The sequence below is a fragment of the Photobacterium nomapromontoriensis genome, from assembly GCF_050336815.1.
Lineage (GTDB): Bacteria > Pseudomonadota > Gammaproteobacteria > Enterobacterales > Vibrionaceae > Photobacterium > Photobacterium nomapromontoriensis.
This window is the reverse complement of sequence record NZ_JAKJSL010000021.1, coordinates 114,727-172,397: the sequence shown is the minus strand read 5'-3', so window position 1 is coordinate 172,397 and position 57,671 is coordinate 114,727. Positions and strand designations below refer to the sequence as shown.

At 49.1% G+C, this 57,671-nt stretch carries 55 protein-coding genes (2 of these 55 only partly in view); 20 read left to right on the top strand and 35 right to left on the bottom strand.

Translation table 11 applies throughout. The annotated features are described in order from the left end of the window. From tusC to fkpA, 4 genes are all read right to left on the bottom strand, one after another. Positions 1–113 carry the beginning of a sulfurtransferase complex subunit TusC gene (gene tusC / locus L4D12_RS07825; protein WP_428447264.1) on the bottom strand. The gene continues 244 nt to the left of window position 1, outside the view, so the window shows 113 of its 357 coding nt (coding positions 1–113); it begins with the start codon at positions 111–113; its stop codon lies off the left edge, out of view. Positions 114–125: 12 nt separating this feature from the next. Next, complete coding sequence (gene tusD, locus L4D12_RS07820; RefSeq protein WP_428447263.1) at positions 126–518, bottom strand: sulfurtransferase complex subunit TusD; 393 nt, start codon at positions 516–518, stop codon at positions 126–128. Then, complete coding sequence (locus tag L4D12_RS07815; protein ID WP_428447301.1) at positions 515–1,237, bottom strand: helix-turn-helix transcriptional regulator; 723 nt, start codon at positions 1,235–1,237, stop codon at positions 515–517. Before L4D12_RS07815 ends, tusD begins: the two co-directional genes overlap by 4 nt. A gap of 278 nt (positions 1,238–1,515) precedes the next feature. Then, positions 1,516–2,316, bottom strand: coding sequence for an FKBP-type peptidyl-prolyl cis-trans isomerase (gene fkpA / locus L4D12_RS07810; RefSeq protein ID WP_428447262.1), 801 nt, complete (start codon positions 2,314–2,316; stop codon positions 1,516–1,518). 196 nt (positions 2,317–2,512) lie between these two features. On the opposite strand from fkpA, the gene L4D12_RS07805 reads away from it, so the two are divergent. Beyond that, complete coding sequence (locus tag L4D12_RS07805) at positions 2,513–3,490, top strand: WD40 repeat domain-containing protein (RefSeq protein WP_428447261.1); 978 nt, start codon at positions 2,513–2,515, stop codon at positions 3,488–3,490. Between the two features lie 4 nt (positions 3,491–3,494). Further along, on the top strand, positions 3,495–3,716 hold the full coding sequence (locus tag L4D12_RS07800; protein ID WP_428447260.1) for a SlyX family protein: 222 nt from the start codon (positions 3,495–3,497) through the stop codon (positions 3,714–3,716). A 155-nt stretch (positions 3,717–3,871) separates the two neighbouring features. Here L4D12_RS07800 and slyD read toward each other — a convergent pair whose 3' ends face one another. The 4 genes from slyD to kefG all read right to left on the bottom strand — a co-directional run bounded on the left by slyD (position 3,872) and on the right by kefG (position 7,162). Beyond that, the gene (slyD, locus tag L4D12_RS07795) at positions 3,872–4,438 is read right to left on the bottom strand and encodes a peptidylprolyl isomerase (protein ID WP_428447259.1); all 567 of its coding nucleotides are present in this window, start codon (positions 4,436–4,438) and stop codon (positions 3,872–3,874) included. 96 nt (positions 4,439–4,534) lie between these two features. Further along, positions 4,535–4,753, bottom strand: coding sequence for a YheV family putative zinc ribbon protein (locus tag L4D12_RS07790; protein ID WP_428447258.1), 219 nt, complete (start codon positions 4,751–4,753; stop codon positions 4,535–4,537). 38 nt (positions 4,754–4,791) lie between these two features. Beyond that, positions 4,792–6,603 carry a glutathione-regulated potassium-efflux system protein KefB gene (kefB, locus tag L4D12_RS07785; RefSeq protein WP_428447257.1) on the bottom strand — a complete coding sequence of 604 codons (1,812 nt, stop codon included), beginning with the start codon at positions 6,601–6,603 and terminating at the stop codon, positions 4,792–4,794. Continuing rightward, positions 6,596–7,162 carry a glutathione-regulated potassium-efflux system ancillary protein KefG gene (gene kefG / locus L4D12_RS07780; RefSeq protein WP_428447256.1) on the bottom strand — a complete coding sequence of 189 codons (567 nt, stop codon included), beginning with the start codon at positions 7,160–7,162 and terminating at the stop codon, positions 6,596–6,598. The genes kefB and kefG overlap by 8 nt, the downstream gene beginning before the upstream one ends. Before the next feature lie 219 nt (positions 7,163–7,381). On the opposite strand from kefG, the gene L4D12_RS07775 reads away from it, so the two are divergent. The 4 genes from L4D12_RS07775 to L4D12_RS07760 all read left to right on the top strand — a co-directional run bounded on the left by L4D12_RS07775 (position 7,382) and on the right by L4D12_RS07760 (position 11,719). After that, positions 7,382–9,304 (top strand): ABC transporter ATP-binding protein, encoded by a 1,923-nt coding sequence (locus tag L4D12_RS07775; protein WP_428447255.1) that lies wholly within the window; start codon positions 7,382–7,384, stop codon positions 9,302–9,304. Positions 9,305–9,471: 167 nt separating this feature from the next. Beyond that, the gene (locus L4D12_RS07770; RefSeq protein ID WP_428447254.1) at positions 9,472–10,467 is read left to right on the top strand and encodes a hydrolase; all 996 of its coding nucleotides are present in this window, start codon (positions 9,472–9,474) and stop codon (positions 10,465–10,467) included. Positions 10,468–10,551: 84 nt separating this feature from the next. Further along, a complete protein-coding gene (locus tag L4D12_RS07765) occupies positions 10,552–10,770 on the top strand; it encodes a YheU family protein (protein WP_428447253.1) in 219 nt (72 codons plus the stop codon). A 79-nt stretch (positions 10,771–10,849) separates the two neighbouring features. Beyond that, positions 10,850–11,719, top strand: coding sequence for a phosphoribulokinase (locus L4D12_RS07760; protein ID WP_428447252.1), 870 nt, complete (start codon positions 10,850–10,852; stop codon positions 11,717–11,719). A gap of 452 nt (positions 11,720–12,171) precedes the next feature. Here the strand turns inward: L4D12_RS07760 and L4D12_RS07755 are convergent, their stop codons facing one another. After that, positions 12,172–12,576, bottom strand: coding sequence for an OsmC family protein (locus L4D12_RS07755; protein ID WP_428447251.1), 405 nt, complete (start codon positions 12,574–12,576; stop codon positions 12,172–12,174). A 281-nt stretch (positions 12,577–12,857) separates the two neighbouring features. On the opposite strand from L4D12_RS07755, the gene crp reads away from it, so the two are divergent. Both crp and L4D12_RS07745 read left to right on the top strand, forming a co-directional pair. Continuing rightward, positions 12,858–13,490 carry a cAMP-activated global transcriptional regulator CRP gene (gene crp / locus L4D12_RS07750; RefSeq protein ID WP_428447250.1) on the top strand — a complete coding sequence of 211 codons (633 nt, stop codon included), beginning with the start codon at positions 12,858–12,860 and terminating at the stop codon, positions 13,488–13,490. 216 nt (positions 13,491–13,706) lie between these two features. Then, positions 13,707–13,895, top strand: a complete 189-nt coding sequence (locus L4D12_RS07745; protein ID WP_428447249.1) for a hypothetical protein — start codon at positions 13,707–13,709, stop codon at positions 13,893–13,895. Between the two features lie 25 nt (positions 13,896–13,920). Here the strand turns inward: L4D12_RS07745 and L4D12_RS07740 are convergent, their stop codons facing one another. The 8 genes from L4D12_RS07740 to rpe all read right to left on the bottom strand — a co-directional run bounded on the left by L4D12_RS07740 (position 13,921) and on the right by rpe (position 22,092). Then, complete coding sequence (locus tag L4D12_RS07740; protein WP_428447248.1) at positions 13,921–14,718, bottom strand: DUF1338 domain-containing protein; 798 nt, start codon at positions 14,716–14,718, stop codon at positions 13,921–13,923. Between the two features lie 43 nt (positions 14,719–14,761). Next, positions 14,762–16,219: a succinylglutamate-semialdehyde dehydrogenase gene (astD, locus tag L4D12_RS07735; protein ID WP_428447247.1), complete on the bottom strand. Its 1,458-nt coding sequence runs from the start codon at positions 16,217–16,219 to the stop codon at positions 14,762–14,764. Between the two features lie 11 nt (positions 16,220–16,230). Beyond that, positions 16,231–17,241 (bottom strand): arginine N-succinyltransferase, encoded by a 1,011-nt coding sequence (gene astA, locus L4D12_RS07730; protein ID WP_428447246.1) that lies wholly within the window; start codon positions 17,239–17,241, stop codon positions 16,231–16,233. Positions 17,242–17,302: 61 nt separating this feature from the next. After that, a complete protein-coding gene (locus L4D12_RS07725) occupies positions 17,303–18,529 on the bottom strand; it encodes an aspartate aminotransferase family protein (protein ID WP_428447245.1) in 1,227 nt (408 codons plus the stop codon). A 384-nt stretch (positions 18,530–18,913) separates the two neighbouring features. Continuing rightward, positions 18,914–19,495: an aminodeoxychorismate/anthranilate synthase component II gene (locus L4D12_RS07720; protein ID WP_428447244.1), complete on the bottom strand. Its 582-nt coding sequence runs from the start codon at positions 19,493–19,495 to the stop codon at positions 18,914–18,916. Positions 19,496–19,617: 122 nt separating this feature from the next. Beyond that, the gene (gene trpS, locus L4D12_RS07715; RefSeq protein WP_428447243.1) at positions 19,618–20,634 is read right to left on the bottom strand and encodes a tryptophan--tRNA ligase; all 1,017 of its coding nucleotides are present in this window, start codon (positions 20,632–20,634) and stop codon (positions 19,618–19,620) included. Positions 20,635–20,726: 92 nt separating this feature from the next. Then, on the bottom strand, positions 20,727–21,416 hold the full coding sequence (locus L4D12_RS07710) for a phosphoglycolate phosphatase (RefSeq protein ID WP_428447242.1): 690 nt from the start codon (positions 21,414–21,416) through the stop codon (positions 20,727–20,729). A gap of 1 nt (position 21,417) precedes the next feature. After that, on the bottom strand, positions 21,418–22,092 hold the full coding sequence (gene rpe / locus L4D12_RS07705) for a ribulose-phosphate 3-epimerase (protein WP_428447241.1): 675 nt from the start codon (positions 22,090–22,092) through the stop codon (positions 21,418–21,420). A 162-nt stretch (positions 22,093–22,254) separates the two neighbouring features. Here rpe and L4D12_RS07700 point away from each other — a divergent pair, with 162 nt between their 5' ends. Beyond that, positions 22,255–22,461, top strand: a complete 207-nt coding sequence (locus tag L4D12_RS07700) for a DUF2970 domain-containing protein (RefSeq protein ID WP_428447240.1) — start codon at positions 22,255–22,257, stop codon at positions 22,459–22,461. 26 nt (positions 22,462–22,487) lie between these two features. Here the strand turns inward: L4D12_RS07700 and dam are convergent, their stop codons facing one another. The 9 genes from dam to pilM form a co-directional block, all read right to left on the bottom strand. Further along, positions 22,488–23,312: an adenine-specific DNA-methyltransferase gene (dam, locus tag L4D12_RS07695; RefSeq protein ID WP_428447239.1), complete on the bottom strand. Its 825-nt coding sequence runs from the start codon at positions 23,310–23,312 to the stop codon at positions 22,488–22,490. 106 nt (positions 23,313–23,418) lie between these two features. After that, positions 23,419–25,011, bottom strand: coding sequence for an AAA family ATPase (locus tag L4D12_RS07690; protein ID WP_428447238.1), 1,593 nt, complete (start codon positions 25,009–25,011; stop codon positions 23,419–23,421). A 14-nt stretch (positions 25,012–25,025) separates the two neighbouring features. Continuing rightward, a complete protein-coding gene (gene aroB / locus L4D12_RS07685) occupies positions 25,026–26,105 on the bottom strand; it encodes a 3-dehydroquinate synthase (RefSeq protein ID WP_428447237.1) in 1,080 nt (359 codons plus the stop codon). A gap of 20 nt (positions 26,106–26,125) precedes the next feature. Then, positions 26,126–26,644, bottom strand: a complete 519-nt coding sequence (gene aroK / locus L4D12_RS07680; RefSeq protein WP_428447300.1) for a shikimate kinase AroK — start codon at positions 26,642–26,644, stop codon at positions 26,126–26,128. Positions 26,645–26,853: 209 nt separating this feature from the next. Then, entirely contained in the window at positions 26,854–28,572 is a 1,719-nt protein-coding gene (locus L4D12_RS07675; protein WP_428447236.1) for a type IV pilus secretin PilQ, read from the bottom strand. Positions 28,573–28,587: 15 nt separating this feature from the next. Then, positions 28,588–29,121 (bottom strand): pilus assembly protein PilP, encoded by a 534-nt coding sequence (locus L4D12_RS07670; RefSeq protein WP_428447235.1) that lies wholly within the window; start codon positions 29,119–29,121, stop codon positions 28,588–28,590. Then, complete coding sequence (locus L4D12_RS07665) at positions 29,118–29,738, bottom strand: type IV pilus inner membrane component PilO (RefSeq protein WP_428447234.1); 621 nt, start codon at positions 29,736–29,738, stop codon at positions 29,118–29,120. Before L4D12_RS07665 ends, L4D12_RS07670 begins: the two co-directional genes overlap by 4 nt. After that, on the bottom strand, positions 29,731–30,327 hold the full coding sequence (locus tag L4D12_RS07660; protein WP_428447233.1) for a PilN domain-containing protein: 597 nt from the start codon (positions 30,325–30,327) through the stop codon (positions 29,731–29,733). Before L4D12_RS07660 ends, L4D12_RS07665 begins: the two co-directional genes overlap by 8 nt. Further along, the gene (pilM, locus tag L4D12_RS07655) at positions 30,324–31,337 is read right to left on the bottom strand and encodes a type IV pilus biogenesis protein PilM (RefSeq protein ID WP_428447232.1); all 1,014 of its coding nucleotides are present in this window, start codon (positions 31,335–31,337) and stop codon (positions 30,324–30,326) included. The genes L4D12_RS07660 and pilM overlap by 4 nt, the downstream gene beginning before the upstream one ends. Positions 31,338–31,484: 147 nt before the next feature. Here pilM and L4D12_RS07650 point away from each other — a divergent pair, with 147 nt between their 5' ends. After that, complete coding sequence (locus L4D12_RS07650; RefSeq protein ID WP_428447231.1) at positions 31,485–34,025, top strand: penicillin-binding protein 1A; 2,541 nt, start codon at positions 31,485–31,487, stop codon at positions 34,023–34,025. Between the two features lie 89 nt (positions 34,026–34,114). Here the strand turns inward: L4D12_RS07650 and oxyR are convergent, their stop codons facing one another. Continuing rightward, positions 34,115–35,026: a DNA-binding transcriptional regulator OxyR gene (oxyR, locus tag L4D12_RS07645; protein WP_428447230.1), complete on the bottom strand. Its 912-nt coding sequence runs from the start codon at positions 35,024–35,026 to the stop codon at positions 34,115–34,117. 163 nt (positions 35,027–35,189) lie between these two features. Here oxyR and L4D12_RS07640 point away from each other — a divergent pair, with 163 nt between their 5' ends. The 3 genes from L4D12_RS07640 (at position 35,190) to L4D12_RS07630 (ending at position 37,954) form a co-directional block, all read left to right on the top strand. Beyond that, positions 35,190–35,918, top strand: a complete 729-nt coding sequence (locus L4D12_RS07640) for a glutathione peroxidase (protein WP_428447229.1) — start codon at positions 35,190–35,192, stop codon at positions 35,916–35,918. 213 nt (positions 35,919–36,131) lie between these two features. Continuing rightward, complete coding sequence (locus tag L4D12_RS07635; protein WP_428447228.1) at positions 36,132–37,589, top strand: dihydrolipoyl dehydrogenase; 1,458 nt, start codon at positions 36,132–36,134, stop codon at positions 37,587–37,589. 119 nt (positions 37,590–37,708) lie between these two features. Then, on the top strand, positions 37,709–37,954 hold the full coding sequence (locus L4D12_RS07630) for a DUF3624 domain-containing protein (protein WP_428447227.1): 246 nt from the start codon (positions 37,709–37,711) through the stop codon (positions 37,952–37,954). Between the two features lie 47 nt (positions 37,955–38,001). On the opposite strand, the gene argH is transcribed toward L4D12_RS07630, so the two are convergent. From argH to argC, 4 genes are all read right to left on the bottom strand, one after another. Continuing rightward, positions 38,002–39,879 carry an argininosuccinate lyase gene (argH, locus tag L4D12_RS07625; RefSeq protein ID WP_428447226.1) on the bottom strand — a complete coding sequence of 626 codons (1,878 nt, stop codon included), beginning with the start codon at positions 39,877–39,879 and terminating at the stop codon, positions 38,002–38,004. A 57-nt stretch (positions 39,880–39,936) separates the two neighbouring features. Then, on the bottom strand, positions 39,937–41,145 hold the full coding sequence (locus tag L4D12_RS07620; protein WP_428447225.1) for an argininosuccinate synthase: 1,209 nt from the start codon (positions 41,143–41,145) through the stop codon (positions 39,937–39,939). An 88-nt stretch (positions 41,146–41,233) separates the two neighbouring features. Continuing rightward, positions 41,234–42,019: an acetylglutamate kinase gene (argB, locus tag L4D12_RS07615; protein WP_428447224.1), complete on the bottom strand. Its 786-nt coding sequence runs from the start codon at positions 42,017–42,019 to the stop codon at positions 41,234–41,236. A gap of 10 nt (positions 42,020–42,029) precedes the next feature. Beyond that, entirely contained in the window at positions 42,030–43,043 is a 1,014-nt protein-coding gene (gene argC, locus L4D12_RS07610) for an N-acetyl-gamma-glutamyl-phosphate reductase (protein WP_428447223.1), read from the bottom strand. 606 nt (positions 43,044–43,649) lie between these two features. Between argC and ppc the strand changes: the two genes are divergently transcribed. Further along, positions 43,650–46,280, top strand: a complete 2,631-nt coding sequence (gene ppc / locus L4D12_RS07605) for a phosphoenolpyruvate carboxylase (RefSeq protein ID WP_428447222.1) — start codon at positions 43,650–43,652, stop codon at positions 46,278–46,280. Positions 46,281–46,688: 408 nt separating this feature from the next. Next, complete coding sequence (locus L4D12_RS07600) at positions 46,689–47,252, top strand: PadR family transcriptional regulator (RefSeq protein ID WP_428447221.1); 564 nt, start codon at positions 46,689–46,691, stop codon at positions 47,250–47,252. 69 nt (positions 47,253–47,321) lie between these two features. Here L4D12_RS07600 and metF read toward each other — a convergent pair whose 3' ends face one another. The 3 genes from metF to L4D12_RS07585 all read right to left on the bottom strand — a co-directional run bounded on the left by metF (position 47,322) and on the right by L4D12_RS07585 (position 51,966). Beyond that, positions 47,322–48,218, bottom strand: coding sequence for a methylenetetrahydrofolate reductase (gene metF / locus L4D12_RS07595; protein WP_428447220.1), 897 nt, complete (start codon positions 48,216–48,218; stop codon positions 47,322–47,324). Positions 48,219–48,382: 164 nt separating this feature from the next. Further along, on the bottom strand, positions 48,383–50,800 hold the full coding sequence (locus L4D12_RS07590) for a bifunctional aspartate kinase/homoserine dehydrogenase II (RefSeq protein ID WP_428447219.1): 2,418 nt from the start codon (positions 50,798–50,800) through the stop codon (positions 48,383–48,385). Then, positions 50,797–51,966 carry an O-succinylhomoserine (thiol)-lyase gene (locus L4D12_RS07585; RefSeq protein WP_428447218.1) on the bottom strand — a complete coding sequence of 390 codons (1,170 nt, stop codon included), beginning with the start codon at positions 51,964–51,966 and terminating at the stop codon, positions 50,797–50,799. Before L4D12_RS07585 ends, L4D12_RS07590 begins: the two co-directional genes overlap by 4 nt. Before the next feature lie 180 nt (positions 51,967–52,146). Here L4D12_RS07585 and metJ point away from each other — a divergent pair, with 180 nt between their 5' ends. Continuing rightward, a complete protein-coding gene (gene metJ, locus L4D12_RS07580; protein WP_428447217.1) occupies positions 52,147–52,464 on the top strand; it encodes a met regulon transcriptional regulator MetJ in 318 nt (105 codons plus the stop codon). A gap of 213 nt (positions 52,465–52,677) precedes the next feature. Here metJ and rpmE read toward each other — a convergent pair whose 3' ends face one another. Continuing rightward, positions 52,678–52,890 carry a 50S ribosomal protein L31 gene (rpmE, locus tag L4D12_RS07575; protein WP_428447216.1) on the bottom strand — a complete coding sequence of 71 codons (213 nt, stop codon included), beginning with the start codon at positions 52,888–52,890 and terminating at the stop codon, positions 52,678–52,680. A 234-nt stretch (positions 52,891–53,124) separates the two neighbouring features. Here rpmE and priA point away from each other — a divergent pair, with 234 nt between their 5' ends. From priA to hslV, 4 genes are all read left to right on the top strand, one after another. Then, positions 53,125–55,326, top strand: coding sequence for a primosomal protein N' (gene priA, locus L4D12_RS07570; protein ID WP_428447215.1), 2,202 nt, complete (start codon positions 53,125–53,127; stop codon positions 55,324–55,326). A gap of 174 nt (positions 55,327–55,500) precedes the next feature. Then, positions 55,501–56,505 carry a DNA-binding transcriptional regulator CytR gene (gene cytR, locus L4D12_RS07565; protein ID WP_428447214.1) on the top strand — a complete coding sequence of 335 codons (1,005 nt, stop codon included), beginning with the start codon at positions 55,501–55,503 and terminating at the stop codon, positions 56,503–56,505. 166 nt (positions 56,506–56,671) lie between these two features. Further along, complete coding sequence (locus L4D12_RS07560) at positions 56,672–57,268, top strand: SPOR domain-containing protein (protein WP_428447213.1); 597 nt, start codon at positions 56,672–56,674, stop codon at positions 57,266–57,268. Between the two features lie 144 nt (positions 57,269–57,412). Continuing rightward, positions 57,413–57,671, top strand: the start of a protein-coding gene (hslV, locus tag L4D12_RS07555; RefSeq protein ID WP_428447212.1) for an ATP-dependent protease subunit HslV. The gene runs 287 nt beyond the window's last position; only the first 259 of its 546 coding nucleotides appear in the window; it begins with the start codon at positions 57,413–57,415; the stop codon falls past the right edge of the window.

The following is a 57,671-nucleotide window of genomic DNA, read 5'->3' as shown; positions in this document are numbered from 1 at the left end:
AAGGTGGCAATATTGTCTGTATACGCCGATGTCGCGAGTACAGCATCCAGCCCTTCTCGTCCCGATGCCGTCCCATGAGGCGCCTGACCAAAGACAAAACCTAGCTTTTTCACTCTCAGCTCCTGTTAAAACTGAATCACACGATCAGCGGTGAGCATTGCTTCAGCCAAGCCACCTAGCCCCGCTTGCTCAAACCCGGTTGCCAAATTATTGCCTGGCAACTGGTTTTGCTCCGCTTCTTGCTGACTAACGATACCACGGCGCAATGCTGCAGCAACGCAGGTCTGTAACTCTGTGCCATGCTGTATGGCCAGTCGCTGCCAACCCGCCACCAGATCATATTCATCAGACGCAGGGGCCGTTAGTGACGAACCGTTATGCACTCCATCTTGATAAAAAAACACCCGCAAAAGCTGATGGCCTTCGGCCAATAATGCTTCGGCAAATTGGTAGGCTGTACGCGCAGATTGTGTGCCATACGCAGGGCCTTCCACTACCAAAACATAACTCAGGCTCATTTTTCGCCATCCTCAGTTTTACGCTGTCGGATATAGAGGTACACGGTATGCTTGGAAATATTCAGACGGTCTGCGACACGATTAATCGCATCTTTGATATCAAATATCCCTTTATCAAACAATTCCATCACAATCTGACGATTCTTGGCGTTATTGGAGACATTCTTATCGGCATTAATTTCTTCAATGGTGCGCTCAACGGTTTGGTCGACTAACTCATCGACGTCGCTAGCAAAATTAACGGTCGAGGCCGCATGCTTTGCTTCATCTGTCGGCATAAACGACTGAAGAATTTGAGAAAATGGCGCATCAAGATTAACGTTTATACATAGCAAACCAATAATATTGTTGTCACCATTGCGGATCGCAATGGTGATCGACTTCATCAGATCGCCACCTTTAGCGCGGGTAAAATACGCCCGAGAGAAATTACGTTCCGAGCCTTCAATATCACGCAGCATCCGTAGCGCGAGATCGGTGATCGGTGATCCTACTTTACGCCCTGTATTCTCACCATTTGCGATCTTAATTGCAGAGGTGTTTAGATCATCAAGCGAGTGCAGAACAATTTCACAAAACGGACCAATAAGAGCGGCAAGGCCATCAACCACCGCTTCATATGAACGCAAGATAATATAATCATGCTCACTAAAAATGCGAGGCTCAATCAAGTCATTTTCGACCATGACATCTGAGCCAAAATTATCTGTCGATACCACTAGGATTTCTTCCTTGCTAATGCCCATTGTATTTAACTTCTGATCATTATACTGACAAGCAGATAAGTACAATGGGCGACACCCCGCCAATACAAAACCGTGTACGGCGAGCGATAAAAATTAAAAACTTGCTAGCAAGTTTATCAGATTTATGACAGGAGCCAGAACATTTCTAATGGTGTACGTGACTAGAATGAAAAAAAACCCAGCCAATGCTGGGTTTTTAATTCAATCACAAAATGTCGCTCTGTCACGACCACCCTGTCTTATCAGATAGATTACTGCGCCGCTGCCGCAGGCTGATCTGCATTCACAATATCTAGCAGCTCAACTTCAAACACGAGCGTTGAGTTGGCAGGGATGCTTGGATTAGCTTCTGAACCGTAAGCCAGTTGTGGTGGAATCACAAAAGTAAACGTCGAACCAACAGGCATCAACTGCACCCCTTCCGTCCAACCAGGGATCACTTGATTTAGTGGGAATGTTGCTGGTTGATTACGCTTATAAGAGCTATCAAACTCTGTACCATCTGTTAGCGTGCCTTTATAGTGAACCTGAACAGTATCCGTTGCAGATGGTTTCGCACCATTGCCTTCTTTATCGATATGGTAAAGCAGACCAGATTTAGTCTCTACCACACCGGCTTTTTTGGCAAACTCTGCACGGAACTCATCGCCCGCTTTAATGTTTTTCTCTGCTTCGGCTTTAGCTTTTTCTTGAACAATTTTTGACACACGCTGATCCAGCGCCTGTAATGTCTGTTGAGTTTCTTCTGGTGTTAGTCGGCTGTCGCCTGCAAACACATCACTTACACCAGCCAGAACTTGCTGACGGCTAAGATCCAAACCCAATTCTTTTTGTTGATCCAGATTTGCGCTCAAGTACTGCGCCAAAGATGCACCAATTGCATAAGCGGCTTTATCATCTTCTGTTGCAAATGTTGCTGGTGCAGCTTCAGCGGCGACCTGCTCTACTTTTGCAGGTTCTACTGGCTTTGTGTCTGCCTTTTTTTCATCCTGGCAGCCAACTGCAAGTAGAATAGTGGCAGCTAAAATAGACATCTTTAGAACAGGTTTCATGTATTTCTCCATCATTTTTACTGAGGGAATGCCTCAATTTTGTAATCGGCTTTCCTTCACTAGTATGAAAAGCACTTTAGATAAATATACTAGGGATACTACCCTTATAGTCACCTTATTGATTAACTGCAAGTCAGTGAATTAATAAGGTTATAGCATAATGGTTACTTAGCATAACCAGGCGGAACCAGACTTTATGCCTTTAAAAAGATCCGTGTTCAGCTTCATTTTGGCACTTTTCCTCCTCACCGGCTGTTTTTTTTCCGGCTCGGAGCAACAGCGCTGGGAGCTCGCACCCGAAGGAACCACCAGCTTCAGCCTTAGCCGAGAGGGTCGCTTTGCTCTTTATCACTCAGCCGTACAAGGTATCGTGCTGTGGGATTTACAGCAAAACAAAAAGTTAGCTGATTTTGGTTCTCAAGACCCACATCACAATACAGTACTCTTCAGCCACTTTTCAGACAACAGTCAATATGCGATCACCACAACCGCACAGAACTTTGCCGTCTGGGATCTTGCATGGGGGCAATCCAAAGGGCTGTGGTCTATATCTGATGGGATCATTCGCGATGCTGCGGTATCGAATAATGGCCAGCAGGTGATCCTTGGTCTTTCTAATGGCAAAGCATTGTACGTCGACTTGGGCAGCGGAAGGCGGCTAGAGTTCCTCGCTCACCGAGAAAAAGTCAATTCCGTCGCCCTATCCGCCAATGGTCACTATGCCCTTTCCGGCGGCAATGATCATATCGCCTACCTGTGGGATACCCGCAATGGCCAGATCCTCTATCAATTTAAGCACACCAAGCGGATCAGTCGAGTCGCACTACAACGCGATGGTTTGTTGGCAATGACAGCCGATGGTGGGAACGATATTTACATCTGGAATTTAAACACAGGTGAGAAGCAAGCCCAATTAACAGTCAGGCTTCGCCAACAAAATTTGTCCAGTGCGCGTTTTTCGAATGATGGACGGCAGCTTGCGACGGGGACACCCGCTCGACGTATAGAGCTATGGGATACCGCAACCGGGGATAACCTTGGTCGTTGGGAAGCAGCGCCACAACAAGAGACTCGACCCCCTGCTGCGGTGGTGTATGATGTCGCCATTACTCCTGACGGTCAGGTGATCTCAGGAACATCAGCAGGTATCGCCCAACAGTGGACGACGGAATAACGCAATGACAGAATTCGAACAACTACAAGCCCGCATTGACGAGCTAGAGATGAAACAGGCATTTCAAGAACAAACGATCGACGATCTCAATCAAGCCCTAACAGCCCAACAGTTCATGATTGACAAAATTCATACGCAGATGAAATTTATGGTGGGCAAAGTCAAAGGCATGGAACCAAGCAATATGGCCAGCGAGTCCGAAGAGACACCGCCGCCGCATTATTGATCAGAGGTTCGAGGTTCGAGGTTCGAGGTTCGAGGTTCGAGGTTCGAGGTTCGAGGTTCGAGGTTCGAGGTTCGAGGTTCGGTATGATAACGCCTAAAAAAATAAAAAAGGAAGCCGAGGCTTCCTTTTTTTATTCATGTCACACGCAGATGACATTAGTGTGAGCAGCCACAGCCGCCTTTTTCTTCGCCGCCACAGCAGCCATCTTCATCACCGTGGTCGTGATCGCCACAACCGCCGCCGCCACAGCAGCCGCCTTCCTGATGTAGGTGACCATGCTCGATTTCTTCTTCTGTCGCTTCACGTAGAGCAACGACTTCCGCAGAGAATGTCAACGTTTGGCCAGCTAGCATATGGTTAGCATCAACCACAACAAAATCGCCGTCTACTTCTGTCACTTCTACAGGGATTGGACCCTGATCAGTATCAGCAAGGAAGCGCATACCCACAGTGATCTCGTCTACACCCTGGAAAACGTTAGCAGGAACACGCTGAACCATTTCGTCTTCGTACTCGCCATATGCGTCTGCAGGAGCAACGGTCACTTCAAACTTGTCGCCAGCTTCACGGCCTTCAAGCGCAGTTTCTAGACCTACAATCAGGTTATTATGACCATGTAGGTAATCAAGTGGTACATCAGTTGTAGCCTGATCAACCACAACACCATCTTCGGTCTTCACTTGGTAAGCTAAGCTTACTACGATGTCTTTAGCGACTTTCATGTTTACTCCAATATTGAACTGGGTATCAAAGGTATTCGTCCGCATGATACCGGATAATGGTACCTTGATGCCAATATTCTCTTTCGGGACTTCATCTCACCCCTTGTCGTCTGGCTTAAAGATCCCAATAACGTGTTGTTTGGTTTGCAAAGAAAGTTGTTGGCTTTGTTCAACCGACTGCGGAACACGCACATCGCGATAGCCACATTCAACACACTCAACCTGCTCCACGTCATGTTTCTGCCGCCAGCGTAACCGATCCTGACAATGGCAAGACGGACACGTTGCACCAGCAATAAAACGTTTTTTTACCATCCAATTTGCTCCTTGCTCTTGCATCACGCCAGCGGTGATCAACGCTCATCCCAGCCATTATGACGATCCCGCTCGCCACGCATTTCACGATCGAAGATATCTTCTAGCTCCTTACGCGCTTCTCGAGAACGCGTGGCCAAATGCACATCCTCTGAATGTTGTGGTAATAAATCTCGTAATGCGGTGGTATCTAACTTACGAAAATGCGCCTCAGCACGCCTCGCCTGATAAGGATGCATACCTAATGAGATAAGGGCTTGTCGTCCTAAATCAAGGGCACCGGCGAACGTTTCTCGTGAGAAATTCTCAACCCCGTGACTCAGTAACTGATGCGCTTCCACCCGGCTTCTTGCTCGGGCCAGCACGTTTAACTGAGGAAAATACTGCTGGCACAAGATCACCACTTCCATTACCTCATCAGGATCATCGGTGCAGATAATGATAGCCTCTGCCTTGTCTGCCCCTGCGGCTCGGAGTAAATCCAGTTGGGTGGCGTCGCCGTAATACACTTTGTAGCCAAACTTACGCAAAAATTGAATTTGACTCGGGTCGCGTTCCAATACCGTGACCCGAATTTTATTCGCAAACAGCAGTCGTCCCACTATCTGACCAAAACGACCAAAGCCGGTAATAATCACTCGCGGTTGCCGATCGACCACATCACTTTCTAGAGTCTGTTCGGTTTCGGCTTTAAAACTACGAGCGAACCATTTTTCCTGCAACAGCAACAACAATGGCGTTGTCATCATCGATAGGCTCACCACCACCAATAAGAAGGCGGACAGATCGCGTCCCAATAACCCTTCCCCCAAGGCGGCAGTAAATAGAACAAAGGCAAATTCTCCGCCCTGACTCAAAATGGCGGCCATCTGACTGCGTGATTTTGCCCGGATCCCAAACGCTCTCGCCAAGCCATAAAGCAACAGTCCCTTGATACTGATCAGCGCAACCACAGCCAAAATAATTTGCAGCGGGTACGCCAGCAATAACCCAAGATTAACTGCCATCCCAACCGAGATAAAAAACAAGCCAAGCAATAACCCTTTAAACGGCTCGATAGCAATTTCCAATTCATGGCGATATTCGCTTTCAGCCAATAACACTCCCGCCAAAAAAGTACCGAGTGCCATGGATAACCCTAACGATTGCATACCAAGCGCAATCCCGATCACCAGCAACAGCGCCGCCACGTTAAATAGTTCACGCACTCCACTCAGCACCACCCAGCGGAACAATGGCCGCAGTAAAAAATGCCCGCCCACTAGTAAAGCGGCAATCCCCCCCAGCATCCAACTTAAATCAATCCAACTGCCACCTCCGCCCCCAGCGAGCACTGGTAGGATCGCCAGCATCGGGATCACGGCAATATCCTGAAACAGCAATACCGCAAAACCAGCCTGACCGGTCTCACTGCCATCTAACCCCTGCTCTTCAATCACTCGTAGAGCAATCGCAGTAGACGACAACGCCAATCCCATCCCAACCACTAAGGCATCTCGCCAACTGATCATCGGAAACCATGACTGACACGCCAGCACTATCGCAGCGATCACCAAACTGGTAACGACGACTTGCCCTCCGCCTAATCCGAGAATCGGCCCTCGCATCTGCCACAATTTTTTAGGATTCAGCTCCAGTCCAATCAGAAAGAGTAATAACACTACCCCAAATTCCGAAAAATGGAGGATCGCATCAACATCGGAGATCAGCCGCAATCCCCATGGACCAATGGTGATACCTGCAAGCAAATACCCCAATACCGAACCTAACCCTAGCCGCTGAGCAATAGGCACCGCCACTACGGCAGCCGCCAAAAACACCACGCTGACCGACAAGACATCACTAACCATCTGCCGCCTCCTCAATACCCGCTAATGGCTTAGCCAACCACTGCCGATACTGCCGGGCATGTGCTAATCGCTCAGCCAGCGGCACTCGCCGGGCCCAGTGTAGTATGAGCGGCGGCAACCATGTCATGCGACACAGCGCGGCACAAAGCTCAAAAGGGCGTAAGATTTCCTCTATCGAACAGCGGTTATAACCGTCCGGGGTATACGCTTCCGCAGCGCCGCCAGTGGTGATCACCGAACGCCAATACTTCCCCCGCGTCTGATTGCCCTCACCATGAGCAAAACCTTTACTTAAGACCACATCCATCCACTCCTTGAGCAAGGCCGGACAAGAATACATATACAGGGGATGCTGAAAAACAATTACATCATGCCCATCGACTAACGCTCGCTCAGCCGCGGCATCAATAAAGAAATCAGGATAGGTGGCATAGAGATCATGCACCGTGACATGCTTGAGGCCCTCAATCGCCTCAAGTATGTCACGGTTAGCCACCGAGAGATGGGGATCCGGGTGGGCATAAATCACCAGCACCCGTGGCGCTCCATTAACGGTCATAGCAATCCTTGGTACAAGCTGAAAATACGCCATCAGCGTAACGTTACAAGTTATATACATATAATACATAATTGCAGCAAAATAGGTTCAATTAATCCCCCCGTCGTGACAAGGGCAACAGACCACTCCTGCATTAGCAGTCCCTGCCGCTTTGGGGTAGACTCCGCACATATTCTGGCATTTTGTATTTTGCGGAGCGGGGCCTCCCCGGCACAGTTAATGATCACATTTTCGGATATCCAACTTTTACGCGGCGGAAAAGTCCTGCTCGATCAGGCTACAGCCACCATCCACCCAGGCGATAAAGTGGGCCTTGTGGGTAAAAATGGGTGTGGTAAGTCCACCTTATTTGCCCTGCTTAAGAATGAACTGAGTGTTGATGCGGGCAGTCACCAATTTCCGGCCAACTGGGAATTGGCCTGGGTTGCTCAAGAGACACCTGCGCTTGAGCGCGAAGCCATGGAATATGTCATTGACGGTGACCGCGAATACCGCCAACTGGAAGCCGAGCTGGCGGCCGCCGAACAAGCCGATAATGGCACCAAAGTGGCAGAGCTGCACGGCAAGCTGGAAGCCATTGGCGGCTACAGTATCCGCGCCCGTACCGCAGAGCTACTTGATGGTCTGGGGTTTTCACAGGAGCAGATGCAATGGAATCTGACTCAGTTTTCCGGTGGCTGGCGAATGCGTCTGAACCTCGCCCAGGCACTGCTGTGCCGTTCAGATCTACTACTGCTCGATGAGCCGACGAACCACCTCGATCTGGATGCTGTGATGTGGTTGGAAAAATGGCTTCAGAACTACCGCGGTACCCTGGTATTGATCTCCCATGACCGTGATTTCCTCGATCCTGTTGTCAACCGTATTGTCCATATCGAAAACCAGACAATGAACAGCTACACCGGCAACTACTCATCCTTCGAGAACCAACGTGCCGAGAAACTGGTGCTGCAGCAGGCTATGTACCAAAAGCAACAAAAGCAAATGACGCACATGCAGTCATATATCGATCGATTCCGTTACAAGGCGAGCAAAGCCCGTCAGGCTCAGAGCCGAATCAAAGCACTGGAACGCATGGAGCAAGTACTGCCCGCACAATTTGATAATCCATTCAGCTTTGAGTTCCGCGAGCCTTCCGCACTACCGAACCCAATATTGATGATGGATCATGTTGCCGCAGGTTATGATGACAATATTATTCTCGAAAAAATCCGTCTGAATCTAGTGCCGGGTAGCCGGATCGGTCTACTGGGGCGTAACGGTGCGGGTAAATCAACCCTAATCAAAATGCTGGCCAACGAATTACCAGCCAAAGCAGGGGAACTCAGCTACTCGCAAGGGGTGAAAATTGGTTACTTTGCCCAGCACCAGCTCGAAACACTGTACCTAGATGACACGCCAGTGCAGCACATGACCCGTATCGCCCCGACCTCTACCGAACAGCAGTTACGTGATTACCTTGGCAGCTTCGGCTTCCTTGGTGACAAAGCACTGGAAAAAGTCGGTCCGTTCTCGGGTGGCGAAAAAGCCCGTCTGGTATTGGCGCTGATCGTCTGGCAACGTCCGAACCTCTTACTACTCGATGAACCAACCAACCACCTCGATCTGGATATGCGTCAGGCACTGACTTTCGCCTTGCAATCTTATGAAGGAGCGATGGTGATCGTCAGCCACGACCGTTACCTATTACGTGCCACCACCGATGATCTGTATCTGGTCCATGACCACAAGGTTGAACCGTTTGATGGTGATCTGAATGACTACCACAAATGGCTGACTGAACAGCAGCGTAACGAACGACGTGAATTACAGGCCTGCAAACCAGAGACCACTAAAGAGAACAGCGCCGCCTCACGCAAAGAGCAGAAACGCCTCGACGCTGAGTTCCGTAAACTGACTGCACCGCTACGCAAGCAGATTGAGAAACTCGATAAGCAAATGGAAGAGCTAGGTGCAACATTAGCCGATGCCGAAACCCAATTATCAGATGTCACCATCTATGAAGCAGACAATAAAGCACGGCTTAATGAGCAATTGAAGCGTCAGGCGGCTGCAAAAAATGAACTCGAAGAGGTCGAAATGGACTGGATGGATCTGCATGAGCAGATCGAGGCCATGGAAGCGGAATTTACCCAGAACTAACTGCTAACAAGAAACGCCTATTCACCCCACACTGCCTTAGCCACTGCGGGTAATGTGGGGTGACATCTACAGGCAAATCCGGCGTTCCCCCCAAAAGCTCATAGACGCAATAGAAAACCAACCACTATTATTGGTAGGTTAAAACACGTTGCGCATAAGGACCCACAATGCCCCCGTTTGAACCAGCCCGTGGGCTAGGTAATGCTCACCTGCAAACACTGTTGCCCCGATTGCTTCGCCGTAAGCCTCTATTCACGCCGATTACTCAACGGGTCAACACACCGGACGACGACTTTCTCGACATTGCCTGGACAGCTTCACCGACTGCATATCAAGCCACTCAACCAGTGATGATCCTGTTTCATGGCTTGGAAGGGAGTTTTCATAGCCCATATGCCAACGGTTTATTGTATGCCGCGAAGCAAAAAGGCTGGCTTGGCGTCATGATGCATTTTCGAGGCTGCAGCGGGGAAATGAACCGCCAGGCCCGCAGTTATCACTCTGGGGAAACCAGTGACGCACGTTTTTTCATTCAATGGGTTCGTCGACAATTTCCTGACTCTCCGTTGTTCGCCGTCGGCGTTTCTCTCGGGGGGAATATGTTAGTCAATTACTTAGCCGAATACGGCGAAGACAGTGAACTCTGTGCCGCCCAAGTGATTTCGCCCCCGCTTGATCTCAATGCCTGTTCAGAGCGAATCGAACAAGGATTTTCAAGGGTCTATAAGCAATATTTACTCCGTTCGATGAAGAGAAATATCAGCAAAAAAATTCGCTTTCTACCCAACGCCCTGCCGCTGGATCAATCCGCTATTGAGTCCATTAGCACCTTACGCCAGTTTGACGATCTGATCACCGCACCTTTGCATGGCTATCAAGATGCCCATGATTATTATCAACGCTGTAGTGGTTTACGGCGATTACATCAGGTCACAATACCACTACGGGTGATTCATGCTAAAGATGATCCCTTCATGACTCATGACGTGATCCCCTCACAACCTTTACCTGATCATATCGAATATCATCTCAGCCCTAACGGTGGCCATGTCGGTTTTCTAACCGGATCATGGCATAAACCTACCTTCTGGCTTGAAATGACAGTGCCGGCTTGGTTTGCTCCTTTTACAATAACCAGAAGTAAATGGCGCTTATCTCGCTAGCAACTACTTGCCATTAACGTCATCAACCACTGATAATAATGTTATCAGTGGTTAATCCCTCCCCTAGAGCGGTAAACATTTAGTATGATCATTCCTTGGCAAGACATCGCACCAGAAACTCTCGATAACCTGATCGAGCATTTTGTCCTACGAGAAGGTACCGACTACGGTGAACATGAAAAAACCTTAGAACAAAAAGTCCAGCATGTTCGGCAACAGCTCACTCAGGGAGAAGCTGTAGTCATCTATTCCGAATTACATGAATCGGTAGATATTAAGCTTCGGCAAGATCTCAATTTCTAATCATTGATAAGACTTACACTTGATTTAACCGCAACATTTTGTTAATAACTCATCGTTAATCTTAACGACAGGGTTTGTCATGTCTGCAAAACATCCAATTATTGCAGTAACAGGATCTTCGGGGGCTGGCACATCCACTACCTCCGAAGCTTTTCGCAAGATGTTCAATATGATGGGCATCAATGCAGCTTGGCTGGAAGGTGACAGCTTCCACCGCTTTACTCGACCCGAGATGGATGTTGAAATCCGCAAAGCGAAGGAACAAGGCCGGCATATTAGTTATTTTGGCAATCAGGCCAATGACTTCCCCTTGCTGGAAACCTTCTTCCGCCAATATGGCATTGATGGCAGCGGTCAATTCCGCCGTTATCTTCACACCTTCGATGAAGCTGTGCCTTATAACCAGATGCCGGGGACTTTTACCCCCAGCCAGCAGCTGCCGGAAAATACCGACGTTTTATTTTATGAGGGTCTTCATGGTGGCGTGGTCGACGGTGAAACCAATGTGGCGCAGCATGTTGATTTACTGATCGGCATGGTGCCGATCGTGAACCTTGAGTGGATTCAGAAGATTGTCCGTGATACCCGCGATCGTGGACATTCCCGCGAAGCGGTAATGGAATCCATTGTCCGTTCGATGGACGACTACTTAAATTATATTACACCGCAGTTTTCCCGCACTCATATCAACTTCCAGCGCGTACCGACGGTTGATACCTCTAACCCGCTCAGTGCCAAAGCCATCCCCAGCTTAGACGAAAGTTTTGTGGTGATCCGCTTTCGCGGTATCAAAAATGTCGACTTCCCCTACCTACTCGCCATGATCCAAGGCGCATTTATGTCACGTCACAACACGCTAGTAGTCCCCGGGGGGAAAATGAGCTTTGCGATGGAGCTGATCATGCGCCCGTTGATCCAACAGCTGATCGATACCGGGAAGATCGGATAAGCAAAAAGTAAAGCAGGGGCGAGGAAAAGAAGAGTAGGAACTAGGTAAAGCAGTTAAAAGCGGAAAATCAGGGACTAGGGACAAGGAAGAGCGGAAAAGCAAAAGATATGTGGTCCTGTGGTCCTGTGGTCCTGTGGTCCTGTGGTCCTGTGGTCCTGTGGTCCTGTGGTCCTGTGGTCCTGTGGTCCTGTAAGCAGGAGCGAGGGACGAAAGAGTGTAAAGGAAAAAGAACGAATTCTGAGACTCTACCCCAGCTTTTATTCCGCTCTTACCCATAGGGCCTTAGGATCGCTTTTGCTCTTCCGCTTTTAAACCGCTCTTCCTCGGAACTCGTCCCTCGAAACCCGTACCTAAATCTTGATCTACCCATAGGACCATAGGTTCGCTTTTCCCCATAGCTCCGCTCTCGCCCTTCCGCTCTTCCTCCAAACTCGTCCCTCGCCCCTGATCTATTACGCCTCAACCACCTCATACGAATGCGTCATCTCAACCCCTTCACCCAGCATCAAGCACACCGAACAGTACTTTTGCAATGAATCAGACACCGTCTTTGCCACGACTGATGCATCCAAATCAACGCCTGTCACCACAAAATGCAAATTCGCTGAGGTAAAAATACGGGGCGCCTGCTCGCGGCGAACCGAACTGATCTGTGCCTCACAAGCGGTAATTTTCTGCCCGGCAGATTTCAGACCATCCACCACATCCACCGAGCTGCAGCCGCCCGCCGCCATTAATACCAATTCCATCGGACTCGGCGCTTTTTGGCCGCCATTTCCATCCATAACGACACTGTGTCCCGAATTTGACTGCCCAAGGAAGGTCATGCCTTCGACCCATTTCACGCGTGATTGCATTGCTTTCTCCTTACAACTTTTGAGGTAATTTCGTACTATCTAACAACTGTGTGATCATGTGCACACTTATGAGTAAAAAATGGCCATTTCAGATAGATCAATATCAAGAAAAACGTCCCGAAAAAAGATAAACTCTGATGTAATTATTCACGTGAGCTTGCAGCCCAGCGGTTGACTGAATATCCTAAACGGCGAACTACATTATTGTTAGGCCCAGCCTCAAACTTATCTTATAGGGACGTCGTTGTTGGGCAACAAACGCAGCAGAGGAAGTTAGTAATATGGTTCCAGGTAAACCTCAAACAGATCCAACTCTTGAGTGGTTTCTTTCCCATTGCCACATTCATAAATACCCGTCAAAGAGTACGTTAATTCATGCGGGTGAAAAAGCGGAAACGCTTTACTACATTGTTAAAGGTTCTGTTGCTGTCCTGATCAAGGATGAAGAAGGCAAGGAGATGATCCTGTCTTACCTCAACCAAGGTGACTTCATCGGTGAGCTAGGTCTTTTCGAAGAAGACCAAGAGCGTACTGCTTGGGTTCGAGCGAAAACACCTTGCGAAGTGGCTGAAATTTCATTTAAGAAATTCCGTCAGCTAATTCAGGTTAATCCAGATATCTTGATGCGTCTTTCTGCTCAGATGGCCAACCGCCTTCAGGTGACTAGCCAGAAAGTTGGAGATCTTGCATTCCTCGATGTGACTGGCCGTATCGCCCAGACATTATTGAATTTGGCTAAACAGCCTGATGCAATGACGCACCCAGATGGTATGCAGATCAAAATCACACGACAAGAGATCGGCCAGATCGTGGGTTGTTCTCGTGAAACTGTGGGTCGCATCCTGAAAATGCTGGAAGAGCAGAATCTCATTTCTGCCCACGGTAAAACAATCGTCGTGTACGGTACGCGCTAAGCTAACCATCACCACGAAAAACAAAAAGCCGCAATTGAAGTGACCCCCTTTAAATTGGACATTTCAAATATGCGGCTTTTTGCTTATGTGACAAAAGTATACTTTCACCTTCAAATTCTCGACTTCCTCACTGTTTTTCCGCTTGTATTCTCAATGCCCAATGCTACATTGTGCATATGGACTATACACTGACATTGACAACAGGAAATCACCGATATGGATATCGAGCGCTTCTCCCCTCATCGTGCCCCTTTCGGCTCTGTGATCATCGCGCCACTCCCCTCAACGGTCGAAATGACAGGATTTAGCGGCAGCCGCCATTACCTTGAACAACAAGAAACGGTCAGGCACGGCACACTCGGGCAAAACCTTGATATACCACTACTGGACGGCCTTAACGGCTAGGCAGTTTTCACACAACTTCGGCTCGCTATTTATTGGTACTTTCAAAAATTTTATCGGCAGAAGCCTCAACAAACCCACGATAAAGCTCACCGTCAACTGTTGTTGGGTAACGTTTGGCAAATTCATAAAAGCCCCCAGGGACCACGTAAACGCCATCACTAAACCCGACCTTGACATGATCGGCCATTGTTGACGATTGCTCCAGCATTACTGTGGGGCTACCTTTTACAGCGCCACCAGACTCATTGATAGTAAAACCATTGTGGAGCAGCAGATGGTTCACCTCGGCCACTTCTGTAAACTGCTCTAAATGATTAATACTAACAGTAAAATGATTGGCACCAAATCCATGTGCAGCAAGCCAGCCTGCATACTCGCTTTCAGCATACAACAGCTCATAGGTTGCGTAATCCAGACTCCATAATCGCCCACCATAAAGAAAGGTCGGATCACGCATGGCCGACTCCGGCACCTGCTCAATCAAGTCTCGTACCGTCTGCTGAAACAGCGAGCTAAACTGGCCGACCAACAGTTCACTGATAAACACTTTTGGGGCTAATGGATCAGGATGCTCAAAGTGCTCGGCATACAACTTCTTGTCTTCAAAGTGGTATTCTCCACAAGGCTTATAGCCTATCGCAATGAACGGGGCTGCCAGCCGATCCAAACCAACCGCTGGCAGATTAAATGTCCGCAAGGCAATGTGATCGTTATACAGTGGTTCCTCTTCTGTCAGCAGGTCATGGATCTGAGCTGCTGATGGACACAGGCGCTGGACATAATCCTGCCACAAACCTTCAAATAATTGCGCTACCCTTTCCATCTGTTTATCCCCGCTATTCAAATGCAGATTACTCACAACCGGACTAGAGATCGATCCCCGGTGCTAGTTGAGTCGGTAGTTCAGGTTGCTCCCCCTCCATTGAGGCCATAGGATACGCACAGTAGTCCGCGGCATAGAATGCACTCGGTCGTAGGTTGCCGGATGCGCCAGGGCCCCCAAATGGAGCATCACCACTCGCCCCCGTTAACGGACGGTTACGATTCACAATCCCAGCCCGGATCTGCTCAATAAAGTATTGCCACTCACTGTCATCGGTCGACACCAAGCCAGCCGATAACCCATAACGCGTCTGATTCGCCAACTCAACGGCCTGCGTCAAATCGTCATACCTCACCACTTGCAGTAATGGGCCAAAATATTCCTCATCCGGTAAGTCGGCAATCGGGCTAACGTCGATGATCCCGGGGGTAACAAGCGCGCCATGGCCACGCGTTGCTGCCAATAAGGCATTTCCGCCTAACATAATCAAATGCGCTTGCGCGGCAATGATGCGATCTGCTGCTTCAGCTGAGATTTGTGGCCCCATAAAGGGGGCGGGCTCATCAAATGGGCCGCCAACCCGAATGTTCCGTGTCAGTGCCAATAACCGCTCCAGTACGCGATCTCCTGCCTCGCCAGAAGGCAGATATAAACGGCGAGCACAGGTACAGCGCTGCCCTGCACTGATAAAGGCTGACTGAATAATAGTGTAGACAGTCGCATCGAGTTCGCCATAATGACGCGAGATCACCATCGGGTTATTCCCGCCCATTTCGAGGGCGAGCATCTTGCCCGGCTGTCCTGCAAACTGATAGTGCAACAAATGGCCGGTGTTAGCACTGCCGGTAAACAGTAAGCCATCAATACCTGCCGACCCCGCAAGGGCCTCTCCTGTCGTCCTCCCTCCCTGCACCAGATTGATCACCCCGTCAGGCAAGCCAACGCATTGCCACAGCTTCATGGTCTCTTCTGCCACTTTGGGCGTCAAATCAGACGGCTTAAATACCACGGTATTCCCGGCGAGCAGCGCAGGAACAATATGGCCATTGGGTAAATGCCCCGGGAAGTTATACGGTCCAAACACGGCCATCACTCCCAATGGTCGATGACGCAGCACGGCTTGTGTGCCCGCAACCTCTTTCTGCCTTTCCCCCGTACGCTCATGATAAGCCCGCAATGACAGCGCGATTTTACCTACCATTGCCATCGCTTCGGTGCGGGTTTCCCATAATGGCTTTCCCGTCTCTTCAGCTATCACTCTGGCTAACGATTCAGAATTATCCTTCACCAATTTGGCAAAACGCTCAATGATGGCCTGACGCTCACTGAACGGGCTCTGACGCCAGCTAATTAATGCCTGACGAGCACTGAGCACCGCCTGTTCAACCTGCTCGGTGGTGGCCGCCTGAGCCTGCCACACAACATTGCCGGTAAACGGGTCTAGCGACTGCATCGTTTCCCCTTTACCCGCTAACCATTGTCCTGCAATCCACTGCGTCATTATTCCTCTCCTTATTGACTGATCAACCGTACCTCGTCGCCATGCTGAACCTGAAGGAGCGCGGCCATTGAGGCTGAAATCACCGCCTTCTGCTTGATAATATCTACCTTACCGACAACCGCTCGAAAATGACAAAATGAGGTATTACTAATTATACAATGCGTGCCGAGAAGTGGTTCACCGATGACGACCTTGCACAGTTGAGAGTGACGTACTGATTCAATATTGCGAACATCGCATTCAACCGTTGGTCCGGCATCGAAAATATCGACATATCCCCGGCAACTGAATCCTTCATGTTCCAGCAAGCGCAGCGCAGGGCGGGTATTGTCGTGTACCTCTCCTATCACAGCCTGCGCCTCCGGGCTGAGTAAGTTGACATAAATTGGCAATTTGGGCATCAGATCAGCAATAAAGCCTTTTTTGCCAATCCCAGCCAAGTAATCTGCCAGAGTGAAATCAATCGAAAAGAAATGCGCCTTCAGCCAATCCCAAAACGGCGAGTTACCTGCCTCATCAGACACCCCTCGCATCTCCGCAATCACGGTTTTCGCAAAACGTTCAGGATGTTGGGCCATCATCAGAAAGCGGCACTTGGACAACAGCCGGCCATTGAGCCCCTGCCGCCATTCTGGTCTAAGGAATAGGGTACAAAGCTCACTGGCTCCGGTGTAATCGTTGCCAAAAGTCAGCACTTTTACCACATTATGGACATTGAGGCGGCAGGAGGAATGCACCACCGTGCTCAAATGGTAAGTATAAAAAGGCGCATCAAGGCCAATAGCGGCTTCAATCGCCGTTGTTCCGGCGATCTCACCGGTCGAACTGTCTTCCGCGACCATCAAATACCCTTCGAGACCAGGCTCGGTCACTGTCTTGGCAAAGCTCTCCTCGGAATGCAGGATCCTGCGGGCAAGGATCTCTTCGTTAACCGGAAGTGATGTAAAACCGAAGCCTGACTCTTGAGCACACTGCATCAGCGCCGGTAGATCAGCGGTGGTAATTGGGCGTATAACCAGCATCGCTCTCCCTCCATAGGCCATCGCCGCGAGCGCAGCCCGCGACACTGGCTGTATAAGCTAATTAATGATGGGCTTCTTCATACAACTTGGCGATAGCCCGTTCCAGACGAGCCATACCGTCATCGACATCAGCCTTACTGATCACCAACGAAGGCGTAAAGCGCACCACATCAGGGCCAGCCACTAGCACTAGCAGCCCCTCATCGCCTGCTGCAAGCAGGATATCACGCGCTCGTCCCTGCCATTTGTCATTAAGCGCTGCACCGAGTAATAGCCCTTTACCCCGGATTTCGGTAAACACCGAATACTTGGCATTGATCGCTTCCAGTGCCTCTCGAAACCACGTTTCCCGTAATGTGACTCCAGCTAACACCTCGGGTTTTGTCACTTCGCTGATCACCGCTTCTGCCACGGCACACGCGAGTGGATTGCCGCCATAAGTCGAGCCATGGGTGCCCACTTTGAAATGCGCGGCCAGTGCCGTCGTTGTCAACATCGCGCCAATGGGAAAACCGCCACCCAACGATTTTGCCGTACTCAAGATATCGGGGATCACTCCCAGCCCTTGATAAGCATAAAAATCGCCGGTACGGCCATTACCGGTCTGTACTTCATCAAAGATCAGCAACACATTGTGCTGATTACACAGCTCGCGCACACCGTGAATAAACTCTGCCGTTGGCGATACAATGCCACCTTCCCCCTGAAGTGGCTCAATCATGACCGCACAGGTACGTGCCGAGATGTGACTCGCCAGCGCATCCAGATCATTGTAAGGCAGGTGGGTAATATCGCCCGGCCGAGGGCCAAAGCCATCTGAGTAAGCAGGCTGACCTCCCACTGTCACCGTGAAAAAGGTCCGGCCATGGAATCCTTGCTGGAAGGCGATAATTTCAGATTTTTCTGCGCCAAAGGTATCGGCGGCATAACGGCGGGCAAGCTTCAAGGCGGCTTCATTGGCTTCTGCACCGGAGTTAGCAAAAAAAACTTTTTCTGCAAAACAATTGTCAGTAAGCAACCTTGCCAGTCGCAGCGCAGGCTCATTGGTCATCACATTACTCACATGCCAAAGCTTTTCAGCCTGCTCCTTGATGGCATTCACCATCAACGGATGACAGTGACCAAGGCAGCTCACCGCAATCCCACCAGCAAAATCAACATATTCACGACCGTCCTGATCCCATAACCGCGATCCATCCCCTCTGACCGGAATGATCGGCATGGGGGCGTAGCAAGGTACCATAACTTCATCAAATAGCAGACGATCAACCTTGAGTTCCTTTGCCATTCTCGTATCCCTCTCTCTATTTCTGCCTAAACACAGTATTTACATATTATTAACCAATGCCAATAGCTGATTATCATTTTATTGATCTCAACTGATTAGCCAATCTCCCACCGGGAACATAGTTATGCATTTATAATGGGATTTTATTAATACCGTAACATGGAAGAGTCTCTTTCCTATCAGGAATGAAATAGCTGATATAGTGCTGGTCGCGCGTATTCATCTGTCAGGCTTTAACTTGCAATCACGAGAGGAGAAAACCTATGGCGGAGATCTAAAATGACAGGGTAATAACACCCAAAAGACATCAGGAAAAAAAACAGAAAGGAAGGAACAAGAGACAAAAATGGCAGCGTTATCCCCTGCCATCATGAGAGTGGATTATTAAACACGACGGCGGAGGAAGTTCGCCAATAACCGGTGTCCCTGCTCAGTCAGAATACTTTCCGGATGAAACTGCACCCCTTCAATCGGCAGTGTTTTGTGGGCGATCCCCATAATTTCATCACGCTGCCCATCACGCTCCGTCCATGCCGTGATCGCAAAACAGTCAGGCAAACTCTCTTCTTTCACGATCAACGAATGATAACGCGTCACCGTCAATGGGTTATTTAAACCAGAAAAGACACTACTGTCATTATGCGTTATCCGCGAGGTCTTACCATGCATCACTTTTTGGGCTCGAACCACTTCACCACCAAAGACCTGAGCAATCGATTGATGGCCTAGACACACTCCCAAGATCGGTAACTTACCGGCAAAATAACGAATTGCCTCCAGAGAAATGCCTGCTTCGTTGGGCGTACAAGGGCCAGGCGAAATCACTAAATGTGAAGGAGCTAACGCCTCAATCGCCGCGATATCGATCTCATCATTACGCACGACCTTCACCTGTGCGCCCAGCTCGCAAAAATACTGATAAAGGTTATAAGTAAACGAATCGTAGTTATCGATCATCAATAGCATAAATACAGCCGCTCCCTGAAAAATACAGCGGCTATTTTGCAACAGGCCCAGAGAAAGGCAAGCGATGGCGAAAAAAAACCGGCCTGTCAGCCGGTTTCTGTCATTCGCTGTTTAGCAGGCAGTTATGGGCGCGCCACAAAACCCACCGCTTCATAAGCCTGCTTCAAGGTGATCGCTGCACGCGAAGAGGCTTTTTCAGCACCGGCTTTCATGACACTATCCATGTAAGCACGATCTTCGCGAATACGGCGGTATTCCGCCTGAATCGGCTCCAGCATAGCAACCAATGCTTCACCGACATCCTTCTTGAACGGACCGTACATTTCAACACCGTGATACTGCGCTTCAATCTCCGCAAAAGACAGACCCGTTGCCGCGGAGTACAAGCCCATCAAGTTAGCGATACCGGCTTTATTTTCAATATCATGAGCAATACGCGGCGGTGTTTCAGCGTCTGTTTGTGCTTTGTTGATTTTCTTGATGATCGACTTCGGATCTTCCAGCAGGGTGATCACGTTTTTACGGTTATCATCCGACTTCGACATTTTCTTCGTGGCATCTTGCAGGCTCATCACTCGAGCATTCACGGTTGGAATGTAAGGTTCTGGGACCTGAAAAATCGGTTGTTCTGGGCTATACAAATTATTGAAACGCGTCGCGATATCTCGCGCCAATTCCAAATGCTGCTTTTGATCATTACCTACCGGCACCTGATGCGCACCGTACAATAGGATATCGGCAGCCATCAGCACTGGGTAACCAAATAACCCCGCATTCACATCGTTAGCATAACGGGCAGATTTGTCTTTAAACTGAGTCATACGGCTCAGTTCACCCATCTGGGTATAACAGTTCAGTAACCAGCCCAGCTGAGCGTGCTCAGGAACATGAGACTGAACAAACAAACTACTCTTCTTCGGATCCACTCCGACAGCAAGACAAATGGCTAATGCATCAAGCGTCGCTTCATGTAGAGCCTTCGGATCCTGACGGACGGTAATTGCGTGCAAATCAACGACACAGTACTGGCAATCATAATCATCCTGCATCTGTTCCCACTGACGCAGCGCACCCAGATAGTTACCAATACTTAATTCACCTGAAGGCTGGACGCCACTTAATACAATGGGTTTAGTCATGATGAGAATTTTCCTCTGTCATTTAACGAAGCAGCGGCATCTCGCCGCTGACTGAATATCAACACTGTCGCTTTGCCTACAGGCCAAGCGTACTAGCTGTCTAGTTTAACCACTTCTACCAATTGACTAAAGTGATCCAGCACAATATCGGGATCACTCGCACTAATTGGCTGGCCATAGTTGTAGCCATAGGTGAGTCCAACAACATAACATGCTGCGGCTTTCGCCGCCAAGATGTCATTGCGTGAATCGCCAACCATCAACATTTCACAGGCTGACAATTGATGCTTATCAAGCAACCAGTTGAGAGCGAAAGGATCCGGCTTTTTCAGCGGGAAGGTATCGCCACCAATCACGTCGACAAAATAATCGGCAATACCGTGTTGCGCCAGTAGATGTGGCACAAATTGAGCTGGCTTATTGGTGACGATCGCCATTGGCAGTCCAGCACCATAGAATGTCGCCAGCGTTTCCTTAACCTCTGGATACAGATCGCTCTTCTGATGCCCCCCTGCTTCATAGTAACTATCAAACAATTGGCGAGCCTCTCGGTGCACGGCAGGATCGAGTTCGGGATCGATCGTCTGGCTCTGACTTAGGGCACGACCAATCAGAATATCAGCGCCATTACCAATCCAAGTGGTGACCTGCTCAATCGTGACCCCAGGACGACCCAATGCTCGCATGGCTTTATCTGCGGCATCAGCCAGATCGGGTACGCTGTCTAACAGCGTACCATCGAGATCAAATGCAATAAACTTAATACCGTCAAATGGGATCATCTTAACGCTCTACCTTGGCCAGCTCAGCGCGCATCTCATCAATCACGGCTTTGTAGTCAGGCTGACTAAAAATCGCAGAGCCCGCGACAAACATATCTGCACCCGCCGCGGCGATTTCGCGAATATTATCCACCTTCACCCCACCATCAATTTCAAGACGGATGGAGCGGCCTGATGCATCAATACGTTTGCGTACTTCACGCAGTTTATCCAGCGTAGTCGGAATAAATGATTGACCACCAAACCCTGGGTTGACCGACATCAACAAGATCATGTCAACCTTGTCCATGATGTAATCCAAATAGTGCAGCGGTGTTGCCGGATTAAAGACGACGCCAGCCTGACAGCCATTCTCTTTGATCAGCTGCAGAGTGCGATCAAGGTGCTCTGAGGCCTCCGCATGCACGGTGATCATGGTCGCGCCCGCCTTGGCGAAATCAGGAATAATACGATCCACTGGCTTCACCATCAGGTGAACATCAATCGGCGCAGTAATACCGTAGTCACGTAGCGCCTGACAGATTGGTGCACCAAATGTCAGGTTAGGGACATAGTGGTTGTCCATCACATCAAAGTGCACAACATCGGCACCGGCAGCCAATACTTTCTCAACATCTTCACCCAAGCGAGCAAAGTCTGCAGATAGAATAGATGGTGCGATCAAAAAGTCCTTCATGTTCAGCCTCTATACGGTATTTACCAAAACGGTATCAGAAATCGGCGCAATTCTACCCGATCCCAAATCCGATGTCTTAATCGATTTATTTATCATACCCGTGATAACACCATCCGGGAAAATGGAATCGAACTATATTCAAAGAAGCACGGAGGGACAGTTATGGAGCAACAGAAGAAACCATCGACCACCAAAGCCAATGTTATAAAGAGTATTGCGGGGGCACTTCTTGGAGTGCAATCAGAACGTAACCGGGAGATTGATTTCAGTCAGCGTACACCACTACCGTACATCGTGGTGGGTATTATAGCGATCGCACTCTTTGTCGGGATACTGGTGGCAATCAGCCAATGGGTGACTGCCACGTAACATCGCATGCATACGATATAGAAGATTTAAGCGTTCGGGGATTTGAATAGTGCGAGTAATTCATCCACTTTATTGCGGCCACTACCATTACGGCTGATCGTACGTTTAACCTTCACTACTGACAAGTCTGCACCATGATATAAGCGACGGGTTAGCGTCGTATCATGGTTAGAAATCAAGACGGGAATATCCCGCTCAAGTGCAGCCCGTTCCGCCACATCGGCCAATGCTGCTTGATCATCAAGGCTAAATCCATTACCGGCATAAGAGGTAAAGTTAGCCGTACTCGATAACGGGGCATAAGGTGGATCGCAATAAATCACACACCCTTTACGGGCACGAGAAAATGTTTGCTGGTAACCTTCACAAACAAAAGTGGCACGCTTGGCTTTCTCGGCAAAGAAGTACATCTCAGCTTCCGGGAAATACGGCTTTTTGTAGGAACCGAAAGGCACGTTAAAGCCACCTTTCTTGTTATAACGGCATAATCCATTAAAACCATGACGATTCATGTATAAGAAATACAATGAACGTTGATACGGATCGTCAGTATTATTGAAGGCTTCGCGAATTTTTAAATATTCTTCTTTGCGGTTGTAGGCCGGCGTGAACAACTCTCGTACATCCTTGATGTACTGTTCTGGCTGCTCTTTAAGAATATTATAAAGGTTAATCAAGTCCGGATTGATATCGGCCAGTAAGTACTGTTCGAAATCAGTATTGAGAAAAACCGAACCCGCCCCGACAAAAGGCTCAACCAATTTACGCGCAGGTGGCAGATGGCGTTCAATTTCCTCAACCAGAGAATACTTCCCCCCAGCCCATTTCAGAAATGCACGATGCTTTTTCATTCAGCTGACCACCAATACCTACGTTGTAACGAAAGGTGGCGGATTATACACCCTTTCATACCGTTCCTGATACCGTTAACAGGGAAATATATCTACGATAAGGTGGTTATTTTGCTCGATTCATTTCCCGGTGGATCTGCTGATACGATTTTACCCAAGGCTGCAATGCCTGCAACCGCGCGGGAAGACGTGGTTCTGCTTTTCGGGCAGCAAGCACATTCTTATAGTTCCCGGTCACAATGATGAACCATGGTTCGCCGTTACGCCGGGTTTGATACACCGTAGCGTGCGTCGCGATCTGATACTCATCAATAAACTCATTGGCCGCCGTCAAGGATTTCATTGCAGCCAGTTGCAACGCATAGTGTTGAGCTGGGATCTCTCGCAACCCCGCGCCGAGCTCAACAGTGGACGTTGTGGCCTGTTCTGGTTCAGGCATCGGACTTAACGCCGCTTCTACGATCTTATTAACAGCTGTGCTCTCGGGGGTAACGGGAGTCACAGAGGGAGCAGCAACGTCATCACCATCATCAACCACTAGCATTGCAGGTTCCGATGCTGTGGCTGAGTGAGCTTCAGCGATACCTTCAGGTTCACCAATCTGCTGAGCAACGGCCTGTTCACCCGTTCCGCCCAACTCTTGTTCATCGATCATCGCATCAACAACCGTCGAGGGCACCACCACTCGCGGATTGTCATCACTGCGCCCGACAGTCAGTCCCTCCAGAGACACCTCGGGGGGCAAACTATGGCTATCATCCTGAGCGGTATCCGTCGTTAAGAGTGTTTCGCTCTCGTTCGGGTCATCCACTGCCTGCGATACATCACCAATCGCTTGTTCAACTAACGTCTGAGTATCGGGTACCGCGCTATCATTTAATGCGGTCGACATTTCCCGCTCATTATTGAGCGGGTTGGATGTCAGTGGTATAAACCACCAAGCAATTGCACCTATTATCAATACAACCAGTATCGCCAACACCATCACTGATGCTGGTCGGCGCGATATATTATCAGCCATATCCTTATGTTCCCCACACTCCAATTTAACCAACGCGCCCGGTAACGGCGTACAGTCTATTGCCTGCTCTCGTATCCACCGCCGGGCCTTCGCATCAAGCGGTTTATCCATCACTCTCTTTTCTATGAATGTTTGCGCTTCATGCTCTGTCAGTTCGCTAATTTCTAACTCCAGCGGCGCAGCCCCCTGACCATGAGCAATCTGGCGAAGGAATTTATCCAATCGACCTGTATGGCTAAAAAGCAACACATTAATCTGCCATCCTGACGTATTGCGAGCGTGCTGGACTAATGCCCACAGTTCAGCAAGTACTATCGGACTGAGAAGATGGGCGTCATCAACCACAATAAGCGCATTAACCGAATAGGAACCCAGCATTCGCTCGATACTCTGTTGAATCGGATCTTGCTCATTAAACACCGCTCTGGGGGCTAACTGCTGGAGAATAAAAGCACGGTGCTGACTGTCGCTTTGGTTCGGATGACACAGCAGCAAAGCCTGCTGGCCCGATCCGGCCCAACGTTCAAGATAACGCTGGGAAAGCCAAGTCTTACCCGCCCCCTCGACGCCAGTTATCTGAATAAGATTGGAACTAAAACGGGTAAGAAACTGAAGACGTGATAACAACTGAATTTGGGATTCAAGTTCCAGAGCATGAAGATGAGTGTCAGTACCCATGAACGCCTACAGTATTATGCTGAAATTGCACGTCGTAACGTCGCCTCAGGCACACCCGCGACAACCTCTGCACATCCAATCGCTGTTGGTAAAATAAGTCGCAACTGTCCAGACAATACTTTTTTGTCGCGCATCATGTGTTTCAGGTAGGCATCAAAATCCATCTCGGCAGGCCCTTGGACGGGGAGGTTGGACAACTTAAGTAAACGAATAATACGTTCAACATCTGTTGCCTCAATCAATCCCATAAACTGCGCACAACGGGCGGCCTGCACCGTACCAGCAGCAACGGCTTCACCATGTAACCAATTTCCATAGCCCATTTCAGCCTCAATCGCATGACCGAACGTATGCCCAAGGTTAAGCAAGGCTCGCACGCCGGATTCCTTTTCATCCGCCGCCACAACATCGGCTTTAATCTGGCAACAGCGACTGATGGCATAATTCAATGCATCACTATTTAGCGCCTGTAATTTAGCCACATTAAGCTCAAGCCACTCAAAAAACTGACGGTCAGCTATAATGCCGTATTTGATCACCTCGGCCATCCCTGCCGCAAACTCACGTGCAGGTAAGGTGTTGAGGCAAGTATTATCAATGATCACTGCTTTGGGCTGATAGAAAGCCCCCACCATGTTTTTACCAAGTGGGTGATTGACGGCTGTTTTGCCGCCGACAGACGAATCTACCTGCGATAACAACGTAGTTGGAACCTGAATGAAATCAACCCCTCGCTGAAAACAAGCGGCCGCAAAGCCCACCACGTCACCAATTACGCCCCCGCCTAACGCAACGATTACCGTATCGCGGCCATAGTTGCCTTCCAGTAGGTACGTCATAATTTGATTAAAGGTATCAAGTGTTTTGTATTGCTCACCATCAGGCAGGACCAACAATGCCACCTCGCAAGCTAGAGAACGAAGCGTTCCCATCACTTGCTCGGCATACAATGGCGCGACGGTGTCATTGCTGATCACCACAACACGTCGAGTTGCAGAGATCACAGAGGTGAATAGCGCCGGGTTAGTAAATAACTCGGCGCCAATTGAGATTGGGTAACTTCTGTCCCCGAGGTTGACGTTGATCCGTTCCATGGCCCGCTCTCTCTTTTTAATTAACGCTCTTCAAGCATGCTGATGATTTGGTTAGCCACAACCTTGGCACTCTGATCATCAGTGCGCACAACATAATCTGCGACTTCTTCATACAAAGGATTACGCTCATCAGCAAGTGCTTCTAGTACATCACGAGGCGTATCAGTCTGTAGTAAAGGACGCTTTTTATCGCGTTGAGTTCGTGCCAGCTGCTTCTCGATGGTTGTCTCAAGATACACAACGATACCCCGAGCAGAAAGACGATTACGGCTTTCTTTGCTGATCACTGAACCACCACCTGTCGCCAGCACAATACCTTGCTGTTGAGTCAGATCGTCAATAACGCCTTCTTCGCGGATACGGAAACCCGCTTCACCTTCAACATCAAATACCCAGCCAATGTCTGCACCTGTACGCTCTTCAATCTCAGTATCTGAGTCGAAGAATTCCATATGCAGTTGCTGTGCAAGATGTCTACCAATAGTACTTTTGCCGGCACCCATCGGGCCGACCAGGAAAATATTTCGTTTTTCAGCCATTTTAGCAAATTTACGCGCGGTTAATATAACGACACCGCCCGCAGGCTTCGATAAACAAGCCCGAGGCGCCAACTTCCTCACATTTAATGCGTGATAAGACCGAAAATTATCTCAGGACAAGACTGCCTTTGGCAATAGCTGGAAGGGTATTTCTTCACGTAGAGGGGAATTAGCTATCGCTAATTCCCCCTAATCGCTAGTAATCACCGTTACTGGTAGACAATTTTCGGCGTTACAAAAATCAACAACTCCCGCTTAGCCAACTCTTCTTTTTTATGCCTAAACAGTGCCCCTAGTACTGGTAAATCACCAAGCACTGGCACCTGTCGGACGTTCTTATGTACTGAATTCTGATAAATTCCACCCAGTACCACCGTCTCACCATTTTCCACCAGAACCTGAGTACCGATACGTTGAGTTTCAATCGATACCGCTTCGCCAGTCCCGGTCTGGACCACTTCTCCTTTTCGATCCTGGGTAACCACCAAATCAAGCACTAACTTACCATCAGGAGTAATTTGTGGCGTTACCATCAGGCTCAAGACCGCCTTCTTAAAGCCCACCGATACCGCCCCACTGGATGACGATTCTAAATAGGGGATCTCCGTTCCCTGTTCAATATAGGCCATTTTCTTGTTCAGCGTCATTAACCGAGGACTAGAAATGATCTCAGCTTTATTTTCTGTCTGTAAAGCAGACAGTTCTAAGTCGAGTAAAATATCGCCAATTTTAGCCACTTGGAAAGCAATACTCGACGCCCCTGCGCCAGCCGCTAAGTTAACATTCAAAAAGTCATCCACTGTCGACTCATCCGCAAGCATACCGACCGAGTCGAGATTTGTTTCAATTGATCCCCCCACGGTTGTATCACCACTGGCACTCAACAACCCCCAACGAACACCAAGCTCGTCCATATCCCCTTCATTCACAGTGACTATTCGAGCTTCAATCTGGACCTGTTTTACCGGAATATCCAACGCGCTGATAATATCGCGGATACTCTCCAGGTTCTCTGGAAGATCATTGACTATCAATGCGTTGGTTCGCTCATCAATATGCAAGGATCCACGCTCAGATAACATGCCAACGCCGTCTTCATCCCCCTGCAACAACTCACCCAGTTCATTTGCCTTCGCGTAATTAATCTGGATGATCTCCGAACTCAGGGAAGCCAACTCGGCCTCTTTTCGTTTCGCTTCCAGTACTTGTTGTTCGCTGGCAGCCAATTCTGCTTTAGGCGCAATCATCACGACCGAACCCTGCTCGCGTTTATCCAAATCTTTAGATTTTAATATTATATCAAGCACTTGCTGCCATGGCACATCATCAAGGCGCAAGGTTAAATTCCCTTTTACTGAATCCGATACGACCAAGTTGAAATCATTATATTCGGCAATAAGCTGAAGAACATTTCGTACGGGTACATCCTGGAAATTAATTGAGATGGGTTTACTGTTATAACTGATTTCCGATGACTGAGCGGCAGCCGCTACTTCAGTGGCAATATTATCAACCGTCACTGACAGCACTTTACCCTCAGAAGAATAGTCATATTTATATGCGCCGTTCATGGTTAAGACCAAGCGAACCCCGCGTTCAGTACGAAAGGTTTCAATCGTATCCACGCGCGTAGCAAAATCTTTTACGTCGAGCACATAAAGCATATCATCCGGGATCTGAGTCTCGTGTAACTCAACATATAGCTGCTTACCCGAGCGACGCATATCGACCACGGATCGTGAATTTTCCAGCTCAACCTTTAACACCCCGCTTTCATCACTGCTACGAGTAAAATCAAGCCCTTTTACCTGATTAGCCGTCGCCGCGAAAGTCGAAGGGACGACGATCAAAGTCAATAGTATTAGCCAGCTGACACCGACTCTCCAAAACCACTGTCGATCATTATATTGCGTTGCTTTCCTTGCCATAATTTTCGTCTCTTCCTAAACGGCTTTATCTTGCTTAACCAACGTAAGTTTCATTGGCCGTTTCAACCAACAACCTTCGCCATCTGGCAAAATTTCTTCTATATCAACACCTTTCGGACTAACCTTTAGAATTTTCCCATGATTAAGCCCTAGATAATGCCCTTCTCTCACCTTGGCCAACTTTCCTTCCGGGGTATAGACCAAAGCCCAAAGCTGATTATTATCCCCCATCACACCTCGCATACTGAGCTGTTCCAGTGGGAAGTTTTCCAATGGTGAACGATAACTGCGGGATTCAGGTTGCCAACACGCTTGCTTGAAATCATCAAGCGGCTGACCGAGCTCGGGTCGAGGTCGCAAGAACGGAACTCGGGTGCTTGTCATCACAAACGCCTCTGCGACAAACTCTGACGGCTCAGCTAATGGCTCAACCTTGGCTTCGGCCTGCTGACGGGATTGTGCAATGAACTGAGAAATAGAATCATCATTGGCCTTACACCCGACTAAACTCATCATCACAGTGAAACCGATAAGCGATAATTTTCTCATTTATCCCCCTTATCAGATCTTTCGGACGCCTTAAACCGATAGGTCGTCGCTGATACTTTGAGTGATAACTGCTCTGTTTTATTATCGGTTCGTTTTAAATCAATATCATTGAGTGACACAATGCGGGATAGACTGGCTATATCGGCAGAAAAGTTACCGATATCTTGGTATTTACCTGTTAACTCAATACTGATGGGCAATTCAACGTATAACGGATGATCAATACTATTGGCCCATTCAATACGCTGAAAAGCTAATCCATTACGTACCCCAATATCATTCACATCGGCCAGTAAACTCGCCAACTCTTCTTCTTCTGGCAGCTGCTCAATCACATATTGATAACGGTCTTGCAGCTCTTCAACTTGCAGTTTAACAACAGGAAGCGCTGCCACCTGATTCGAGCGCCGAATCAACTGCTGACGGAGTTCCTGTTCAGTCTGTTTCACCCGTGCCAGATCATCTTGTATTGGCGATAGCCAATACCAGTTTCCTATGGCGGCAATCATGCCTGCCAGTATTAGCGCGACCAATAATTGCGCTAGAACAGGCCATTCCGTTATTTCATCCAGCTCCAGATCTTTCCAGTCACTGATCGATTTTCTACCATCACTCATCGCCGTCACCTCCTTGGTGCTGCGAACCTTTTGCCACCACTGATTCAGGAGAGAGTAAAGAAAAAGACGCCTTAAACTGGGTCTGCTCCCGCGGTTTATCTTTTGTCACCACAATTGAATGCATACTGACATTGCTGATCCATTCCGACTGCTCACCATTTGAAAGCAAAGTAGCCAGTCGGCCGTTAGAGTCACCCACGCCATTCAGCCTAACATGGCTGCCTTTCATTGAAATATCATCAAGGTATACGCCTTGGGGAACGACCCCGGGTAACAGGCTCAATAAACGGGTTATGTGATTTCGGCCTTTCTGAATATTGGTGATCACATCCAGTCGCTGTATCAGCGCATCACGTTGGCGGTCCAGCTCTGGCAACAGAGAAAGACGCTGCTCCAGTACTGTAATTTCCTGCTTAAGCTGGTTATTCCTACTAAGCTGGATCTCTTGCTGTCGAATCAACAAGCTACCCGCTAACCAAACGCCTAATAGCGCACATACCGATGCACCTGCAAGCAAACTAAAAAAACGCGTCTTATGCCGCCTCTTCTGCTCTTCTCGCCATGGCAATAAATTAAGCTTGGCTATCACAACTGCGTACCCCCACGAAGCGCTAGGCCAGCCGCAACGGCATACTGACCAAAACTACCTTGCTCCACTGCAACATCCATCTTATGGGCGCGATTGAAAGAGGCTAGTGGATGCATCCAACGAACGTCTATCTCCAGCATCCGCTCCAGCATCTCAACCACCACCGCATTCTGTCCGCCACCACAAAGCCAAATCCCCTGTAACGTAGCTCGAGGGTGGGTTGAGTTATAAAGCTGTAATTGTCTTTTCAGGTTATCAACTAACTGCTTGGTAAATTGCTCCATCTGATCTGGCGATATTGCAACAATTTGCGCTTCCGATTCATCCGGGTTCTCTCCTCTGGTAAGGTTCTGGCAACCAAAAGCCAGCTCTCGGTGATACGCCACCCCACCAGACGGTCGAACGCAAAAGGCCGTTAAGCATTTACCGATATCAACCACCCCCCAATGCCCTTCGACACTAAGCTGCTCTGCCAAATAAGCCTCTAACCACAGTAAACCATGAGTCTGTAACTCGACCACCTGTGGTTGCAGCCTAGCCTTGCGTACCGCTTCAACGCGGCTATCAACCGTCTCTCGGCGAGCAGCAAAAACCTGATAAGGCTGGGTCTGGGCGGGCTCTGAAAAGGTTTCTGACGCCAAAGGGAAAAAGTCGATGCGCAAATCCTCAACCGGGAAAGGTGACGCCGCACTCATTGCCTGCTCAACAGCAAAAACGGCTTCATCATCACTGAGGTGACTATCGAGCTGGATAACCTTGCTGATCACGGCGCTGTCTGGCAGCGCTAGCACTACATTTTTGGCGCCTAAAGGAAGGTTTTTTTTTAATTTACGCATAGCTGACAACAAAGCAGGAGCATTCACGCTATGCTGCTCGTTGACCACCGCAGCAGGCAGCACAACCTCAGTAAAAGCAGCAAGCTCTAAGCTCGACTTTTTCTGGCGTAAGACCACTGCTTTGATACTGTAGTGACCAATATCTATCCCAATTATTAGTGGGTTCCGAAACATACCGTGCTATGCTCCCTTTAGACGGAAAAGCAAACTAATTATTTAAATCAAGCACCAGGTTATAGCGTTAATTTTCCTGAAGTTACCTTTATACTATTGGTTGAAATATATTGAACGTTGGAATGTTGGTGTAACGGGAAATCTCAAGTGAAGTTCATAAAGCGACTACTCATCTTTGCATTGATTTGCACAATTCTTGGAGTCACCACAATTTTTGGTTTTTACCTTTATGTAAAACCTGAACTCCCAGATGTGGCTACATTGCAAAATGTTGAATTACAAACACCGATGCAAGTTTTCAGTGCCGATGGCAAACTGATCTCTCAATTTGGTGAAAAACGCCGGATCCCTCTGTCCCTAGATGAAATCCCGCAGCAGATGATCAATGCGATCATTGCCACCGAAGATAGTCGTTATTATGACCATCCCGGTATCGACCCGATTGGGATCGCTCGAGCCGCTTTTGTTGTCGCCACATCAGGCTCAGCAAGACAAGGGGCCAGTACGATCACCCAACAGCTAGCACGTAACTTCTTCCTCTCTAACGAGAAGAAGATCATGCGTAAAGTAAAAGAAATTTTTATCGCCATTCATATTGAGCAACTGCTGACTAAAGATGAAATTCTGCAGCTATACCTCAATAAAATTTACCTCGGCTACCGTTCATATGGTGTCGGCGCTGCAGCACAAGTCTATTTTGGTAAAGATGTCAGCCAGCTAACACTCAGTGAAATTGCCGTGATCGCTGGTCTCCCTAAAGCTCCCTCGACAATGAATCCGATCTACTCAATAGATCGCGCGACAACACGCCGTAATGTCGTACTGGGTCGAATGCTGACAGAAGGCTACATTACGCAAGCAGAGTTCGACCAAGCGAAAGCTGAAACGATTGTTGCCCGATACCATGGTGCTGAAATTGAGTTAAGTGCACCGTACTTTGCTGAGCAGGCACGCGCTTGGATGGTCGAACGCTATGGCGAGGCAGCCTATACATCAGGCATGCGCATCTACACCACCGTCGATTCGAAAATGCAGGAAGCGGCCCAACAGGCCGCTGTCGATAACTTATTAAACTATGACCAACGCCATGGTTTCCGTGGTGCAGTCGAAACCTTATGGAAAAAGGGACAACCTGCTTGGTCTGCCGCCCATATCAATGAACATCTCGATAAACAGCCAAGCTATGGCAAACTGTTGCCCGCTGTTGTGACTCAGGTTGACAGGAAATCGGCCACCATGATCGCCAAAGATGGTCAGCAACACACTATTGCGTGGGATGGCATGAAATGGGCTCGTAAATTTATCTCGGATACCCGTCAGGGGCCGGCACCGACTGCCGCCAAAGATATATTAACGGCTGGTCAGCAAATTTGGGTGCAACACAAAGATGAAAAATGGGTATTAAGTCAAGTACCGGATGCCAATACCGCCTTTGTCGCGCTCTCTCCGGAAAATGGTGCTGTTAAGGCGATGGTGGGTGGTTTCAACTTCGTCCACAGTAAATTTAACCGAGCGACACAGTCTATCCGTCAAGTCGGCTCCAGTATCAAACCATTTATCTATTCGGCCGCTCTCGATAACGGTATGACGTTGGCAACTTTGGTTAACGATGCCCCGATCAACCGCTGGGATCAAAGTATGGGCACCGCTTGGCGTCCTAAAAACTCACCACCAACCTACAATGGTCCGACACGTTTACGTCTTGGTCTTGCCCAGTCGAAAAATGTCATGGCGGTACGGGTTCTTCAGGATGTCGGTTTGGATGAAACCATCAACTATCTGACCCGCTTTGGTTTTAAGAAAAAGGATCTGCCACGCGCTGAACCTCTTGCCTTAGGTGCGGGTAGTTTGACCCCCATCGAAATGGCTCAGGGCTTTGCCGTCTTTGCCAACGGTGGCTACTATGTAGAACCGTTTTTCATTGAACGTGTTGAAGACCCTTATGGGCATCTGGTTTATCAGGCCAATCCAAGTATTGTCTGCAACAGCGAATGTCAGCATGAGCAGCAGGCAAAAGGCAACAGCACGATGTCAAATAATTCAGCATTGGATGACATTGCCATTAGTGAACAATCACTCGGTACAAGCAGTACGGGCAACACACCGCCAACAGTTCACTATGCACCACAGGTTATTACCGAGCAAAATGCCTTCCTGGTCAGAGAAATGCTAGAGAGTAACATCTGGGGCGGTGGTGACTGGCGTCATGGTACTGGCTGGAATGGCACTGGCTGGCGCGGGCAGGTACTCAAACGCCGTGATATCGGCGGTAAAACAGGGACCACTAATAACTCGAAAGATGCATGGTACTCCGGTTTTGGTCCAGGCATTGTCGCGATCTCCTGGGTCGGCTTTGATGATCACAGCCGAGAACTGGGTAAAGCGGCTTGGAATAATAACCTTGGCAAAGATCAAATTTCAGGCGGGGAAGCGGGGGCAAAAACAGCCCAGCCAGCCTGGATTGAATTCATGCAAAAAGCCTTGGAAGATGTGCCTGTCCAGCGTAAGCAGTTGCCAGACAATATTGTGCAGGTACGGATTGACCGTGATACGGGTAAGTTAAGCAACCGTACTGATTCCAGCTCAATGTTTGAGTATTTCGAGCAAGGTACCGAGCCAACAGAAACGGTGAGCGATCGAGGTAGCGAGGGGATTTTCTCGTCAGACAGTTCCGACGAATTGTTTTAATCACAGCAGATAACCCCATCAACGAAAAGAGCGCTCTGGAGCGCTCTTTTTTATATCGATAGCTTCTCATATCGACAGCGTCGTGCACATCATAGCGCTCTGCTTGGCTCAAAATGCGCGTCTAAATAATCAGTGATCAGCTGCGCTAACATTTCATAACGCCCCTTCAGTGGCGAACCAGGTCGGTAGGCCAGCGTGATCAAACGGCTTGGCACGGGATCTTCCGCTTTGATATAGCACACCCCATCACGTACCCTATCTTTTGGCGTCGCAAGTTGTGGCAATAAAGTAATACCACTACCCGCTGCAACCATATTACGCAACGTCTCCAAACTGGTCGCCTTAAAGCTGCCATCTTCGGCGGCACCAGCGGCAAAACAGAATCCCATCGCCTGATCCCTCAAACAGTGCCCGTCTCCTAGCATCAAGAGTGTCTGACCGCGCAATTGATCCATTGCCAGTGAATCAAGCTCTGCCCACGGATGATCCGCCGGCACCGCCAAAACCATCGGCTCATGATAGAGTGGTAACTCAATAAACACTTCGCTCTCTTTTACCGCGGCTAAAATAATGCAGTCGAGTTTCCCTTCTTCAAGATCATTAACCAACTGGTGAGTCTGGGCTTCGTGCAGGAATAATTCCAGATCAGGAAACTTCGCTTTAATCTGAGGAATAATGTGTGGTAGCAGATAAGGGCCAACGGTAGGGATAAAGCCGATATGCAAAGGCCCGGTCATACTGCCGCCCTGCTGACTGGCTAGCTCGGTCAAGATTCTCACTTCTCTCAAAACCTTCTTCGCTTGATCCACCAAGCTCAGCCCCGCATCAGTAAACAAAACTTTGCGACTGGTGCGCTCCAATAGCGTCACACCCAACTCATCTTCCAGCTTACGGATCTGGCCACTGAGTGTCGGTTGACTGACAAAACAGGCTTCGGCGGCCTTCCTAAAATGGTTGTGTTCCGACAGGGCTACTAAATATTCAAGATCTCGGATGTTCATCGCAAACCACTTTGATAGATAAAAACTATCAAAACCATAGCAGCAAACGATTAGAACTATCAAGCCAGAAATCACATAATCATCACATCAACAGGGAGCAAGACGTATTAAGCTCCGGTTGCTAAAAAACCAAATAAACATTCGAACATGAAAGGAAAATATTATGATGGTATCTAAAGAAGGCCAAGCTATCCCACAAGTTACCTTCCCAACTCGTCAAGGCGATGCATGGGTTAACGTAACCACTGACGAACTATTTAAAAATAAAACAGTCATCGTATTTAGCTTACCCGGTGCCTTTACACCAACGTGTTCATCAAGCCACCTGCCTCGCTACAACGAGCTTTACTCTGTATTTAAAGAGAATGGCGTTGATGACATTCTATGTGTATCAGTAAACGACACCTTCGTGATGAATGCATGGAAAGCAGATCAAGAAGCTGAAAACATCACCTTCATCCCAGATGGTAACGGTGAATTCACCGATGGTATGGGTATGCTGGTTGATAAAAACGACCTAGGTTTTGGCAAGCGTTCATGGCGTTACAGCATGCTAGTGAAAAACGGCATCATTGAAAAAATGTTCATTGAAGAAGACGTACCAGGCGACCCGTTCAAAGTCTCTGATGCAGATACCATGCTTAACTACATTGCACCAGAGCACAAAGAACAAGAATCAATCACTGTATTCACTAAACCTGGTTGCCCTTTCTGTATGAAAGCGAAACAGAACCTAATCGATAAAGGTCTGAACTACGAAGAAGTGGTACTAGGTAAAGATGCAACAACAGTAAGCTTGCGTGCTATCTCTGGCCGTACAACAGTTCCTCAAGTCTTCATCGGTGGTAAACACATCGGTGGTAGCGAAGAGCTAGAAGCATTCCTAGGCTAATCCCTTAGCCTGATAGGTTGGCTGACAAGCCCTAGATTTCAAGCCTATCGTCTCCCGGCCCTGACGGGTTCGGGAGACACCCTTCAAAAATACAATTCCAATCTAGATAAGTAGCAATCCTTATCGAAGGGTCTCTATTTATCTAGATTTTGATGACATTGAATTCTTTCTGATCGATTGACATGTCGATTGGAAACAAAAGCGAGACGCATTATGAAGCAATTAAACGTTGATGTAGCCGTTATCGGTGGTGGTACAGCAGGCCTTGGTGCGTACCGCGCTGCAAAATCACACACTGATAGCGTGGTAATGATTGAAGGCGGCCCTTATGGTACCACTTGTGCCCGTGTGGGTTGCATGCCGTCAAAACTACTGATTGCAGCAGCAGAAAGCGTCCACCAAATTGAGAAAGCCCCTGCCTTTGGTATTCATCCTCAAGGTGAAATTATCATCAATGGCCGTGAAGTGATGGATCGAGTCAAACGCGAACGTGACCGTTTTGTCGGTTTTGTGCTAGAAGGCGTCGATGAGATCCCTGCCGGAGATAAAATTTCAGGCTATGCCAAATTTATCGATGACCACACACTGATGGTGGATGATCACACTCAAATCACCGCACAACGCATTGTCATCGCAACGGGATCTCGCCCTGCATACCCAGGTGTCTGGAATGAACTGGGTGATCGCCTAGTGGTCAATGATGATGTCTTCAATTGGGATGACCTACCCGAATCAGTTGCGGTATTTGGCCCCGGTGTTATCGGCCTTGAAATCGGCCAAGCACTGCATCGTTTAGGTGTGAAAGTCAAAGTATTCGGCCTAGGCGGTCAAGTGGGCCCGCTCACCGATCCAGACGTAATGGCCTATGCAACCAAGGCATTCCAGGAAGAATTCTACCTTGATCCGGACGTTCAAGTTGAAACAATGAAACGTCTAGAGGGTACAGACAAGGTTGAGATCCAATTTGTTAATCAGGCTGGTGAATTAGAAACGTTCGTGGTTGATTACGTACTCGCGGCAACAGGTCGTCGTCCTAACGTTGATAATCTAACCCTTGAAAATACCTCGCTTGAATTAGATGAGCGTGGCGTACCAACGGCGGATTACCACACCCTACAAACCTCAGTGAAGAGCATCTTCATTGCCGGTGATGCCAGTAACCAAATTCCACTGTTGCATGAAGCGGCTGACCAAGCGCGTATTGCCGGTGATAACGCAGGTCGCTTCCCTGATATTCGCGCTGGCCTGCGTCGCTCGGTAATTTCAGCGGTATTCTCTGACCCACAAATTGCGATGGTTGGTGAAACGCGTAAACAAATTGAAGCTCGCTTAGGTCAATGTGGTTGTTTCGCGATTGGTGAAGTGTCATTTGAAAACCAAGGTCGTTCACGCGTCATGCTACGTAACAAAGGTTTACTGCATGTATACGGTGAACAAGGTACTGGCCGCTTCCTTGGTGCAGAAATGATGGGGCCAAATGCTGAGCACTTAGCACATCTACTTGCTTGGGCCCACCAAAATAAAATGACGATTTCTGAAATGCTGGATATGCCGTTCTACCATCCGGTGATTGAAGAAGGGGTACGTACTGCACTACGTGATCTCAATGCGAAACTACACTTAGGCCCAGAAGTTATCAAACATTGCCTAGACTGCGGTCCAGGCTGTTAATATCCACTCTCCCTGCACTACGAACAGCCCTCTTTATGAGGGCTTTTTATGTGTTCGCCAACGAAACTGCTACACTGACTCTCTTTTTATTCCAGCTATCACCTTTCGGGGATTCTCTTATGAGTTGCCGCGCCTGTACTACATCGGTCTTCTGGCAAAAACTGGGCCGATGCCGCCGCTGTACGATCCAACTCGCCATTGCCAGCCCTATTGCCTGGTTGGTTTGGGCTATCTTCTACCGCAGCCAACCGGCAACCATTGAGGCCATTACCGTGTTCATTGCTGCCAGTAGTTGCAGCCTACTCTTGCTCGCTCACGGGCTGCGTGCCCTACAGCTCAAATATAAAAAAGCCCAGTCATCATGACCGGGCAATAAGCAGAAATTTCAATATTAATGATAATATGTCAGCAATTAAGCGACATTTATCGTCGATATCACCTGATCTTGATCCAACCGTACCTCCAACGCAACCTCGTCGCAAGCATGCTGCCGTGGACAGCGATCGCAGTCCTTCATGACCTTTTCCGGTAACAATGACTTTGAGGTTGGGAGAAAACCCTGCTTCATAAAGAATTCGGGGACTCGAGTCAGCACAAAAATTTTCTTAATCGCCATCTGACTGGCTTTTTCGAGCAAGTGATCGACCAGGGCCTTACCTTGCCCCTGCTGCTGCCACCCGGCTTCTACGCCCAAAGAACGCACTTCGGCTAAACCAGAGTCGTAAACATACAATGACGCACATCCGGTAACAGTGCCATGGTGCTCCGCGACGGCAAAAGAGCCTATATCTCGCACCAATTCATTACGCATTCGTGGCAGGTTTTCTCCCAGCCCGGCCCAGTAAACCACCATGCCTTCAATCGCATCGAGATCGGTCAAACGGGCACCTCGCACCTTCACCCTGGGTGAATCGCGCTTTGCTAACCGTTTTTCGACCTGACCAATAGCATAATCAACCTGATGAGGCGCAACGCCACCCAGTGCACAGCGTTTTTCCAAGCACGATTCTATCGTCAGAATAGGGTATACATCAGCTTCTATGACATCAGAGAATGCTTTCATCTCCGCCAATGATAACGCTTCCAACGCACAGCCTTTGTTGATGGCCGCGACCACCGCGACCCCGACAATATGATGCGCTTCTCGGAAGGGGATCCCCTTAGCGACAAGATAATCAGCCAATTCCGTTGCGTTCGAATAGCCCTGCATCGCCGCTTCAAGGGTGCGATCTTTATTAACCTTGATCCCATCAAAACATAATGCGGCCATTTCCATGCATTCATACCAGCTATCAAGGGCGTCAAAAAGCCCTTCTTTGTCTTCCTGCATGTCTTTGTTATAGGCTAGCGGTAATGCTTTGACCGTCATCATCATGCCCGTCATCGCCCCATATACCCGGCCACATTTCCCCCGGATCAACTCAAGCGCATCGGGGTTTTTCTTCTGCGGCATCAGTGATGAACCGGATGTCACGGTATCAGCCAATTCAATAAAATTAGATTCGCCTGAATTGTAGAAGATCAGATCCTCTGCCATCCGAGATAGATGTAGCATCGAGATAGATGCTGTCGATAACAGCTCCATGACATGATCCCGATCCGACACCGAATCTAAGCTGTTACGCGTTGCACGTTCAAAACCCAGACTATGGGCCAGCTTCTCACGATCTATCGGATAAGCCGTCCCCGCCAGTGCCCCAGAGCCGAGCGGGCAGGTATCCAATCGAGCAAGCGCATCGTTGAGACGCGAATAGTCACGCTCGAACATTTCCACATAGGCCAGACACCAGTGTGCAAACGTCACAGGCTGGGCTCGCTGCAGGTGGGTATATCCCGGTAGCACCGTCGCCTGATGGCGCCGGGCAACTGACGTCAACTGAATTTGCAGTTGATCCAACATCAGTAACAGTTGCTGCCCCTGCTGATGACACCAGAGCTTCAAATCGGTAGCGACCTGATCATTACGCGAGCGACCAGTGTGCAATTTCTTGCCGAGATCGCCCACTTTGCCAATTAACTGCAGCTCAACCCAACTGTGGATATCTTCAGCATCTGAACACAAGATTTGCGCCGGATCTTCCATCACCGCCAACTTGAGTTCATTCAGTGCCAGCTCAAGCTTCTGCTGCTCTTCATCGGTCAGGACATTCACCTGCCGCAAAGCCTTTGACCAGGCAATCGAGCCAACGATATCTTGCTCCGCCAAACGGTAATCAAAACGCAATGAGTCATTGAATTGCTTGAACCGTGTGTCAGCTGCCTGACTAAACCGTCCGCCCCAGAGTGCCATGGTACTTCTCCTATCTGCTTGCTCGACTTACTCGGTATTTATTTTTGTCGAGCGGAATTATTTTTTCTGCTCGTTCAGTGCACGGATGCGGCTAGCAAGAGAATAAAGACGAATAAAACCGCCCGCATGGCTGTGATCGTACACGTCATCTTCACCAAAGGTGGCGAACTCTTCTGAATACAAGCTGTTCACCGAGCGCTTCTGCACCACGGTGGCCTGACCTTTATACAGTTTAACCACCACCTCACCGCTCACATCTTTGGCGAGTTCATCAGCCGCAGCCAGCAAAGATTTACACAACGGCGTAAACCAACGCCCGTCATAAATCAGGTGGGATGCTTTTAAGCCAATACTTTCACGAAATTCAAACGATTCCTTATCCAGTACCAATTGCTCCACAGCACGCAACGCTTCATTCATGATGGTGCCTCCCGGCGTTTCATAGCAGCCACGGGATTTCATACCAACCAAGCGATTTTCTACAATATCAATCCGACCAACCCCATGCTCCGCCCCTTTATCATTCAGATACATCAAAGCATTCAGCGGTGACATCACTTCGCCATCCACGGCGACAATCTCACCCTGCTCAACCAAGACGGAAACCAATTCTGGTTTTTCAGGTGCATCTTCGGGATCTTTAGTCCATACCCAGCACAACTCATTTGGCTGATTCCAGGTATTTTCCAATACCCCGCCTTCGGTAGAAATATGCCAAGCATTCGCATCACGAGAATAGATTTTCTCCAACGAGGCCGTACACGGGATATTACGTTCAGCCAGATAATCCAGCAGCGCTTCACGGCTACGTAGATCCCACTCACGCCATGGTGCAACAACGGCTAGCTGTGGGGCTAATGCGGCATATGCACTTTCAAAACGGACCTGATCATTCCCTTTCCCTGTACAGCCATGGCATAGAGCATCCGCCCCAACTTTTAGTGCACACTCAACTTGGGCTTTAGCAATGATGGGGCGGGCCATTGATGTACCCAGCAGATATTTACCTTCGTAAATTGCCCCCGTTTTTAAGCTTGGGTAGATATAATCTTTCACCATCTCTTCTTTAAGATCTGCGATATAACAAGATGATGCACCTGAAGCCAGCGCTTTCTCTTCAATGCCCACTAATTCGGCTTCTCCCTGACCCACGTCAGCAACGAACGCCACCACCTCGCAATCATAATTTTCTTTCAGCCAAGGAATGATCGCTGAGGTGTCTAGACCGCCTGAATAGGCTAATACCACTTTAGTTACGTTGTTCATCTTGCTCTCCTGCTTACCTGCTCGACGGTCATCCCGCTCAGGTGTTATCGATTCAATCTATCCGTATTAAAAATCTTGCGGCAAGTCGCTATGCCGAAAGAGAAAACTGAGTACCAATACTCTGGCCATCAAACAGTGCCGCCAGTCTGTCAGGGTAGCGCCAGGTTGCCACTTCTATCGGTCGGCCCAGCGCTTTTGCTGCTTCAAAAGCGGCTCTGACTTTGACTATCATGCCATCGGTGATCACCGCCTGACGGATCAATGCTTCTGCTTCCACTTCTGTCAGTGCCGGGATCAACCGCCCTTTACCGTCAAGCACCCCACTGACATCCGACAGTAAAACTAACTCTGCATCCAGTGCAGCCGCCACGGCAACCGCAGCTTGGTCAGCATTGACGTTCATCATTGCGCCTTGGCTATCTAGCCCTATCGAGCTGATAATAGGTAAACAGCCTGCCGCCATGAGTTGACGCAATAACGAGCCATCACCAGGTATGGCTTTACCGACCGAACCAAGCTCTGGATCCATCTGACTCACGAGGCACAACCCGCCATCAGCAAGACACAGACCAATGGAGGAGACACCCGCTTTCTGCGCCTGTCCTTGCAGTAATTTATTCGCGGTTCCCGCCAATGCACCTGCGATATAAGGAATTTGTTCGATAGGCGTCACTCTGAGACCATCTTTCTTTATCGTCTCCATCTGTAGTTTTGCCATCAGCTCATCAACCAGATACCCACCTCCATGTACCAAGAGCAGGGGGCGCTGGGCGCGTTGCTGGTATTGACGAATGGCGCCAAACAATTTTTCCAACGTTTCTGTACAAGACAGCACCGCACCGCCTAACTTGATCACTAATGGGATCTGATTCATCTCAACGCTCCTACACCAACGCGGTTAACTGCGGAAAACCGTTACGAATATTTATGCACTGCATCGCTTGTGATGATGCACCTTTTAGTAAGTTATCAATAGCAGATGTTAAGACGATGTGCCCATTGTGTATCTGCCAGCCAATATCACAGAAACAGGTATTAACAACACTCTGTAAGCGCGCTGTCTGCTTACCAAGCAGTCTCACCGCGTGCTGTTCACCTGATGCGGTGTACGCCGCAGCCATTGCGGAAGCCACCTCTGTTGACGTCACGTCATCCGCTAACTTTGCGGTAATCGTCGCCAAAATACCGCGCTTAAAATTGCCTAAATGTGGCGTGAAAATGACGTCTCGCCCAAGGTGAGTGGCAATTTCAGGTTGATGGCGATGAGTAAATATGCCGTATGCGTGCAAGCTGACTTCACAAAAACTGTTTGTCATACTCGCTTTACGCCCGGCTCCTGACACACCACTCACCGCATTAACCACGGGTAGCTGATCTATATCCAACAAGTTCGCTTCAATCAGAGGTTTCAAGGCTAACTGGGTGGCCGTAGGGTAACAGCCAGGAACAGCCACCAGCTGTGCTTTAGTAATAGCATCATGATTCCATTCCGCCAAACCATATACGGCTTGATCAAGCCACTGCGGATGCTGGTGTTCGAAGCCATAATAGCTGGTGTAGAAACTATCCCCTTTAACCCTGAATGCTCCGGATAAATCGAATACCTGACAGCCCGCAGCAAGAAAAGTAGGGGCCAGGTCATGGCTCACTCCATGGGCCGTTGCCAACACAACAATATCAGCGGTTTGGGCTATCGCCTCTGGAGAAGTAAGGGGTTGTAACGGCAAATCAACAATACCTTTGAGTTGCCCATGTAGATCGCTGATAGGCTTATTGGCATCCAGACTATTTGCAGAAACGTACAATCCAGCAAGGTTGAGCTGAGGATGGCTATGCACCATTTTAGCCAGCTCGGCACCGGTATAACCGCTGGCACCGATGATCAAAGTGTTCAACATATTAGATCCGTCTATATCTAGGTTATTTGAATAATCGCGAGCAGCTAGCGCTGCAAAAGGAAGGTGCTCAGACGCACCAAGCAATAATACTTAGCGTCGTCGGAAGGTATGTAAATGATGGGGAACTGCTTGGCTCATGTTACTAACGTCCTATCTAGCAAGAGTCAAATCACAGCGAAGCTTTAACATTTATTCCATTAGGCATCGATACTACGCAATGATATTTTTATTCATTTCAAGTGAATTAATATTTACCTGTAAATATATCACCTGTCAACCGCTGATTAAAAAACATGCCCTATTCCCCCCCCTCCAGATAGGGAGACCCTGCGTTATTCACGCCTTTAGCCAGCATAACTCTCTCCCTCAGCGTAAAATTCCAACATAAAGCGCATTATGCACACCAAGCACACGAGTTTTGTCGCTTATTTCACCGCAACAGCAATTATTCGTTACCACCTGAATTTCAGATCATGACAAAAATCAATTGAGTGTTGTTTTCTTACCTGTAAATGCAATCAATGTTGACCTCAAAGTGGGATCGCGGCTAGATTGTTCCCTTACAAGGTAAAGTTGGATGTAATAAATTTACGAGATGGATGCGATATGAACGAAAAGTACAGCGCGCTGAGAAGCAATGTCAGTATGCTTGGCCATATGCTGGGCACAACGATTAAAGATGCACACGGTGAAGCGCTATTAAGCAAAGTGGAAACCGTTCGAAAACTATCAAAATCAGCCCGTGCCGGCAATAAAGACGACCGTGCCAAGCTGATTGAAGAGCTGCAAAACCTGCCCGATGAGCAACTGCTTCCTGTTGCTCGTGCATTCAGCCAGTTTATGAACCTGACGAACATCGCCGAGCAGTACCATACCGTTTCTCGCCATTGCGAAGAGCATATTAGCAACCCAAACTCCATTGATACGCTGTTTGCCAAACTGGCCAGCCATGACATCAACCAGTTCGACACCATTCAAGCTGTACGCGATCTGAATATCGAGCTGGTTTTAACGGCTCACCCCACCGAGATTGCCCGTCGCACCATGATCCATAAACTGGTGCAAATCAATAAGTGCTTATCAAAACTGGAACTCAGTGAATTATCGGCTGGGGAGCGCCAGAAAGTCGAAAGCCGTCTGGAGCAACTGATCGCCCAAGCTTGGCATTCTGATGTTATTCGTCAACAACGCCCAACGCCACTCGATGAGGCCAAATGGGGCTTTGCCGTGGTTGAAAACTCCTTGTGGCAAGCTGTACCTGAATTCCTTCGCCAGTTTGACGAGAAACTGACCGCCCATATCGGTGAAGGGCTACCTATTGATGCGGCACCGGTTACCTTTTCATCCTGGATGGGCGGAGACCGAGATGGCAACCCGTTTGTAACGTCCAATGTCACCCGTGAGGTGCTCCTGTTATCACGCTGGAAAGCGGCTGATCTTTATCTCAACGATATCAAAGAGCTAGTCAGTGAACTATCCATGGTACGCTGCAATGAGCAGGTCCGCGATCTGGCTGGTGATGAGCATGAACCTTACCGCGCCATCCTTAAAGATCTCCGAACAAAACTGACCAATACCCGTGATGTACTGGATGCCAAAATTAAGGGGCTGGATGTACCAAGCTTTGGCATCATTGATCATATTGATCAGCTCTGGGATCCTCTATACGCGTGCTACCAGTCGCTGCATGAGTGTGACATGGGAATCATTGCCGATGGGCTGTTACTTGATCTGCTACGCCGCATCAAGTGTTTCGGCGTGCATCTGGTACGGCTGGATATTCGCCAGGAAAGTACCCGCCACTCCAATGTCATTTCAGAGCTTACCCGCTACTTGGGCCTTGGCGACTACGATCAATGGAGCGAGCAAGACAAAATTGCCTTCCTTGTCCGTGAATTGTCCTCCAAGCGCCCACTACTGCCTCGTGACTGGGCACCGTCAGACGATGTTCAGGAAGTGCTAGATACCTGCAAGGCCATTGCTGAGCAGCCACGCGAAGCGCTCGGCGCCTATGTGATTTCGATGGCCAGAACCGCCTCTGATGTATTGGCGGTCCACCTGCTGTTACAAGAAGCCGGCTGCCGCTTCCGGATGGATGTCTGCCCACTGTTCGAAACCTTAGAAGATCTCAACAATGCTGAAGATGTCATCAAGCAGCTCATGAGCATCGACTGGTATCGAGGATACATCCAGAATTATCAAATGGTGATGATCGGCTACTCCGATTCAGCCAAAGATGCCGGAGTCATGGCCGCAGGCTGGGCTCAATACCGAGCCATGGAAGCATTGGTAGCTGTTTGTGAAGACACTGGGGTCGATCTCACCTTATTCCACGGCCGTGGCGGGTCGATTGGCCGTGGTGGGGCGCCGGCACACGCGGCACTGCTCTCTCAACCACCGCGCAGCCTGAAAGGGGGCCTGCGAGTCACCGAACAAGGGGAGATGATCCGCTTCAAACTTGGCTTACCGGAAGTTGCGGTAAACAGCCTGAGCCTGTATACCAGCGCCATTTTGGAAGCCAACTTACTGCCACCACCCGCACCAAAGCAAGAGTGGCGTGAGCTAATGAATGTGTTATCCGACGTCTCTTGCGATGCCTATCGCGATGTTGTCCGTGGTAATCCTGAATTTGTCCCTTATTTCCGTGCCGCGACACCAGAAATGGAGTTAGGAAAACTACCGCTAGGATCACGCCCGGCAAAACGTAACCCAAATGGTGGTGTTGAGAGCCTGCGTGCTATTCCATGGATTTTCGCCTGGAGTCAGAACCGCCTGTTACTGCCGGCTTGGCTAGGTGCAGGCGAAGCGATCCAATTTGCCATCGACCAGGGCAATGCCGCTCAATTGGAAGAAATGTGCCGTGAATGGCCCTTCTTCTCAACTCGTCTCGGCATGCTAGAAATGGTCTTTACCAAGACCAACATGGGAATTGCTGAGTACTATGATCAGCGCTTAACTGAACCGTCCCTCTGGCCACTAGGGCAACAACTGCGCGAACAGCTTCAATTGGATATCAAAGCGGTATTAACGGTTGAAAACAGTGCTCACCTGATGGAACAAAATCCATGGGGCGCCGAGTCTATTCGACTGCGTAATATCTATGTCGAACCATTAAATATGCTACAGGCCGAGTTGTTATATCGTACCCGTAAGCAAGAGGCCCAATCACCACTACTGGAAGAAGCTTTAATGGTCACCATTGCGGGTATAGCCACGGGGATGCGTAATACCGGATAAATCAGCTCAGTACCTCACCCCCATAAAGGCTATCTAGAATAGCCTTTATGGGATCATCAATATCAACGACACTCAATAATGAGACAGTCAACCATTAGCGATATAGACTAGTGTAAAAGTGCACACTGTGAAAGCAGGTGAATCCCAACTCTTTGCAGTGCACAAAGCATAGTAAAAATACCCAATATCTAGACCAGCATCACAAGATGAATAATTGGTTGCATCAGATTTTCGTGATATTACGCTCTGATGTCGATAAATTACCGTTTGATGTGTATGCTACGCGATCTCGATCAGGTACTGCAACAACGTGACTATAAAACGCCAAAGAGCGGAAGGGTAATGTTGCACCGAGATGGGCGACCTGATTGATTTTCTTTTTTTGTAGTATTTTAACGGATAGAAGAGATGTCACTACCACATGTCATTTTAACTGTGCTGAGCAACCGCGACGCCACAGGCTACGATATCACCAAAGAATTTTCCCACAGCATTGGCTACTTCTGGAAAGCTAGCCACCAACAAGTATACCGTGAACTGAATAAAATGGCGGGCAACAATCAGGTAACTTGCCAGCTTGAACCTCAAGAAGGCAAACCTGACCGCAAAGTCTACTCAATCACAGAGCTTGGTCGCCAAGCACTGTATGAATGGTTCCAAGAACCTGCACGTAATCCAACCATCCGTGATGAGTTTTCAGCCAAACTAGTTGTCTGCGGCGTTTACAATTCAGAACCTATGCAGCAGCAACTGGAAGCACTGATTGAAGAGTCCCACACTCTGATCAGCCACTATAACGAAATGGAAAAAGTCCATTTCGCTAATTACAAATCGATGGATCGCCAGTCGCGTCTTGATCGCCTGACACTACGTCGTGCGGTTCACAACCGTCAAGCCTGGATTCTATGGGCTGAAGAAGTACTGAGCGAGCTGAAAGACATTGACGGCCCAAACAGCCCTGTTGCCCTGTAATAACCGCTTACTAAGCAAAAAAGCCGCTATCAGCGGCTTTTCTTTTTTGCGGCCCTTTTACTCATCAGCTCATACGTCCTGCACCGCACGGACCCCAAGCGTATGGCATATAGCGTAAGTGAGCTCAGCGCGGTTTAACGTATAAAAGTGAAAGTCTTTTACCCCTTCCCGGCTCAATATTCTGACCATATCCATTGCATTGCTGGCCCCGACCATCTGACGACTGAGCAAATCATCATCCAGCCCTTCATATTGCTTTTCCAACCAGCCTGGTATTTTGACATTATTCGCACCGGCAAAACGCTTAGCCTGCTTCATATTAGATACTGGTAAGATCCCAGGGACAATCTCGACATCAATCCCAGCAGCCACACAACGGTCACGAAAACGCAAATAGCTCTCTACATCAAAGAAAAACTGGGTAATGGCTCTGCATGCCCCTGCATCCACTTTGCGTTTGAGATTGATAAGATCCGCCTGAGCGCTCTTGGCTTCAGGGTGCACTTCCGGATAGGCGGCCACGGAAATATCAAAATCCGCTTCAGCACGAAGCAACGCGACTAAATCAGTCGCATACATATCCGGTTTCCCACCCTGTGGTGGCAGATCACCCCGCAACGCGACAATATTACGAATACCGTTATTCCAATAATCCCGCGCGATGGTGCGCAACTCATCACGCGTTGCATCAATACAGGTCAAATGCGGGGCCGCAGCCAAGCCGGTTTGATCCTTAATATCTTTGATAATGGAATGGGTTCGATCGCGTTCGCCAGAGTTTGCGCCATAGGTCACAGAAACAAAGTTAGGTTTGAGTGTTTTCAGGCGGTGAATGGAATTCCACAGGGTCTGTTCCATCTGCGCGCTGCTGGGTGGGAAAAACTCAAATGACACATTGATATTGCCATCAAGCTCAGCAATATTTTGATTCAGTGCATCCAGATGGCTCGCGTGTGAATACCCCATAGTCCCTTCCTTCCTGTGCTGGCCGGTTGGCCACTCCCTCAATTATGACGCCGGAAATATCCATTTAGACGTCTATATGTCTACAGGATGTATTGTAACCAATTTAATGTCAACCGGATGATCATGAATATTTCTCAACATCACATTGCAGTATTTTCACGTCGTTATAACATCGCAACCAAGCGGTTAGTATCTGATAACAATGCCCCAGCCGTCACATCGCGGCCTGCTCCCGGGCCACGGATCACCAAGGGGTTATCTCGATACCAACGACTTTCTATCGCAAAAATATTGTCACACGGCAACAAATTGGCCAACGCATGCTCGTGAGCAAGAGCCTCTACGCCAACCACTGCTTTTCCATGCCGATCCAAACGGGCCACATAACGCAAAACCTTCCCTTCTTTCTGAGCCTTACATAACCGATCATAAAGGAGATCATCAAGTACGGCAGACTGTTCAAAGAAACCATCCAACGAAAGATCGACAAGCTCGTCAGGTACCAATGTCTCAACCTTCACTTGCTCCGGCTCCAATTGAAGCCCCGATTCTCGGGCTAAAATCACCAGTTTTCGCATCACATCACTGCCATCCAGATCATGGCGCGGATCCGGCTCAGTAAGCCCCTGTTGCCAAGCGAGCTCCACCAGCTGAGAAAAGGGTACCGAACCATCATATTGTTGAAACAGCCATGACAGGGTGCCTGAGAATATCCCGGATAAAGCAATGACCGTATCACCACTTTCCGACAAATCGCGTACGGTGTGATTAACAGGTAAACCCGCGCCAACCGTCGCATTATGCAGCCAGAAGCGGCTGCTTTTAGCAAACGCATCGATCACCGAGTGATACTGCTCTCCCGATGCTGACCCAGCAACCTTATTCGCCGAGATCAAATGCAGCCCCGCCTCCGCGATCTGCGGATATCGGGCGGCGAGCTCACTACTGGCCGTCACATCCAACACAATGACATCATCGTAGGTATGCGATGCTAACTCGGTCAACCATTCGCCCGGCAAATAATCCACGGCCTCATCATCAAAATTCTGTAACGCCCCCAACGGATCAATACCGTCAAAGTCCATCCAATAACGGCGGCTATCCACCACACCAACAAGGGTAAACGTCATCCCATGGCGCTTCTCAAGGGGAGATTTTTCAGCCGCAAACAGTTCTAACCAACGGCTACCAATATTCCCCTTTCCGCACAACACTAAGCCAATCCGCTTTTGGGCCTGAAACAGGCTCTGGTGAATACGCTGGATCAATGGGTCCGTATCCGCCCGGCGTAACACCGCCACCAAACTGAGTCCAGACTCCGATACCGACACAAATTCAACGGGCTGATCTTTTAATTGTTGATAGAAGCCATAGCAATGAATCGCATTATTCACGACGCCCGCACCTACTGCGGCAACCAACGAGAAACCATCTCTCAAGCGCAATTCAGCCACGATGCCGCTGTCTTGGAGTAAGGCCAGGACACTGTTGACGACCTCTGAGGTATAGGCCAATAAGATCCGCCCTTTATCGACTTCAATATTTTGCGCTAATGGTAATAACTGGGCTCGCTGCAGGATCCGCTCCAGCTCCATGACTACAGGACCCACATCACGCGAACCTGATACATCAAGCGCAATCAAGCAGACATCCTCTAATGAAGTAATGATCTTGGCCCCTCGACCTGAGGCCAAGACTCGCTCCACTCGGGTGGAGCCCGATTCTGGCTGATGACTACAGCGCAACGTCAGATCGATCGTACTCTGCGCCACGGGCTGCAGAGTACGACTATGCAAGACAGGGGCTGCCAATCGAGCCAACTCGCTCGCTTCATCTAACCGCAATAAGGGGAGTAGACAAGCATCTTCCACTTTTCGCGGATCAGCACTGTATACGCCAGCCACATCACTCCAGATAGTCACCCGTTCAGCATCGACCAGTGCACCAATCACCGTCGCCGAGTAATCCGATCCATTACGTCCGAGCAAAACCGTATCACCGCAGCTGCTACCGGCCATAAAACCCGTGATCACAATACGGTGCTGACTATGTTGAGCCAGCTGCTGGTTCAGCAATGGCTTGGACTGCACACGATCCACCTCGGGCTGTGCACTGCGCTCTGCCCGCAAGAACACGCGCGAATCAAGGCTAACCGCAGGCAGCCGCTGTTGCGTCAACAATGCCGCTAACAAACGGGCGGACCACAACTCACCATGGCCCAACACCAATGCAATATCATCATCAGCGAGTGGCTGCTCACCTCGGCGGGAAATATCCGCCAAATCTAGATGTAGCTGAGTCAATAATGCATCCGCCACATCCCCTTCCAGCAGAGCTTCAATCAGTTGCTGCTGAAAAATCCGCACCAATTGCAATGTTTCGTGCGCCTGTCGACCATCTCTATTGAGCAATGTCACCCAGTCGATAAGCTGGTTCGTCGTCTTACCGGCCGCTGATACCACCACCAAATCATTCGGCCCCGAATATTCTCGTATGATCTCAACCACTCGACGATAGCAGTCAGGATCAGCCAAACTGCTGCCTCCAAACTTGTGTAGCTGACGCGGAACGAATGTGCTCATGAGTCTACCACCGCTGCTTTATGAAAGGCCTGTTCCAAATCTGCAATCAAATCCGCGGGGTCTTCTAACCCAACCGATAAACGGACAAGTAATTGGGAAATCCCCGCTTCTGCTTGCGCTTCATCCGACATGGCTCGATGCGTCATGCTGGCAGGATGACAGATCAAGCTCTCTGTTCCTCCCAGTGATTCCGCCAGTGAAAAATATTTCAGCTCACGAACTACTGTTTCCAACTGCGCCATGCTACCCGCCACTTCGAAGCTCAGCATTGCCCCAAATCCTCTCTGCTGCTTCAGCGCAATGGCATGGCCTAGATGCTCTGGCTGACTGGGGTGATAAATCATTCCCACCAATGGTTGCTGTTGCAAATAAGTGAGGATCGCAGCACTGTTTTCCTCATGAAGCCGCATTCGAGGCGCCAAAGTACGTAAGCCTCGCAGGGTCAGGTAGGCATCAAATGGTGCGCCAGTAGCACCAATACAATTTGCCCACCAGGCGATCTTCTCTGCTTGCTCTGTATCTTGGGCGATCAATACCCCACCCAAGACATCAGAATGACCATTAATGTATTTTGTCGTCGAGTGAACAACAAAATCGGCACCAAGGGCGATCGGTTGCTGTAGGATTGGGGTTAAAAACGTATTATCAACGGCAACTAGAGCCCCAGCCTGTTTTGCCGCGTCGCAGAGCTCTGCCACATCGACAATCCGCAGCAGAGGGTTAGATGGTGTCTCGACCCAAATAAGTGTTGGCTTCCATGCCAGCGCGTCAGCCAATGCGGCCGGGTCGGTCTGATCAACAAAACGAACGTTAAAGTCTCCTTTCTCCGCCCGGGTATTGAACAAACGGTATGTACCGCCATAACAGTCGTGAGGGGCGATGAGAAGATCATCCGGGCCTAGGAGTGCCGATACCAGCAAATTGATGGCGGCAGTACCACAGTTAGTCACCACGCCACCCGCACCGCCTTCCAATTCCGTCAAGGCATCAGCGAGGGTGTTACGAGTCGGATTCCCCGAACGGGAATAATCATATTGAGGAAGCTCACCCAACTGGGAGAAGCTGTATGTTGAAGTTAAATACAATGGCGGGACCACCGCATTGTATTGCGTATCCGAATCGATGCCAGTACGCACGGCAATCGTGGCAATCTTCTTGTCACTCATATTCACTTCCTTGTGAGGCTAACCTCTGCGGCTAAATAACGTTTACGTAACAACATTACCACAACAAAAAAAGCCGTCAATACTTCCAGACGTCCATATGTCTTTGCTTATGGCGGTAAATCCCGCTAAAATCCAATTCTACAATATTTCTTCAATCTAACATCGCTGAGAAGGTTAACAATGGCAGAGTGGAATGGCGAATACATCAGTCCATACGCGGAACACGGTAAGAAAAACGAACAAGTAAAAAAAATTACTGTTTCGATTCCATTGAAAGTGCTAAAAATCCTGACAGACGAGCGTACACGTCGACAAGTCAACAACTTACGTCATGCTACGAACAGTGAGCTACTGTGTGAAGCCTTCTTGCATGCCTATACCGGCCAGCCGTTACCGACCGATGATGATATCCGTAAAGACCGTCCGGATGACCTTCCAGCGGAAGCAAAAAGCCTGATGGACGAGATGGGAATTAAATACGAAGACATCAACGAATAAACCCGTTGGTGTCATTCAGGTATAAAAAACCAGCCGTGTGCTGGTTTTTTTACGTCCGCACCTGCCAATAACCGTTCTTTTTTGCCGGTTAACGAATTTGTATGAAAAAGTAAACCTGAAGGCAACGGTGAGCATCGCGCCGTAAAAAAAAGACATAAAAAAAGGAACGCTATGCGTTCCTTTTTTTGGTCATTTCGACATTCAATCAGGCAATTACTTGCTAGATAGAGTACCAAAACGCTTGTTGAATTTGTCCATACGACCACCAGAGCTAACTTGACGCTGCTTACCAGTGTAGAAAGGGTGACACTTGTCGCATACATCAAGGTTGATGTCTTTACCCATAGTAGAGTTAAATACGAAAGTGTTGCCACAAGAACAACGAGCGTTTACTGGAGTGTACTCAGGATGAATACCTTGTTTCATGGGATAACCTCAAAAAGTAAGGCCGTGTCGCTCTCCCGATCCAAAGCCGGGCACCACACGTCATTAAAAAAATCAACGTACTGGTAACATACCAATACATCAAATTAGGCGGCGTATAGTAATCAATCATCTCGACCAAATCAACTGATACGCTCCTTTTTTCACCGCTTTGCTGCCGCCCCTCCGCCGAGGTACACTTCCCTATCTTAGTAGATACTCATTATGCGGTTTGATATGACGCCCAACATTGCCCGCGTGGCCCTTCCTGTTCCTCTCGACAAGCAGTTTGACTATTTGATCAAACCGGGCCAGCAGCCAATCATCGGCGGACGGGTTAAAGTACCGTTTGGCCGCCAACACCTCGTGGGTATCGTCACGGCCCTCACCGATCACTCAGACTACCCCATCGCCCAGCTCAAGCCCGTGAGTAATGTTGTCGACGTACAACCGTTATGGCCACACGCCTTATTTAAGCTACTGTGCTGGGCTAGCAGCTATTACCAATATCCACTGGGTGATACACTGGCCAATGCGATGCCAACACTGCTGCGCAAAGGTCGCGATGCCACAACGGCGACACTGAAACAATGGCAACTGACAGCTGTAGGACGCGATCAACCAATAACCGCCTTAAAACGAGCACCACGCCAAGTACAGGCTCTCAATGCGCTACGTCAGGGCAAAGTCAGTCATGAAGCATTACTGGCTGAAGAAATCAGCAGCGCCACCCTCAAAACATTAAGTGACAAAGGCTGGATTGAGTCTATTGACGAACAACCAGCCCTGCACAACTGGCAAGCCAGTTTCACGGTCACTGAAGAAAAGCCTAAACTCAACGAAGAGCAAGCTCTGGCGATAGCCTCAGTCAACGCCAACCCAGATTTTGGTTGCTATCTACTAGAAGGTGTTACAGGCTCGGGCAAAACCGAAGTTTATCTCAATTTGTTAGAGCCCGTGCTTGCCGCAGGTAAGCAGGCACTGATCCTGGTACCTGAGATCGGCTTGACCCCGCAAACCATCAACCGTTTCCGACGTCGGTTCAATGTGCCATTGGAAACCATCCATTCTGGCCTCAATGACAGTGAACGACTCGCGGCCTGGTTGGCGGGGCGTGACAACCAAGCCGGGATCATTATCGGCACCCGTTCTGCACTGTTTACACCATTTGCTAATCTGGGCATTATTATCGTCGACGAGGAACACGACAGCTCCTACAAACAGCAGGACAACTTACGCTACCATGCCCGGGATCTGGCCGTGATGCGAGCCAGTCAAGAAAATATCCCCATCATTCTTGGCTCTGCCACCCCGGCACTGGAAACCTTACACAATGCCAAAAGCGGCAAATATCACCATCTGATCCTGTCACGCCGAGCAGGCCAAGCCCAGTCAGCGCGCCACGGTGTGCTTGATGTCAAAGGGCTTTACCTTGAGGCGGGGCTCTCTGCCCCGCTGATCGCTCGGATGCGCCAGCACCTCAAAGCGGGCAATCAGGTCATGCTATTTCTCAACCGTCGCGGTTTTTCCCCCGCCGTCATTTGCCATGAATGCGGCTGGCTGGCCGAATGTAAGCGCTGTGATGCCTATTACACCTTTCACCAGCAAAGCGGGGAACTACGCTGCCACCACTGCGCCACCCAGCGACCAATGCTGCACCAATGCGGCAACTGCGGCTCAACCCAGCTCAATGCCGTCGGGGTGGGTACAGAGCAGCTCGAACAACAATTGGCGACACTTTTCCCGGAATATCGCACCGTGCGTATCGATCGTGATAGTACCCGCCGCAAGGGCAGCCTGGAAAATTATCTCGAGGCGATCAAAAACAATGAGTACCAAATTCTCATTGGCACTCAAATGCTGGCTAAAGGGCACCATTTCCCCGATGTGACTCTCGTTGCCCTGCTTGATGTCGACAGTGCCTTGTTTAGTAATGACTTTCGTGCGCCAGAACGCTTAGCTCAACTATTCATACAAGTTGCAGGGCGTGCCGGGCGTGCCAGCAAACCCGGTGAAGTGGTACTGCAAACCCATCATCCCGAACATGCCCTGCTGCAGGCCTTGCTGTATAAGGGCTATGGCCATTTTGCCTCAGGGGCTCTGAGCGAGCGCAAACAAGCCTGGTTACCTCCTTTCACTTATCTTGCCTTGGTGAGGGCGGAGGCAAACCACAGCGAGCAGGTTGAGCAATTTCTCCAGCAGGTTCGGGGGATCGTTGAATCTAACCCCATATTCAACTCAGACACGATGGTGATGGGACCGAACCCTGCCCCTCTGGCTCGTCGCTCTGGACGCTATCGTTGGCAGCTATTGGTGCAGGCCCCAAGCCGAAAAACCCTGCAGCAACTACTGAGCATTGCCAAACCCGCAATCGCATTATTGCCACTCGCCAAGAAAATTCGCTGGTCGATTGATGTCGAACCACAGGATTTAACTTAAAATGAACAATGCGACACAGTTCACACGAACGATGTAATTAATGCCATTTTGAGCATGTTTAATCCCAAGCAGACAGCCTACAATAACAATCTCGCTGTTTCAGGTATCAGCCCGGTTTGGCCATGATCCTTCAGCGGTTTACAGAGAGAGAAATAATAGAGAGGAACATTAACTATGGCGACAATGAAGGATGTTGCCCAGCTCGCTGGTGTCTCGACGGCCACGGTTTCCCGTGCCTTGATGAACCCAGAAAAGGTGTCAGCCTCAACCCGTAAAAAGGTCGAGCAGGCTGTCATGGATGCTGGCTATTCACCCAATTCACTGGCTAGGAATCTTCGTCGCAACGAATCAAAAACCATCGTCACCATTGTCCCTGATATCTGTGATCCGTATTTTACAGAAATCATCCGCGGTATCGAAGAAGCGGCAATGGAGCATGGTTATCTGGTATTGCTTGGCGACAGTGGACAACAAAAAACCCGAGAAAATTCATTCGTCAACTTGGTCTTTACCAAGCAAGCGGATGGCATGCTGTTATTGGGAATCGATCTGCCGTTTGATGTCAGTAAACCAGAACAGAAAAACCTCCCACCGATGGTCATGGCCTGCGAGTTTGCCCCTGAACTGGAACTCCCCACGGTTCATATCGATAACCTGACAGCCGCCTTTGAAGCCGTTAATTACCTGACCCAAATGGGCCACAAGCGCATCGCTCAAATTGCCGGTCCTGATTCTGCTGTTTTGTGCCAATTCCGCACTCAGGGTTACCAACAAGCACTGCGCCGAGCAGGCATCGAACTCAATCCAGCGTATACTACTAAAGGCGATTTCGGCTTCGCTGGCGGTGCCAGAGCGGTCACTACATTGCTCTCTCTGCCTGAGCCACCAACGGCGTTATTATGCCATAATGACGTGATGGCCATTGGCGCGATGCAGCAAGCCAAACGTCTGGGTTTCCGGGTCCCACAAGATCTGTCTATCGTCGGCTTCGATGATATTCAATTTGCCGAATACTGTGACCCACCATTGACCACGGTCTCCCAGCCTCGCTATGAGATTGGCCGTCAGTCGATGCTCATGCTGTTGGATATTCTCAAAGGTAAAGAGATAGCCTCCGGCTCCCGCCTGCTGGATGCTAAACTGGTGATAAGGGAAAGTGCGGCACCACCTGCGAACTGAACCCAGCGGTGAACATTACAACAATGAGCTTATGTTTTGCGCATAAGCTCACAAAAACAACGCCTTTTGCAATAAGCTGACGACACAGACCCCTATCAGGGTCTAGTCAGTTATGCCGCAAGTTTGTAACATATAGCCCATTATTCTCCATTGGCTCATTATTACCGTGGCTACAAAAGATTACGTAAAACGCGGCCGTGCCACCAAACGGCCAGCCCGCAACAGCCGTAAGGCACAACCAAGCAATGGTTTCCCCGTCGTATGGGCCATCATTGCCTTATGTATGGTGGCCGCGCTAGGCTATGGACTACACTTCCTATCCAGTGCTCCGGTTCCTGAACCGCAGCAGACGGTAATAACGCCGTCCAAGCCACATACGGAATCACCATCGGTCAAGCCCCCTAAAGTCACGCCAAAGCCCGAGGCCAAACCGCTGCCACCCAAACCAGAAGAAAAGTGGGACTATATAAAGGTACTGGAAAACAAAGAAATTCAGGTCGAGGCTAAAAAAGAACAAGCCCCAACACGGCCATATCTGATGCAATGCGGAGCCTACCGCAGTCAGAGTCAGGCTGATGAACGAAAAGCCATGATTGCTTTTCAAGGGTTAACCAGCCAAATCAAGATCAGCCAAGGTGAAAAAGGCAACTGGTATCGGGTAATTCTTGGCCCTTATCAACAAAAGCGCAAAGCGGAAAGCGATCGCAACCAGCTTCGCAGAGCGGGTATTGAGCCCTGCGCTATTTGGTTTTGGGAGTCATAATCGTCTCTCTGATATATATTGTTCAAGGATGCTTCGGCATCCTTTTCTTTCAGCGCCGCCCCTTGAAAGTCCCACAATTGATCCCCAGATCGAAAGGTATATCGAAACCGGCACTCGCCGGGCAAGACTCAAAGAGGTAACACCGTGACAACTATTGTATCTGTTCGTCGAAACGGAAAAGTCGTTATCGCTGGTGATGGCCAGGTCTCCCTGGGCAACACTGTTATGAAAGGTAACGCGCGCAAAGTACGCCGTTTATATAACAACAAAGTTCTCGCAGGCTTTGCTGGCGGCACGGCCGATGCCTTCACCCTATTTGAACGTTTCGAGCGCAAGCTGGAAATGCATCAGGGCCACCTGCTCAAGGCAGCCGTGGAACTGGCCAAAGACTGGCGTACCGATC

Excerpts from the sequence above, each read along its gene's own strand:
- tusD (WP_428447263.1), bottom strand. The coding sequence starts at position 518 with ATGAGCCTGAGTTATGTTTTGGTAGTGGAAGGCCCTGCGTATGGCACA.
- fkpA (WP_428447262.1), bottom strand. The coding sequence starts at position 2,316 with ATGAAACCTGTTCTAAAGATGTCTATTTTAGCTGCCACTATTCTACTT.
- L4D12_RS07805 (WP_428447261.1), top strand. The coding sequence starts at position 2,513 with ATGCCTTTAAAAAGATCCGTGTTCAGCTTCATTTTGGCACTTTTCCTC.
- L4D12_RS07800 (WP_428447260.1), top strand. The coding sequence starts at position 3,495 with ATGACAGAATTCGAACAACTACAAGCCCGCATTGACGAGCTAGAGATG.
- slyD (WP_428447259.1), bottom strand. The coding sequence starts at position 4,438 with ATGAAAGTCGCTAAAGACATCGTAGTAAGCTTAGCTTACCAAGTGAAG.
- L4D12_RS07790 (WP_428447258.1), bottom strand. The coding sequence starts at position 4,753 with ATGGTAAAAAAACGTTTTATTGCTGGTGCAACGTGTCCGTCTTGCCAT.
- kefB (WP_428447257.1), bottom strand. The coding sequence starts at position 6,603 with ATGGTTAGTGATGTCTTGTCGGTCAGCGTGGTGTTTTTGGCGGCTGCC.
- kefG (WP_428447256.1), bottom strand. The coding sequence starts at position 7,162 with ATGACCGTTAATGGAGCGCCACGGGTGCTGGTGATTTATGCCCACCCG.
- L4D12_RS07775 (WP_428447255.1), top strand. The coding sequence starts at position 7,382 with ATGATCACATTTTCGGATATCCAACTTTTACGCGGCGGAAAAGTCCTG.
- L4D12_RS07770 (WP_428447254.1), top strand. The coding sequence starts at position 9,472 with ATGCCCCCGTTTGAACCAGCCCGTGGGCTAGGTAATGCTCACCTGCAA.
- L4D12_RS07765 (WP_428447253.1), top strand. The coding sequence starts at position 10,552 with ATGATCATTCCTTGGCAAGACATCGCACCAGAAACTCTCGATAACCTG.
- L4D12_RS07760 (WP_428447252.1), top strand. The coding sequence starts at position 10,850 with ATGTCTGCAAAACATCCAATTATTGCAGTAACAGGATCTTCGGGGGCT.
- L4D12_RS07755 (WP_428447251.1), bottom strand. The coding sequence starts at position 12,576 with ATGCAATCACGCGTGAAATGGGTCGAAGGCATGACCTTCCTTGGGCAG.
- crp (WP_428447250.1), top strand. The coding sequence starts at position 12,858 with ATGGTTCCAGGTAAACCTCAAACAGATCCAACTCTTGAGTGGTTTCTT.
- L4D12_RS07745 (WP_428447249.1), top strand. The coding sequence starts at position 13,707 with ATGGATATCGAGCGCTTCTCCCCTCATCGTGCCCCTTTCGGCTCTGTG.
- L4D12_RS07740 (WP_428447248.1), bottom strand. The coding sequence starts at position 14,718 with ATGGAAAGGGTAGCGCAATTATTTGAAGGTTTGTGGCAGGATTATGTC.
- astD (WP_428447247.1), bottom strand. The coding sequence starts at position 16,219 with ATGACGCAGTGGATTGCAGGACAATGGTTAGCGGGTAAAGGGGAAACG.
- astA (WP_428447246.1), bottom strand. The coding sequence starts at position 17,241 with ATGCTGGTTATACGCCCAATTACCACCGCTGATCTACCGGCGCTGATG.
- L4D12_RS07725 (WP_428447245.1), bottom strand. The coding sequence starts at position 18,529 with ATGGCAAAGGAACTCAAGGTTGATCGTCTGCTATTTGATGAAGTTATG.
- L4D12_RS07720 (WP_428447244.1), bottom strand. The coding sequence starts at position 19,495 with ATGCTATTGATGATCGATAACTACGATTCGTTTACTTATAACCTTTAT.
- trpS (WP_428447243.1), bottom strand. The coding sequence starts at position 20,634 with ATGACTAAACCCATTGTATTAAGTGGCGTCCAGCCTTCAGGTGAATTA.
- L4D12_RS07710 (WP_428447242.1), bottom strand. The coding sequence starts at position 21,416 with ATGATCCCATTTGACGGTATTAAGTTTATTGCATTTGATCTCGATGGT.
- rpe (WP_428447241.1), bottom strand. The coding sequence starts at position 22,092 with ATGAAGGACTTTTTGATCGCACCATCTATTCTATCTGCAGACTTTGCT.
- L4D12_RS07700 (WP_428447240.1), top strand. The coding sequence starts at position 22,255 with ATGGAGCAACAGAAGAAACCATCGACCACCAAAGCCAATGTTATAAAG.
- dam (WP_428447239.1), bottom strand. The coding sequence starts at position 23,312 with ATGAAAAAGCATCGTGCATTTCTGAAATGGGCTGGGGGGAAGTATTCT.
- L4D12_RS07690 (WP_428447238.1), bottom strand. The coding sequence starts at position 25,011 with ATGGGTACTGACACTCATCTTCATGCTCTGGAACTTGAATCCCAAATT.
- aroB (WP_428447237.1), bottom strand. The coding sequence starts at position 26,105 with ATGGAACGGATCAACGTCAACCTCGGGGACAGAAGTTACCCAATCTCA.
- aroK (WP_428447300.1), bottom strand. The coding sequence starts at position 26,644 with ATGGCTGAAAAACGAAATATTTTCCTGGTCGGCCCGATGGGTGCCGGC.
- L4D12_RS07675 (WP_428447236.1), bottom strand. The coding sequence starts at position 28,572 with ATGGCAAGGAAAGCAACGCAATATAATGATCGACAGTGGTTTTGGAGA.
- L4D12_RS07670 (WP_428447235.1), bottom strand. The coding sequence starts at position 29,121 with ATGAGAAAATTATCGCTTATCGGTTTCACTGTGATGATGAGTTTAGTC.
- L4D12_RS07665 (WP_428447234.1), bottom strand. The coding sequence starts at position 29,738 with ATGAGTGATGGTAGAAAATCGATCAGTGACTGGAAAGATCTGGAGCTG.
- pilM (WP_428447232.1), bottom strand. The coding sequence starts at position 31,337 with ATGTTTCGGAACCCACTAATAATTGGGATAGATATTGGTCACTACAGT.
- oxyR (WP_428447230.1), bottom strand. The coding sequence starts at position 35,026 with ATGAACATCCGAGATCTTGAATATTTAGTAGCCCTGTCGGAACACAAC.
- L4D12_RS07640 (WP_428447229.1), top strand. The coding sequence starts at position 35,190 with ATGATGGTATCTAAAGAAGGCCAAGCTATCCCACAAGTTACCTTCCCA.
- L4D12_RS07635 (WP_428447228.1), top strand. The coding sequence starts at position 36,132 with ATGAAGCAATTAAACGTTGATGTAGCCGTTATCGGTGGTGGTACAGCA.
- L4D12_RS07630 (WP_428447227.1), top strand. The coding sequence starts at position 37,709 with ATGAGTTGCCGCGCCTGTACTACATCGGTCTTCTGGCAAAAACTGGGC.
- argH (WP_428447226.1), bottom strand. The coding sequence starts at position 39,879 with ATGGCACTCTGGGGCGGACGGTTTAGTCAGGCAGCTGACACACGGTTC.
- L4D12_RS07620 (WP_428447225.1), bottom strand. The coding sequence starts at position 41,145 with ATGAACAACGTAACTAAAGTGGTATTAGCCTATTCAGGCGGTCTAGAC.
- argB (WP_428447224.1), bottom strand. The coding sequence starts at position 42,019 with ATGAATCAGATCCCATTAGTGATCAAGTTAGGCGGTGCGGTGCTGTCT.
- argC (WP_428447223.1), bottom strand. The coding sequence starts at position 43,043 with ATGTTGAACACTTTGATCATCGGTGCCAGCGGTTATACCGGTGCCGAG.
- ppc (WP_428447222.1), top strand. The coding sequence starts at position 43,650 with ATGAACGAAAAGTACAGCGCGCTGAGAAGCAATGTCAGTATGCTTGGC.
- L4D12_RS07600 (WP_428447221.1), top strand. The coding sequence starts at position 46,689 with ATGTCACTACCACATGTCATTTTAACTGTGCTGAGCAACCGCGACGCC.
- metF (WP_428447220.1), bottom strand. The coding sequence starts at position 48,218 with ATGGGGTATTCACACGCGAGCCATCTGGATGCACTGAATCAAAATATT.
- L4D12_RS07590 (WP_428447219.1), bottom strand. The coding sequence starts at position 50,800 with ATGAGCACATTCGTTCCGCGTCAGCTACACAAGTTTGGAGGCAGCAGT.
- L4D12_RS07585 (WP_428447218.1), bottom strand. The coding sequence starts at position 51,966 with ATGAGTGACAAGAAGATTGCCACGATTGCCGTGCGTACTGGCATCGAT.
- metJ (WP_428447217.1), top strand. The coding sequence starts at position 52,147 with ATGGCAGAGTGGAATGGCGAATACATCAGTCCATACGCGGAACACGGT.
- rpmE (WP_428447216.1), bottom strand. The coding sequence starts at position 52,890 with ATGAAACAAGGTATTCATCCTGAGTACACTCCAGTAAACGCTCGTTGT.
- priA (WP_428447215.1), top strand. The coding sequence starts at position 53,125 with ATGACGCCCAACATTGCCCGCGTGGCCCTTCCTGTTCCTCTCGACAAG.
- cytR (WP_428447214.1), top strand. The coding sequence starts at position 55,501 with ATGGCGACAATGAAGGATGTTGCCCAGCTCGCTGGTGTCTCGACGGCC.